The sequence below is a fragment of the Nocardia sp. NPDC057353 genome, from assembly GCF_042667085.1.
GTDB lineage: Bacteria > Actinomycetota > Actinomycetes > Mycobacteriales > Mycobacteriaceae > Nocardia.
Map to the genome: position 1 here is coordinate 1 of NZ_JBHVAK010000027.1, position 55,043 is coordinate 55,043.

The following is a 55,043-nucleotide window of genomic DNA, read 5'->3' on the forward strand; positions in this document are numbered from 1 at the left end:
CAGCGTCAGCGCTCACCGCCCTCCGGCTCCGGGGATTAGCCCCGGGAAACTGCTACTTGATCTCGGCCAGCACGGTGCCCTGGGTGATGGCGGCCCCGGCCTCGACGGCGAGCCCGGTGACGACACCCGCCTTGTGCGCGTTGACCGGATTCTCCATCTTCATCGCCTCGAGCACGGCGATCAGGTCACCGGCCTCGACCGACTGCCCCTCCTCGACCGCGACCTTGACGACGGTGCCCTGCATGGGCGCGGTCACCGCGTCGCCGGAGGCGGCGCCGCCGCCGGACCCGCCGCGCTTGCGCGGCTTCGGCTTCTTCCGGACGACGCCGTTGCCCGCGGGCGCGGCGCCGCCGCCGATGGAGAAGCTACCGGGCAGCGAGACCTCGACCCGGCGCCCGCCGACCTCGACGACCACCTTCTGCCGCGGCTCCTCCTCGTCCTCCTCGACGGGGGCACCGGGGGTGTAGGGCTCGATGGTGTTGTTCCACTCGTTCTCGATCCACTTGGTGTAGACGTCGAACTTCGTCCCGTCGCCGATGAAGGCCGGGTCGTCGATGACCGCGCGGTGGAACGGGATGACCGTGGCCAACCCCTCGACCTGGTACTCGGCCAGCGCCCGGCGGGCCCGCTCCAGCGCCTGGGTGCGGTTCTCGCCGGTGACGATGAGCTTGGCCAGCATGGAGTCGAACTGCCCGCCGATCACGCTGCCCTGCACCACGCCGGAGTCGACGCGCACGCCGGGGCCGGTGGGCTCGCTGTACACCGCGACCGGGCCGGGGGCGGGCAGGAAGCCGCGGCCCGCGTCCTCGCCGTTGATCCGGAACTCGATGGAGTGGCCGCGCGGGGTCGGGTCCTCGGTGATCTCCAGCGCGTCGCCGTTGGCGATGCGGAACTGCTGGCGCACCAGGTCGATGCCCGCGGTCTCCTCGGTGACCGGGTGCTCCACCTGCAGGCGGGTGTTCACCTCGAGGAAGGAGACGGTCTCGCCCTGCACCAGGTACTCCACGGTGCCCGCGCCGTAGTAGCCCGCTTCCTTGCAGATGCGCTTGGCGGACTCGTGGATCTCGGCGCGCACGGCGTCGGAGAGGAACGGCGCGGGGGCCTCCTCGACCAGCTTCTGGAAGCGGCGCTGCAGCGAGCAGTCGCGGGTGCCCGCGACCACGACATTGCCGTGCGTGTCCGCGATGACCTGCGCCTCGACGTGCCGCGCCTTGTCCAGGTACTGCTCGACGAAGCACTCGCCGCGGCCGAAGGCGGCGATCGCCTCGCGGGTCGCCGACTCGAACAGCTCCGGGATCTCCTCGATGGTGTGCGCGACCTTCATGCCGCGCCCGCCGCCGCCGTACGCGGCCTTGATGGCCACCGGGACGCCGTGCTTCTGCGCGAACGCGACGACCTCGTCGGCGTTCTGCACCGGGTCCTTGGTGCCCGCGGCCATCGGCGCGTTGGCGCGCTCGGCGATGTGCCGCGCGGTGACCTTGTCGCCGAGGTCGCGGATGGACTGCGGCGACGGGCCGATCCAGATCAGCCCGGCGTCCAGGACGGCCTGGGCGAAGTCGGCGTTCTCGGAGAGGAAGCCGTAGCCCGGGTGGATGGCGTCGGCGCCGGACTTGGCGGCCGCGTCCAGGATCTTGTCGAACACGAGGTACGACTCGGCGGAGGTCTGGCCACCGAGGGCGAAGGCCTCGTCGGCGAGCTTCACGAAGGGCGCGTCGGCGTCGGGTTCCGCGTAGACAGCGACGCTGCCGAGGCCGGCATCCTTGGCCGCCCGGATAACGCGCACCGCGATCTCGCCTCGATTGGCGACGAGTACCTTCGAGATCCGCGCGCTGGCATGGCTGGGCACTGAGCCTCCTGTGTGCATTCTTCTGGTCGCTTCGCGGGGTAGGGGTTCGCTTCGCTCCCGTGGGTCGCAACCTACGTTCTCGGGCGAGTGTAGGCAGTGTGCCAACAGGGGCCGGAACCCGGCCAGCCCTACTGGGCAGTAGGCCGCAGATCACAATCTCCCGGTTCGCCGCGCCGCGGCACGCCGTCGGTGCCTGCCGATGGGGCTCGGAGTGCCATCGGCGGGTGCCGGGCCGGTGTCCGAATCGCGCCTGATCGGTGGCTGGAAGGGTAAGCGTCAGCGGCGGTTTCGGCGGGCGCCCGCGAGCGGAGCCCGGCCCGGCTCGGCACCGCGTGCCACCGGCATCCCGACCGCGCTGCCCCACTCCAGCCAGGAGCCGTCGTAGGTGCGCACCGCCGGGACGCCGAGCAGGTGCGCGAGCACGAACCAGGTGTGCCCGGCGCGCTCGCCGACCCGGCTGTAGACCACCACGTCGTCGGCGTCCGCCACCGCCGCGTAGGCGCGGTCCAGCTCGGCGCGCGACCGGAACCGGCCCGCGGGCCCGATCGCCGCGGTCCACGGGATGTTCACCGCGGTGGGGATGTGCCCGCCGCGCGGCGCGGCCTCCCGGGAGCCGTCCGGCTCGTGCGCCTCCTCGCCCGCGTACTCGGCGGGGGTGCGCACGTCCACCAGGGGGTGGCCGAGGTGGCGCAGCACGTCCTCGCGGAAGGCGCGGGCGGTGCCGTCGTCGCGCTCCACCGCCGGGTAGCCGACCGGCGGGATGAACGGCGCGTCGAAGGTGGTGTCCCGCGCCTCGGAGATCCAGGCGTCCCGGCCGCCGTCGAGCAGCCGGACGTCGGGGTGCCCGAAGAGGGTGAAGATCCAGGCGGCGTGCGCGGCCGGCGCGTTGCCGCGGTCGCCGTAGAGCACGACGGTGTCGTCCCTGGCGATGCCCTTGGCGCGCATGAGCTCGGTGAAGCGGGCGCCGTCGAGGTAGTCGCGGCTCAGCTCGGCGCCGAGCTCGGCCCGGCTATCGATCTTGACCGCACCCGGGATGTGCCCGATGTCGTAGAGCTGGGAGTCCTCGTTCGCCTCGACGATGCGCAGGCCGGCGGCCCCGAGGTTTGCCGACAGCCACTCGGTGGTTACCAAGCGGTTGGGGTGTGCGTACGAACCGAACGCCGGATTCGGATCCGGGGCGAGTGGCACGATCTGTTCCTCCACACTCGATCGACACGTGGTAACGGTGGTGTGGTCGCGCGCGGTGAAACCCGTGTGGGCCGGTGAACTCGTTTCAGATCACGATCGGATGAATGGTGATTTCGCCGCACCCCCATCCGATAAAGTCTCCCGGGAGGAGGGGTGAGCTATGTCCGATTCTTGGCCGCGGCGGCGACTGCTCGCGATCCTACGTGGCGCGGAGGAGCCCCTCGACGCTCAGGAGCTGGCCAGGATCACCGGCCAGCACGTGACCACGGTTCGTTTCCACCTGGATGTGCTCACCCGGGAGTCGCTGGTCCGGCAGCTGCAGCAGCCGCCGCGCGGCCGCGGCAGGCCGCGGATCGGCTACTCGGCGGTGCAGCGATCCGTGGGCTACCAGGATCTGGCGCAGGCGCTCGCCGATCAGCTCGGCCCCGACCGCAGGGCCCGCACCGAGGCCGGGATCGCCGCCGGGCGCGCCTGGGGCGCCAAGCTGGACGCGGGCGAGGAGCGGGTGGAGACGCTGGACGGCGCCAAGGACCTCTCCATGACGCTCTCCTCGGAGCTCGGCTTCGCGCCGGAGCGCGACCCCGGCGCCGACACCGCGGAGCAGGTGCAGATCCGGCTCACCGCCTGCCCGCTGCGCGAGCTCGCGCGCACGCACTCGGACGTGGTCTGCGGCGTGCACGTCGGGCTGCTGCAGGAGGTGCTGGACCGCAGCGGCGCGCGCGACCGGGTGAAGGTGCGGATGCGGCCGTTCGTGGAGCCGGAGCTCTGCCTGGCCCGGCTGGAGCTGGTGCGCGGCCGCCCGGAGCCGAGCGCGCGCTCGGAGGAGCCGCGTGAGGTGCCGACGCTGCCCATCGTGGACAACCCGGTGGCGGCCGAGCCGCTGATCGCCCCGCCGTCAAACGGCCGGGTGCCCCCACAGCTGCGCAATGGAGAGACCGACGTCGTGAAGGAGTCGGCGAAGCAGTGGTAGCCCGATCCCGATGACGCTGGAGGGGTCGCCCTCCAGCCGCTCGACGAACCAGCCGCCGCGGCCGTCCAGGGTGAAGGCCCCGGCCACCTGCAGCGGCTCGCCGGTGGCGATGTAGGCCTCCAGGTCGGCCGGGTCGGGGTCGGCGAAGTGCACCGTCGTCGTGCTGCAGTCGACCGCCGACGCGGTCACCGCGCCGTCGACCAACCGCAGCACGCAGTGGCCGGTGAGCAGGTCGGCGCTGCGTCCGGCCACCGCCTTCCAGCGCTCGCGGGCCACCTCGGGGGTGTAGGGCTTGCCCTGCAGCTCGCCGTCGACCAGCAGCATGGAGTCGCAGCCGACGACGACGCAGTCGGCGGGCAGCCCGCCCGCCGCGGCGACGGCCTCCGCCTTGGCCTTCGCCAGCTCCTCGACCACGGTGCGCGGCGCGGAATCCGGCGGCAGCGCGGCGGCCACCGCGTCCTCGTCGACATCGGAGACCCGGACAACGGGCTCGATACCGGCGGCCCTCAGCACCGCAAGGCGGGCAGGCGATGCCGAGGCCAGGACCAGAACGGGCACGGTCAGTCGCGGCCGAACGCCAGCGCCGGGAAGGCGTACGGCGAGAACGGCGCGGTGCCGCGGTGCAGCAGCGCGGGCCTGCCCCACAGGTCGAGCGGGCCCTGATCGGCGGGCGCGCCCGAACCGGCCGCCGCGGTGAACACGCACACCAGGGCGGCGATCTCCGCGTCGGAGGGGTTGCCCCGCTCGATCCGGATCAGCGGGGCGGTGCTCGCCTCGGCCTCGGCGGGATCGGCGCTCGCCACCTCGGCCTCCTCCGGGCCGGGATCGGCCGTGAGGTCCAGTTCGACGGCGGACAACACCTCGTCTTCTGCCACGGTCGTCACAGTGCAGATCCTCTCTCTACCTCGGGTGGGCGCACCCGCATGGGGTATACCCGCCCGAGCGCCTGCGGCACCGGCGGATGTGAAGGCAGCTGCCTTTCGCATCCACCAGTGTGCGGGCACATCGTTACCAGTGTGCGCGGCCTACGAAGGTTATCGCGCGATCAGAGCGGGATGTTGCCGTGCTTCTTCGGCGGCAGGGTGACCATCTTGCGCTCCAGCAGCCGCAGCGCGGAGACGATCTGGCCGCGGGTGTGCGAGGGCGGGATGACCGCGTCGACGTAGCCGCGCTCGGCCGCCACGTACGGGTTCACGAGCGTGTCCTCGTACTCGTTCTGCAGCTCGAGCCGCAGCGCATCGACGTCGGCGCCCGCCGCGGCGGCGTCCTGCAGCTTCTTCCGGTAGACGAAGCCGATGGCGCCGGAGGCGCCCATGACGGCGATCTGCGCGGTCGGCCAGGCCAGGTTCACGTCGGCGCCAAGGTGCTTGGAGCCCATGACGTCGTAGGCGCCGCCGTAGGCCTTGCGGGTGATGACCGTGATCTTCCCCACAGTGGCCTCGCCGTAGGCGTAGAGCAGCTTGGCGCCGCGCCGGATGATGCCGTTGTACTCCTGGCCGGTGCCGGGCAGGAAGCCGGGAACGTCGACCAGGGTGATGATCGGGACGTTGAAGGCGTCGCAGGTGCGGACGAAGCGGGCCGCCTTCTCCGAGGCGTCGATATCGAGGCAGCCGGCGAACTGGGTGGGCTGGTTGGCCACGATGCCGACGCTGCGGCCGTCGATCCGGCCGAAGCCGACGATGATGTTCATCGCGCGCTCGGCCTGCACCTCGAGGAACTCGTCGTCGTCGAGCAGCCGGCGGATGACCTCGTGCATGTCGTACGGCTGGTTCGGCGAGTCCGGGATCAGCGTGTCGAGCTCGAGATCCTCCTCGGTGAGCGAGTCCTCGATGGCCCCGGTGATCGGGTCGGTCGCGGGGAAGCGCGGGGCCTCGGCGCGGTTGTTGCTCGGCAGGTAGGAGAGCAGGTCCTTGACGTAGTCGAGCGCGTCCTGCTCGCCGGAGGCGACGTAGTGCGCGACGCCGGACTTCACCATGTGCGTGTGCGCGCCGCCGAGATCCTCCATGGTGACGTCCTCGCCGGTGACCGTCTTGATGACGTCGGGGCCGGTGACGAACATCTGGCTGGTCTGGTCGACCATCACCACGAAGTCGGTGAGCGCGGGGGAGTAGACGTGCCCGCCCGCGGCCGGGCCCATGATCAGCGAGATCTGCGGGATCACGCCGGATGCCTGGATATTGCGGTGGAAGATCTCGCCGTAGAGGCCGAGCGAGACGACGCCCTCCTGGATGCGCGCGCCCGCGCCCTCGTTGATGCCGACCAGCGGGCGGCCGGTCTTCAGCGCGAGATCCATGACCTTGACGATCTTCTCGCCGTACACCTCGCCGAGGCTGCCGCCGAAGACGGTGACATCCTGGCTGAAGATGCAGACGTCGCGGCCGTCGACGGTGCCGTAGCCGGTGACGACGCCGTCGCCGAGCGGGCGGTTCTTGTCCAGCCCGAAGTTCACGCTCCGGTGCCTGGCCAGCGCGTCCAGCTCGACGAAGGAGCCCTCGTCCAGCAGGGCGAGGATGCGCTCGCGGGCCGTCATCTTGCCCTTGGCGTGCACCTTGTCGACGGCGGCCTCGCCCATCGGGTGCTTCGCCTCGTCCAGCCGGTTGCGCAGGTCAGCGAGCTTCCCGGCGGTGGTGTGGATATCGGGTTCGCCCGCCGATCCGGATGCGGGCTGCTGCTGGACACTCGTCATGGGTTCGGAGTGTAACCAGTGCCTGTGGTACCGGGTAACACCTCCTCCGCTACTCATCGGTAGAAAAGCCCTGGTCGCCGTCGGATTTCCGGCGTTGTGCACAGGGGCCGCAAGGGGTCTGCCGACCCCGGAATCGCAGGTCGCGGGGTGCGGCCGAGTAGCCTGCCGCTGTGCAGCGGACACCCCTTGACACCGAGCGGCTGCGCCGCGAACTCGTGCCCTTCTTCACTCGGCTGGAGGTGGTCGAGGCCACCGGCTCCACCAATGCCGACCTGATCGCGCGGGCCGTCGCCGACCCGGAGGCCGATCGCCAGGTGCTCCTCGCCGAGCTGCAGCAGAGCGGGCGCGGCAGGCACGCCAGGGCGTGGAGCAGCCCGCCGCGCACCCAGATCTCGGTCTCGATGCTGGTCCGGCTGGGCGGGGTGAACCCCGAGGTGCTCGGCTGGCTGCCGCTGCTCACCGGCATCGCCGTCGTGGACGCGGTGCGCGCGGCCGCCGCGGTGCCCGCGGAGCTCAAGTGGCCGAACGACGTGCTGGTCGGCGGCCGCAAGCTGGCGGGCATCCTGGCCGAGGTCGCGGTCGCCGCGCCGGACCCGGCGGTGGTGGTCGGCGTCGGGCTGAACGCCGAGCTCACCGCGGCCGAGCTGCCGGTGCCGCACGCCACCTCGCTGGTGCTGGAGGGCTCGACCGTCGACCGCAGCACCATGGCCGCGGCCCTGCTCGCCGCCTTCGCCGACCGCTTCACCGCCTGGCGGGACGCGGGCTGGGCGACCGAGGAACTCGCCGCGGCCTACCGCGAGCGCTGCGGCACCATCGGCGCCAGGGTGCGGGCCGAGCTCCCCGGCGGGCGCGCGCTGGTCGGCATCGCCACCGACATCGACGCCGCGGGCAGGCTGCTGGTCGGCTCCGAGGCGGTCTCCGCGGGCGACGTCACGCACCTGCGCCCCGACAGCTGATCTCACCCGCTTCGGATGAGCCGGGCCACCGCCGCGCCGCCGAGGATCGAGCCGGACCACCGGACCGCACGCGGCCGCTCCGCCCGCGCGCCGCCCCTTCCGGTCGGCCGGACGAGAGGGGATCCGATGGCGACAGCGGAACACGTCGAGACCGACTTCGCCGATGCCGACGGTGATTTCGTCGGCACCGACGGGCACGGGCTGTTCGAGGTGATCTCCGGCATCTACCAGGTGCGCCGCTTCGACATCTCCACCATGACGCTGATCGAGGGCGCCACCGGGGTGATCGTGCTCGACCCGCGCACCGGCGCCGAGACCGCCGCCGCGCTCGCGCTGTACCGGCGGCACCGCGGCGCCCGCCCGGTGACCGCGGTCATCCACACGCACCCGCCCGCCGACCACGCCTGCGTGGTCGACCCCGACATCAGGGTGCCGATCGTGGCCCCGGAGCACAGCCGCGCCGGGCTGTTCGCGCCGACCGCCGAGATCCGCGCCACCGGCGAGGCGGCCACCTACGACGGCGTCGAGTTCGTCTTCCAGCTGACGCCAGGCACCGGGGCGCCCGCCGCGATGAACGTCCACCTGCCCGGCCACCGGGCGCTCTGCCTGACCCGGCGCGGCGAGCGGGTGCGCGACCCGCGGACCCGGTCCCGCCACCTCGCCGAGGCCATCGAGCTGTTCGCCGGCGAGAGCGAGGTGCTCTTCGCCGCGCACCACCGGCCGATCCGGGGCCGCGAGCGGATCGCCGGGTACCTGCGAGCGCAGCGCGACCTGTACGCCTACCTGCACAACCAGTCCGCGCGGCTGATGAACGCCCACCCGACCGACGCGCGCACCGTCACCCAGCTCTTCGACACCGTCGCCGTCCGGTTGGTGCCGGAGCGCGCGGGCGAGCAGCGGCTGAGCATCCACTGGGTCGTGACCGACCTCGCCGAGCACTACCGGATGGAGCTCGGCAACGCGGTGCTCGTGCACTTCCCCACCCGCCGCGACGACCCCGCCGACCTCACCGTCGAGCTCACCCACGCGCAGTTGCGCACCGCGCTGACCACCGGCGACCTCGGCTCCGCGCGCTGCTGCGGCGACCCCGCGGTGCTGCGCCGCGTCCTCGCCATGACCGACGCGCCCGACCCGCGGTTCGCCGTCGGCACACCCTGATCGGGCGAATCGCGCTGCGGCCGTTGTCGTCCCCGCTGCGCGGTAGGGTGCGGCCATGGGTTATCCGGAGGACGTGCTGGCCCCCGACGAGCACCTGCTGCTGCATCGCCACCCGCACTGGAAGATGCTGTTCTGGCCGATCGTCGTCCTGGTGCTCGGCACCGCGCTCGCCGGGTTCGCAGGCGGCGTCGTCTCCCGGAACGTCACCGACGAGGCGGTCCGCACCGGGCTGCTCGCCGCGGTGGGCGTGGTGTGGCTGGTGCTGCTCGGCTGGCGCGTGGTCGGGCCGGTGATCAGCTGGAAGTCCACGCACTTCATCGTCACCGACCGGCGGGTGCTGGTGCGGCAGGGCGTGCTCACGCACTCCGGCATCGACATCCCGATGAGCCGGATCTCCAGCGTGCAGTTCCGGCACGGCCTCTTCGACCGGCTGCTCGGCACCGGGACGCTGATCATCGGCTCCTCCTCGGACGAGCCGCTGGAGTACGACGACATCCCCGCGGTGCAGCGGGTGCACGCGCTCCTCTACCACCAGGTCTTCGAGGTGGAGCACCGGCACGAGCGCTGGGACGACTGAGTTCGGCCGTAATCTGGGCGCATGACGGCGGTACTGCTGGGTGAGGACGACGAGGCGATCGCGGCCCCGCTCTCGCGCGCGCTCGGCCGCGAGGGTTACACGGTGACCGTGGAGAGCTTCGGCCCCGCGGTGCTCAGCCGCGCCCTCGAGGGCGGCCACGACCTGCTCATCCTCGACCTCGGGCTGCCGGGCATGGACGGGCTGGAGGTGTGCAGGCAGGTGCGCGCCAGCGGCGCCGACCTGGCCGTGCTCATGCTCACCGCGCGCACCGACGAGGTGGACTTCGTGGTCGGGCTGGACGCGGGCGCCGACGACTACGTCGGCAAGCCGTTCCGGCTGGCCGAGCTGCTGGCCAGGGTGCGCGCGCTGCTGCGCCGCAGCGGCATCGGCGACGACACCGTCGAGGTCGGCGGCATCCGGCTGGAGCCCGCCGCGCGCCGGGTGCTGGTGAACGGCGTCGAGGTCGGGCTCGCCAACAAGGAGTACGAGCTGCTCAAGGTGCTGATCGACCGGGCGGGGCAGGTGGTGCCGCGGGAGACCATCCTGCGCGAGGTCTGGGGCGACGCCGAGCTGCGCGGCTCCAAGACGCTCGACATGCACATGTCCTGGCTGCGCCGGAAGATCGGCGACGAGGGGCCGATGGCCGAGCGCCGGATCGTCACCGTGCGCGGTGTCGGGTTCCGGCTGAACACGGACTGACGTGCGCCGCCGCATCCTGCGCTCGATGCTCACCGTGCTGACGCTCACCACGGTGGTGCTCGGGCTCCCGCTGGTCTACACCGCCTGGCTCTGGGTGGAGGACATCACCCGCAACGACCTGCGCGACCGGCTGGACCGGATGGCGAACGAGATCATCGCGCAGGAGCAGGAGTCCGGGATCGTCCTCGGCGAGCTGGACACCAGGGCGGTGGCGACGCTGGTGCCGGACGGCGGCAGGCTCACCATCGTCTACCCGGCCCCGCTGGACAGCGCCGTGGCGATGGACATCGGGGTGGAGCTGGTGCCCGACCCGCTGGTCGAGTCGCTCTCCATGGGGGAGCGCGGCTCGCTGCGGCTGGAGGTGCCGTCCGGGCCGATGCACTCCATGCAGCGACAGGCGGTCGGCGCGGTGGCGCTGGCCGTGCTGGCCTCGCTCACCGCGGCGGTGACCGTCGCGGTGGTCACCGCGCGCCGGGTGGCCGACCCGCTCAGCGACGTCGCCGCGCGCGCCGCCCGGCTGGCCGAGGGCGACTTCCGCCCGGACAACCGGCGGCACGGCATCGCCGAGCTGGACCGGGTCTCCGACGTGCTGGACGCCGCCACCGTGGAGATCGCGCGCAGGCTGCAGCGCGAGCACGCGCTGGTGGCCGATGTCTCGCACCAGCTGCGCAGCAGGCTCACCGCCGTCCGGCTGCGGCTGGACGAACTCTCGGTGCACGACGACCAGGACGTGGTGCAGGAGGCCGAGGCGGCGATGGCCCAGGTCGACCGGCTCACCGGCGCCATCGACGACCTGGTCCGCGCCTCCAGGGACGACGACGCCGCCGACCGCGACCCGGTGCCGGTCATGGCCGAGCTGCGCGGCGTGATCGCCGAGTGGGCACACCCCTTCCGGGACGCGGGGCGGCTGCTCACCCTGCTCGGCGACGAAGAGCTGCGCGCCCCGATCACCGGCTCCCGGCTGCGCGAGGCGCTCGCCGTGCTGCTGGACAACGCGCTGCACCACGGCGGCGGCACCTGCACCGTCTCGGTGCGGCTGGTGCACGGCGGCCGGGCCAGGGTGCCGCTGGTCTGCGTCGAGGTGGCCGATCAGGGCGACGGCGTCAGCGACGAGCTGGCGCCGCACATCTTCGACCGCGGCTTCTCCGGGGCGGGCTCGACCGGGGTCGGGCTGGCGCTGGCGCGGGCACTGGTGGAGGCCGACGGCGGCAGGCTGGAGCTGCAGCGCCGCCGCCCGGCGCTGTTCGCGCTCTTCCTCGGGGCGTCGGCGCCGCAGCGCATGCCGGCCGGAGTGGGCACCGAGCCGCGCTGAGCAGGTCAGGGGCGCACGGTCGGCGGCTCGGTGCCGAGCTGCTCGACCTCGATGAGTTCCTCCAGCTCCTCGATGATCACATCCATCTCGTCCGGGAAGACCCAGCGCCGCATGGCCCAGAAGCGGAACGCCATCTGCAGCAGGTTGCCGATCAGGAACGCGCTCACGAAATCGGCGATGTTCTCGGTGGCGAAACTCACGGCCGGTTGCCGCAGATCGAAGACGTAGCTGGAAATCCACAGCGGGATATTGCTGAGCACGACGCCGACGCCGCTCACCGCGAAGAAGAGCAGCGCCTCGTGGTGTTTCTCCCGGCCGCCGCGGTTCTTGAACGACCATTCCCGGTTGAGAATGTAGGAGGCGATCACCGCGATCACCCCGGAAATGATCTTGGCCGTCACCGGCTTGTCCGCCAGCACCGTCCACTTCAGCAGGTAGAAGATGCCGCTGTCGATCACGAAGGTGGTGGCGCCGACGATCGCGAACTTGATCAGCTCACGATTACGGAGCGCAAGCTCCCGTGCGGTGGGCGGGAGTGCGCGAACCACGTCGTCGACGATTGACACAAGGCCCGAGTGTAGACCCGGGCCCGATGTGCGGGTCCCGCCGCTGACCCCGGTGCGCGAAACGCCGCCGGGCCGCGCGCGCCGATTTTGCGCGCCATGACAACATTGACCGACGTGAGCGCACGTTCCTTCGATCCAGCGGCGATGCCGACCGTCACCATGGTCGGTGGCGGGCAACTCGCGCGCATGACACATCAGGCCGCCATCGCCCTCGGGCAGCGGCTGCGGGTGCTGGCCGAGCGGCCGGACGACCCGGCCGCCCAGGTCAGCCCGGACGTGGTCTTCGGCAGCCATGCCGACCCGGTGGCGCTGCGCAAGGCCGCCGTCGGGTCGCACGCGCTGACCTTCGACCACGAGCACGTGCCGACCGAGCACCTGGAGGCGCTGGTCGCCGAGGGCGTCAATGTGCAGCCGCCGCCGCAGGCGCTGCGGTACGCCCAGGACAAGCTGGCCATGCGCACCCGGCTGAGCGAGCTGGGGCTGCCGGTGCCCGCCTTCACCGCGGTGCGGACGGCCGAGGACGCCGAGCGGTTCGGCGCCGAGCACGGCTGGCCGGTGGTGCTCAAGGCGATCCGCGGCGGGTACGACGGCCGCGGGGTCTGGATGCCCGCGGACGCGGCCGAGGCCCGCGCGATCGTCGGCGAGCAGCGCGCCCGCGGGGTGCCGCTGCTGGCCGAGGCGAGGGTGGCGTGGGTGCGCGAGCTCTCCGCCATGGTGGCGCGCTCGCCGTTCGGGCAGGCCGCCACCTGGCCGGTGGTCGAGACGGTGCAGCGCAACGGGCAGTGCGCGGTGGTGCTGGCGCCCGCGCCGGGGCTCTCCGAGGAGCTCTCGGCCAGGGCCGAGACGCTGGCGCTGAACCTGGCCGCCGAACTCGGCGTCGTCGGCGTGATGGCGGTCGAGCTCTTCGAGACCGCCGACGGCGAACTGCTGGTGAACGAGCTCGCCATGCGCCCGCACAACAGCGGGCACTGGGGCATGGACGGCGCCCGCACCGGCCAGTTCGAGCAGCACCTGCGCGCCGTGCTGGACTACCCGCTCGGCGACACCACCCCGCTGGCGCCGGTCACCGTGATGGCGAACATCCTCGGTGCCCCCGAACCGCCCGCCATGGCGATGGACGAGCGGCTGCACCACCTCTTCGCCCGGCTGCCGGAGGCGAAGGTGCACCTCTACGGCAAGGGCGAGCGGCCGGATCGCAAGATCGGCCACGTGAACATCCTCGGCGACGACGTCGCCGCGGTGCGCGAGCAGGCGGAGCGGGCGGCGCACTGGATGTCGCACGCCGAATGGACCGACGGATGGGATCCGCATGAGTGAACCGCAGGTCGGCCTGATCATGGGCAGCGACTCGGACTGGCCGACGATGGAGGCCGCGGCCGAGGCGCTCGCCGAGTTCGGCATCCGCTTCGAGGTGGGCGTGGTCTCCGCGCACCGCACCCCGCAGCGCATGCTCGACTACGCGAAGTCCGCCGCTTCCCGCGGTATCAAGGTGATCATCGCCGGTGCGGGCGGCGCCGCCCACCTCCCCGGCATGGTCGCCTCCGCCACCCCGCTCCCGGTGATCGGCGTCCCGGTGCCGCTGAAGTACCTGGACGGCATGGACTCGCTGCTCTCCATCGTGCAGATGCCCGCGGGCGTCCCGGTCGCCACCGTCTCCATCGGCGGCGCCCGCAACGCGGGGCTGCTCGCCGCCCGCATCCTCGGCACCGCCGACTCCGCGCTGCGCACCCGCATGGAGACGTTCCAGGCGAATCTCGAGCAACTCGTGCTCGGCAAGGACGAAGCGCTCCGCGCCAAGCTGCTCGGCTGAGCTTCTCGATACGCTCGGGGCCGTGACCATCGACGAATCCGCGCGACTCCGTGCAGGCGCCGATACGGCTCGGTTCCGGCTTGCGGTGGTGGAGCAGGCGCTGCTGCTGTTCGCCGAGAAGGGGTACGAGGCGACGACCGTCGACGAGATCGCCGAGGCGGCGGGGATCTCGCGGCGGACCTTCTTCCGGCAGTTCCGGTCCAAGGAGGACGTGATCTTCGCCGATCACGAATCGCAGCTGGCGCAGGCGGCGGCCTTCCTGGCCGGCTCGGACGGCGATCCGTGGGAGGCGGTCTGCACCGCGGTGGTGCAGGTGTTCGAGCGGTTCACCCAGTGGCGGGAGATCGCGGCGCGGCGGTACCGGGTGGTGCGGGAGGTGCCCGCGCTGCGCGAGCGCGAGATCGTCACGGTGTTTCGCTACGAGCGGCTCTTCACCGACTTCCTGCGCGAGCGGCTGCCCGAGGTGCCGGATCTGAGCCGGGTGCAGTTCACCGCCGCCGTCACCGCGACGCACAACTACCTGCTGCGCCGGATGGTGCGCGGCGAGTCCGACGCGGGCGCCGCCGACCTGCGCCAGGAGCTGGCCGCGATCCCGCGCGGCGCCCCCGGCGAGGAAATGGTGGTCGCGGTCTTCCCGCGCGGGATGCCGCCGCGTCGGGTGGCCGACCTGGTAACCAGGCAACTCGGTAGTCTGTGACCCTGGTCACCATTGTCCGCAACTGGCACTGAGTGCCAAATCTCGTGGCGACCAGTGGAAAAAACGCTCTATAGTGACCGTGGGGGTGGCACGCAGTGCCAGTAGGCACCGACAACGAGAAGTGGAGCCGTCATGGCGGGTAACCCCGATTTCGACCTGTTCAAGCTGGAGGACTTCCACGACGAGCTGCGCGCGGCGATCCGCGCGCTCTCGGAGAAGGAGATCACCCCGCACGCCAAGGACGTGGACGAGAAGGCGCGCTTCCCGGAGGAGGCGCTGACCGCGCTGAACGCCTCCGGCTTCAACGCGGTGCACGTACCGGAGCAGTTCGGCGGCCAGGGCGCCGACTCGGTCGCCACCTGCATCGTGATCGAGGAGGTGGCCCGGGTCTGCGGCTCCTCCTCGCTGATCCCCGCGGTGAACAAGCTCGGCACCATGGGCCTCATCCTGAACGGCTCGGACGAGCTCAAGCAGCAGGTGCTGCCGGACATCGTGAACGGTGAGATGGCCTCCTACGCGCTCTCCGAGCGCGAGGCGGGGTCGGACGCGGCCGCCATGCGCACCCGCGCCAAGCGGGACGGCGACGACTGGGTGCTGAACGGCTCCAAGTGTTGGATCACCAACGGCGGCAAGTCCTCCTGGTACACCGTCATGGCGGTGACCGACGCCGAGAAGGGCGCCAACGGCATTTCGGCGTTCCTGGTGCACAAAGACGACGAGGGCTTCGTGGTGGGCCCGCTGGAGCACAAGCTCGGCATCAAGGGCTCGCCCACCGCCGAGCTGTACTTCGAGAACTGCCGCATCCCCGGCGACCGGATCGTCGGCGAGCCGGGCACCGGCTTCAAGACCGCGCTGCAGACCCTCGACCACACCCGTCCGACCATCGGCGCGCAGGCCGTCGGGCTGGCCCAGGGCGCGCTGGACGCCGCGATCGCCTACACCAAGGACCGCAAGCAGTTCGGCACCAGGATCGCCGACTTCCAGAACACCCAGTTCATGCTGGCCGACATGGCGATGAAGATCGAGGCCGCCCGGCTCATGGTCTACACCTCCGCGGCCCGCGCCGAGCGCGGCGAGCCCAACCTGGGCTTCATCTCCGCCGCCGCCAAGTGCTTCGCCTCGGACGTGGCCATGGAGGTCACCACCAACGCGGTCCAGCTCTTCGGCGGCGCGGGCTACACCACCGACTTCCCGGTGGAGCGGATGATGCGCGATGCCAAGATCACCCAGATCTACGAGGGCACCAACCAGATCCAGCGCGTCGTCATGTCGCGCGCCCTGCTGCGCTGATCCACCCCCTGCCGCGCTGATCCCCGGTACCGTTCGGGTATCGGGGTTCACGCGTGCGCGCGGCCCTGTCCGAACTCAGGGGTGACGGGCGACCGCGCACAGGAGGACGATTTCAGCATGAGTGGGGTGGAAATAACCGACAGATATGTCCGGCGCACCCTTCCCGGCGGGCGGGTCGAGGAAGTGAGCTGGGCAGATCTCGCGGAGGTCCGCATCATCACCAGCACCGACGGGCCCTTCGCGGACGATGTGTTCTTCGTGCTGATCGGCGCGAAGGGCAACGGCTGCGCGGTGCCGCAGTCGGCGGGCGGGAAGTCGCTGCTGCACCGGCTGCAGGCGCTGCCCGGCTTCGACAACGAGGCCGTGGTGGCGGCGATGGGGTGCACCACCGACCACCAGTTCCTGTGCTGGCGGCGGACGAACTAGGGGGCGACGAGGTCGCGGTACTCGCCGTGCGCGGCGATGAACTGGTCGACGTACCAGCAGGTGGGCAGGACGGTGAAGCCGTGCTCGCGGGAATCGCGCAGCGCGAACTCCACGACCTGGGCGGCGACCCCGCGGCGGCGGAACTCGGGGAACGTCACGGTGTGGTTGAAATCCCGGACGGTGCCGCGCTCGGCGTAGTCGGCGTACCCGGCCAGCACCTCGTCGACGTAGATCTCGAACCGGGTGTCCTCGGCATTGTGTTCCAGCCTGGTGTTCATGGTCCGTAGAACCCGGCCGCGCGGCCCGATGTTCCTGACCTCACAGGATGGCGCCGGGGTTGAGGATGCCCGCCGGGTCGAGCGCGTCCTTGACCCGCCTGGTGAGCGCCATGACATCGGGGCCGATCTGGTCGGGGAGCCAGGCCTTCTTCAACCGGCCGACGCCGTGCTCGCCGGTGATGGTGCCGCCGAGCGCGATGGCCAGGTCCATGATCTCGCCGAAGGCGCGGTGCGCCCGCGCGGTCTGCTCGGCGTCGGCCGGGTCGTGCACGATGAGCGGGTGCGTATTGCCGTCCCCGGCGTGCGCGATCACCGAGACGGTCACCGCATTGCGCTCCGCGATCGCGGCGATGCCGGAGACCAGGTCGGCCAGCCGGGGCAGCGGCACCCCGACGTCCTCCAGCAGCAGCGGCCCGAGCCGCTCCACCGCCGGGATGGCGAACCGGCGGGCGGCGGTGAAGGCCTCGCCCTCGTCGGGGTCGGTGGTGCTGAAGACCTCGGTGGCGCCCGCCTGCTCGCAGGCGGCGACCATGAGCCCGGCCTCGTGCGCGGCGAAGTCGCCCGGCGCGTCGGAGCGGGCGACCAGCAGCGCGGCGGCCGAGCGGTCCAGCCCCATGCGCAGCTCGTCCTCGACGGCGTTCACCGCGACCGCGTCCATGAACTCCAGCATGGCCGGGCGCAGCGCGGCGGTGATGGCGAGGATGGCGGCGGTGGCGGCCTCCAAGTCGGCGAAGCTCGCGACCACCGTGCTCGCGGGCGGCTGCGCCGGTAGCAGCCGCAGGGTGAGCTCGGTGATCACGCCGAGCGTTCCCTCGCTGCCGACGAAGAGCTTGGTCAGCGAGAGCCCGGCGGAGTCCTTGAGCCGCGGCCCGCCCAGCCGCACCGGGGTGCCGTCGGCGAGCACCACCTCCATGCCGAGGACGTAGTCGCTGGTAACGCCGTACTTCACGCAGCACAGCCCGCCCGCGTTGGTGGCCGCGTTGCCGCCGATCGAGCAGATCTCGAAGGACGACGGGTCCGGCGGGTACCACAGCCCGTGCTCGGCGACGGCCCGTTTGACCTCGGCGTTCAGTAGCCCGGGTTGCACGACGGCGGTGCGCGTCACCGGGTCGACGGTGATCGCGCGCATGCGCTCGGTGCAGAGCACGATGCCGCCGTCCACCGCGGTCGCGCCGCCGGAGAGCCCGGACCCGGCGCCGCGCGGGACCACCGGGACGCCGTGCGCGCTCGCCCAGCGCAGCGTGGCCGCGACATCCGCGGTGCCGGTGGCGCGGACGACGGCGAGCGGCGTGCCCGCGTCCGGATCCTTCGCCCAGTCGTGGCGGTAACCCGCCAGCACGTCCGGGTCGGTGCCGACGGCACCCGCGGGGAGCGCGGCGATCAAGTCCTGTAGCTGCACACGCGCCACGCTAGCCGTCGGAAACATGGATTTCACCGGCACCGGGTTGGTGGTACGCCCGGTGCGGGGCCAAAATCGACCGACAGGGGTCGCGGAGTTCGGGGCGTGCACCCGCGAGGGTCGGCGCAGGAGGGATGTCAGCATGACCGCAACACCGGACTACCGCGAACTCGTGACGGCGGTGATCGGCCCCGAGGTGGCCGACGCGGGGCTGGACGACGAGACCGTGCGCCGCATCGAGGCGGGCGAGATCGACGACTGGCTGGCCGCGCTGGCGGGCTCGGGGCTCTTCGACAAGCCGACGCTGGCCGGCATCGGGGCGCGCTGGCGCAGCGATCCGCGGCTGCTGGTCGAGCTGCTGCTGGAGCACGCCGACGACCTCACCCGGCGCAGGCTGGCCGCGCTGCGCCCGGCGGGCGGGAGCCGCGCCAGCCGGATCGGCTGACGCCCCGGTTCGCCCGCCGCTCACCCGGCCGACACCTGCCGGTGGCATCCTGCGGGCGTGGGCGAACCGGCGGACCTCCGCGACGAAGCAGACACGGCACCCGATGTCACCCTGGACGGCATCGCGGACCGGTTCGGGCGCTGGTGCGAGCGGGTGGTCGCGCGGCTCCCGCTCGGCCTCGACCGACTGATCCCACCGACCTTCCTCGGCTTCGCGCTGATCAACAGCTTCACCTTCGGGGTCGACCTGCTGCTGTTGACGATCATGTACGGCGGGCTCGGGCTGCCGATCTGGTTCGCGGTGAGCGCCGCCTACGCCTGCGCCTTCGGGCTGGCCTTCGTGCTGAACCGGACCTTCAACTTCCATTCGCACGCACCGGTGGCCGGACAGGCGGCGGTGTACACGGTGGTCGTGGTGATCAACTACGTGGCCTTCATCCTCGGTGTCGGCGGCGGGCTGGCCGCGCTCGGCGTCGACTACCACCTGGCCCGGATCCTGGCGGGCGGCTGCGAGGCGGTCTACATGTACAGCGCCATGCGCTGGGTGGTCTTCCGCAGGCGGTGAGCGCTGCGGGCCCGCTCTCTGCCGGGACGCTGCCACCGGCAGCACCGCTCAGGTCAACAGCTCCGGCGTGCCGCCGTCGACGATCACCGCGTCGTCGTCGGTGAGCGCCCAGTGCGCCTTCCCTTCGGCGCGGAAGCGGGCGGCGAGCCGGGTGCAGACGCCGTCCGGGTCGGTCGGGGAGTCGATGTGCGGCACGATGGCGCGGTCGATCAGGCCGAGGCCGTCCCAGCGCGGCTCGACCCCGGTGGCGGGGCGCACCTCGGCCGGGTCGTCGGCCTCCTCGATGCCGTGCAGGTCCGGGCTCAGCAGGCAGGCGCCCGCGCTGTACCCCGCGTAGACCAGGGCGTCCTCGGCGAGCAGCGCGGGCAGCACGGCGTCCGCGCCGCTGCGGGCGAACTGGGCGCGCAGCACGAAGGTGTTGCCGCCGCGCACCCAGAGCAGCGGGAACCCGGCGAGGGTGGCGCGCAGCCGCTCCGGCGCGCCCGCGTAGTCGCGCAGGTCGACCACCTCGGGGCTGAAGCCGAGGCGCCGCAGCGGCACCTCGTCGCTGGTCACCGCGGACCGCCAGGCGGCGGGCCAGGCATCGCAGGCGTTCGGGACCAGCCCCACCCGCCCCGGGGTGCCGACCAGCGCGAGCAGCCGGTCGGCGTGCGCGCCGAAGCGGTAGCTCGCCAGGAAGAGCCGCATCAGATGGTGAAGGCCAGGTGCCGCACGAGCCGCTCGCCGAGTTCGGTGTCGCCGGTCAGCGCGATCTCGCCCGCGTGCTCGGCGGCCGTGGTGCGGCCGCCGCCGAGCCGGGTGAAGAGCCCGGAGTCCAACGCGATCGCGGCGTCCGGCGGGCCGTCCAGTGCGTCGACGAACCCGGCCCTGCCCTGCACCGCCACCCGCAGCGTGCGGGCCAGCGCGCCGCTCAGCTCCAGCTCGATCCGCGCGCCGTCCGGCGCCTGCCCGCGCTTGACCAGGACCCGGGGGATGGAGCCGAGGAACTCGTCGAAGGCCACCTCGCCGCGGCGCCCGCCCTCGGCGACGGTGACGCCGAGCGCGTCGGCGATGTCGATCTCGTGCATCCAGCAGTCGAAGAGCCGGACCCGCATGAAGCGGCCGTAGCTCACCTCGCCGATCGGCGACGGCGTCTTGGCGGCCCACGCCGCGGCGTCCAGCTCGCGCAGCGCGGCGGCGCGGCGCTCGGTGACCGCGGTGAAGAGCTCGAGCAGCCGGGCGGGCGGCAGCGGGCGCAGCCGGTCCACCCAGATCTCGTTCAGCACCGCGGTCTCGTTGCGCACGTGCGGCAGCTCGCGCACGTCGACCTTGGGGCGCAGCGGGTCCGCGGGCGGCGGGCGCTCGCCGAGCAGCCAGGACTCGGTGCCGACCACGTGCGCGAGCACGTCGAAGACGGTCCAGCCGGGCAGCGCCGTCGGGGTGCGCCAGCTCGGCTCGTCCAGGTCGGCGACGAGGCGGGTGAGCGCCCGCCACTGCTCGGTCAGCAGCTCGATCAGCTCGGCCTGCTCGGGTTCGCTCACCGGTCGGCGTCCTTTCGGTCGGGGGCGTTCATCGGTCCTCGCCCGCGGGGTCCAGCGCGTCCAGCCCCGCGCGGATGGCGGCGGCGGTGGATTCGGCGTCGTGCGGGCGGCGCAGCAGCAGCCCGGCGGCGAACCTGGCCTTGTCGCCGGAGCGGCGCGGGACCACGTGCAGGTGCACGTGCCCGACGGTCTGGAAGGCGGCCTTCCCGTCGTTCAGCACCAGGTTCGCGCCGTCCGCGGCCAGCCCGCCGCGGCGCGCGGCGCGGGCCAGCCGGTGCCCGACCCGGAAGACGGCGGCGCCGAGCTCGGGGTCCAGCTCGTCGAGCTCGGTGGCATGCCGCTTGGGGATCACCAGGGTGTGCCCGCGGGCGATCGGGCGGATGTCCAGGAACGCCAGCACGTCCGCGTCGTCGTGGACGATGGTCGCGGGGGCGGTTCCGGCCACGATGGCGCAGAAGACGCAGTCGGTCACACCCAGCGACCTTACGGCGTACGAGCCGCGGGGGACACCCGCGCGGAAAACCCGCTATGACACGCGTCACTCGTGTCGCGACCCCGTGTCGCGGCGGTGTTCGCGGACCGCGCGGGTACTGGACGCCCGGCTGCCCTTTCCCGTCCGGTTTCACCTGCGGCGACGGTCGGCGGTGGGGATCGGCGAATCCGGCGAAGGCGGGGACACCGGGAAGACGCTGCGGAAATGCAAATTTGCGAAACCGGCGAAACAACAGTTGCGAACTTCGCCACGTGATCGGCATCTCAGCTACGCTCACCGCGGTCCGGATACAGTTGCGAGGATTCGACCTAGCTTACTCGCCAGTAACTTAGGGATCGCTGCCAGCACGAGAAGGAAACTGACAAGTGGAGACAACGCAGAGCGCAGGCGACCCATCGCCGCGCGGCGCGCGTGTCGGGGTCGTACGCGAGTCCGGCACGGGCGAGCGGCGGGTGGCCCTGGTGCCCAAGATCGTCCCGAGTCTGCTCGCCAAGGGCGTCGATGTCGTGGTGGAGGCGGGCGCCGGAGCGGGCGCGCTGATTCCCGACGCCGCCTACGAGGCGGCGGGCGCGACCATCGGCGACCCCTGGTCCGCCGAGGTGGTGGTGAAGGTGGCCCCGCCCACCGACGCCGAGGTCGGCAGGCTGACCGGCGGGCAGACGCTGATCGGGTTCCTCGCCCCGCGCAATGCCGAGAACCAGATCGGCGCGCTGAAGACCGCGGGGGTGCAGGCCTTCGCGGTGGAGGCGATCCCGCGCATCTCGCGCGCGCAGGTCATGGACGCCCTGTCCTCGCAGGCCAATGTCGCCGGGTACAAGGCCGTGCTGCTGGCCGCCTCGGAGTCGACCCGCTTCTTCCCCATGCTGACCACCGCCGCGGGCACCGTGAAGCCGGCGACCGTGCTGGTCCTCGGCGTCGGCGTGGCCGGGCTGCAGGCGCTGGCGACGGCGAAGCGGCTCGGCGGCCGGACCACGGGCTACGACGTGCGGCCCGAGGTGGCCGACCAGGTCCGCTCGGTGGGCGCGCAGTGGCTCGACCTCGGGATCGACGCCGCCGGTGAGGGCGGGTACGCCCGCGAGCTCACCGACGAGGAGAAGGCGAAGCAGCAGCAGGCGCTGGAGGATGCCATCAAGGGCTTCGACGTGGTGATCACCACCGCGCTGGTGCCCGGCCGCCCGGCGCCGCGGCTGGTGACCGCCGCCGCGGTGGAGGGCATGAAGCCGGGCAGCGTGATCATCGACCTGGCGGGCGAGACCGGCGGCAACTGCGAGCTGACCGAGCCGGGCGAGACCGTCGTCAAGCACGACGTCACCATCGCCTCGCCGCTGAACCTGCCCGCCACCATGCCGGAGCACGCCAGCGAGCTGTACTCCAAGAACATCTTCGCGCTGCTCGACCTGATGCTGGTGGACGGGAAACTCGCGCCCGACTTCGACGATCAGGTCCTGGCCGATTCCTGCGTCACCCGTGAGGCGGTCTGATGTACACCGAACTGCTCGCGAACATCGCGATCCTGGTGCTCTCCGGGTTCGTCGGTTTCGCCGTGATCTCCAAGGTCCCCAATACCCTGCACACCCCGCTCATGTCGGGCACCAACGCCATCCACGGCATCGTGGTGCTCGGCGCGCTGGTGACGCTGGGCAAGGTGGAGGACCCCTCGATCGGCATCCAGATCATCCTGTTCGTCGCCGTGGTCTTCGGCACGCTGAACGTCATCGGCGGCTTCGTGGTGACCGACCGCATGCTTGGCATGTTCAAGGGCAAGAAGGCCGCCCCGAAGGCTGGTGAGTGAGTCCCATGGACAATCTGGTCAATATCCTCTACATCATCTCCTTCTCGCTCTTCATCTACGGCCTGATGGGGCTGACCGGCCCGAAGACGGCGGTGCGCGGCAACTGGATCGCCGCGGTCGGCATGGGGCTCGCGGTGGTCGCGACGCTCATCGCGGTGCGCGACACCAGCAACTGGATCCTCATCGTCGCCGGCCTGGTGGTCGGCGTCGTGCTCGGCGTCCCGCCCGCGAAGTACACCAAGATGACGGCGATGCCGCAGCTGGTGGCGGCCTTCAACGGCGTCGGCGGCGGCACGGTCGCGCTCATCGCGTGGGCCGAGTTCCTCGACACCACCGGCTTCTCGAACTTCAAGCACGGCGAGGAGCCGACCGTCCACATCATCGTGGGCTCGCTCTTCGCGGCGATCATCGGCTCGATCTCGTTCTGGGGCTCGCTCATCGCCTTCGGCAAGCTGCAGGAGATCCTGCCCGGCAAGCCGATCGGCGTCGGGAAGCTGCAGCAGCCGCTGAACCTGCTGCTGCTCATCGCCTCGGTCGTGGCCGCGGTGGTGATCGGGCTCGGCGCGAGCGACGGCGGCGCCGCGTGGTGGTGGATGGTGCTGCTGCTGGTCGCGGCGGGCATCCTCGGGCTCATGGTGGTGCTGCCGATCGGCGGCGCCGACATGCCGGTCGTGATCTCGCTGCTCAACGCGCTGACCGGGCTCTCCGCCGCGGCGGCCGGGCTGGCGCTGAACAACACCGCCATGATCGTGGCGGGCATGATCGTCGGCGCCTCCGGCACCATCCTGACCAACCTCATGGCCAAGGCCATGAACCGCTCCATCCCGGCGATCGTCGCGGGCGGCTTCGGCGGCGGCGGGACGGCGCCGGGCGCGGGCGGCGGCGGTGAGCAGAAGTCGGCCAAGGCCACCAGCGCCGCGGACGCCGCGATCCAGATGGCCTACGCCAACCAGGTCATCGTGGTCCCCGGCTACGGCATGGCGGTCGCGCAGGCGCAGCACGCGGTCAAGGAGATGGCGGCGCTGCTCGAGGCCAAGGGCGTCGAGGTCAAGTACGCCATCCACCCGGTCGCGGGCCGCATGCCGGGGCACATGAACGTGCTGCTGGCCGAGGCCGAGGTCTCCTACGACGCCATGAAGGAGATGGACGACGTCAACGGCGAGTTCAACCGCACCGACGTCGCCCTGGTGATCGGCGCGAACGACGTCACCAACCCGGCCGCCCGCGAGGACGCCGCCAGCCCGATCTACGGCATGCCGGTCCTCAATGTCGACCAGGCCAAGAGCGTCATCGTGCTCAAGCGCTCGATGAACTCCGGCTTCGCGGGCATCGACAACCCGCTGTTCTACGCCGACCACACCTCCATGCTGTTCGGCGACGCCAAGAAGTCCGTCGGTGCGGTCACCGAGGAGCTCAAGGCGCTGTAGCGCAGCCACGCCGGACGCCCCCGCTCAGCTCCGAGCGGGGGCGTTCCGCGTTCCGGGGGCGACCACCCCCGCGAAGCAGGAGCAGACCAGCACCAGCACCAGCGGCACCGCCAGCGCGGTGGTGAGCGGGACCAGCTCGGTGAGCCAGCCGATGATCGCGGGCCCGGCCAGCAGCCCGACGTAGCCGATGGCGAAGACCCGGGACATGTCGGTGCCCGCCGACGCGCCGGAGCCGAGGTTGCCCGCGGCGGTGAAGATCTGCGGCACCCCGCCGGAGAGCCCGATCCCGCAGAGCGCCCAGCCCAGCAGGGTCAGGGGCAGCCAGCCGGAGAAGACCACCAGCGCCAGCCCCAGCCCAGCGGCGAAGCACCCCCAGCGCACCACGAAGACCGGGCCGAAGCGGCCGCTCACCCGGTCCGCCACCAGCCTGCCCGCGGTCATGGTGGCGGAGAAGGCGGCGAAGGCGAAGGCCGCGGTGGACTCGGTGGTGCCGAGGTGGTCGCGGACCTGCAGCGCGCTCCAGTCGGCGGCCGCGCCCTCGGTGAGCAGCAGCACGAAGGCGATGCCTGCCAGCGCGAAGACCCGCAGCCTGCGCGCGCCGCGTTCCGCGCGCACCGCGGTGGCCGCGGCGGGCTCCGGCTCGGGCAGTTCGCGCAGCAGCCGCGGGACCAGCGCGGCGGTGAGCGCCAGGCCGGTGCAGGCGGCGAGCGCGAAGGTGAGCCGCGGGTCGAGGCCCGCGCGCTGGGTCGCGGCGCCGACCAGCGAGCCGAGGAAGCCGCCGGCGGAGAAGAGCGCGTGGAACGCGGACATGATCGGGCGGCCGTAGGCCCGCTCGACATGCACCGCCTGGGTGTTCATCGAGACGTCGAGCGCGCCGTTGCCGAAGCCGAAGAAGGCCAGCCCGAGCGCGAGGGTGAGCGGGCCGGTGGCGAAACCGGGGCCGAGCACGCCGAGCGAGATCAACACCGCCGCCGCGGCGACCAGCGCCCGGCTGCCGAACCGGTCGGCCAGCGGGCCGGTGATCCGCATGCCGACGATGCCCGCCCCGGCGAGCAGGAAGATGAAGGTGCCGAGCTGGGCGGGGTCGACGCCGGTGCGATCGGTGATCGCCGGGATGTGCACCACCCAGAGCGAGAGCAGGAAACCGTTGAGCGCGAAGACCGTGAACACCGCGGCCCGCGCGGCGCGCACCGGAGGCGCCGGTGTCGTCGTGAGCACCGTATCGACGGTACCGAAAGCCGGGCGCGGCCGAAAAACCCCGTCCGGCAGCTCGACCGCGCGGTCTACCCTCGAGGGGTGGACGCACTGGCCAGCCTGCTCGAGGGTCCCCGCGCCCGCGGCGCCTTCCTCATGTGCTCGGTACTCGACCCGCCGTGGTCGCTGCGCATCCAGGACGAGGCGCCGCTCACCGTGGTCGCGATGGTGCGCGGGCACGCCTGGTTCCTCACCGACGACGGGGAGCGGCGCAGGCTCGGCGCCGGTGACGTCGCGATCGTGCGCGGCCCCGACCCCTACACCGTCGCCGACGACCCGGCCACCCCGCCACAGATCGTCATCCACCCCGGCCAGGTCACCAAGACCCCGCAGGGCGAGATCCTCTGCGAGACATTGAGCCTCGGCGTCCGGCAGTGGGGCACCGACCCGAACGGCGCCACCGCCATGGTCACCGGCACCTACGAATCGGTCGGCGCCGCCAGTCGCAGGCTGCTGCGCGCGCTTCCGCCCGCCATCGTGCTCGACCCCGGCGAGGTGGACACCAGGCTGCTCGCGCTGCTGGTCGACGAGGTCACCGAGGACCGCCCGGCCCAGGGGCCGGTGCTGGACCGCGTGCTCGACCTGGTCCTCATCGCGGGCCTGCGCGCCTGGTTCGCGAGGGCCGAGGCCCCCGCCTGGTACCACGCCTACAGCGACCCGCAGATCGGCAAGGCGCTGCGGCTGCTGCAGCACAACCCCGCGCACGGCTGGACGGTCGCGGCCCTGGCCGAGGCGGTCGGCGTTTCGCGCGCGGCGCTGGCCCGCCGCTTCACCGAGCTGGTCGGCGAGCCCCCGATGGCCTTCCTCACCGAGTGGCGGCTGGCGCTCGCCGCCGACCTGCTGCAGGAGAGCGACGCCACCGTCGAGGCGATCGCCAGGCAGGTCGGGTACGGCAGCGCCTTCGCGCTGAGCGCCGCGTTCAAGCGGCACTTCGGCGTCAGCCCGCGCGACCACCGGCAGGGCGCGGCCCCCGCTGAGCTATCGTCGGCCGGGTGACCCAGCAGTATCCCGTGCTCTGGCCGATGCCGACCCGGTGGGCGGACAACGACCACTACGGCCACGTGAACAACGTGACGTACTACGCGTACTTCGACACCGCGGTGAACGCCTGGCTCATGGCGGCCACCGGCACCGACATCAGGGCGCTGCCCGCGCTCGGCGTCGTGGCGCAGACCTCGTGCCGGTTCCACGGGTCGGTGAGCTTCCCGGACATGCTGCGGGTGGGGATCAGGGTCGCCCGGCTCGGCAACTCCAGCATCACCTACGACCTCGCCATCTTCCGGGAGACCGAGGCCGAGCCGGAGCTCGCCGCCACCGGCAGCTTCACGCACGTGTACGTGGACGGGGAGACCCGGCGGCCGGTGCCGATCCCGGAGGTCATCCGGGCCGCGGCGCAGACCATCGTGGCGGAGGAGCTACCCGCGTAGCGCGGCCTGGTAGCGGCGCATGCCGCCGATCCAGCGGTCGTAGTCGGCGCCCTTGTGCCGGTACATCTCCAGCACCTCGGGGTGCGGCAGGATCAGGAACCGCTCGGCCGCGACGCCCGCGAGCACGTCGTCGGCGACCTGCTCGGGGGAGAGCACCGCGCCCGCCGTCGTCACCGCCTTGATCGCCAGCTGCCCGTCCGCCTCGGCGCCCTCCGGCACCATGCCGGTGTGCAGCAGCTGGGTGTCGACGCCCATCGGGCAGACGCAGCTGACCTTGATGCCCTGATCCCCGTAGGTCACCGAGAGCCACTCCGCGAAGCCGACCGCCGCGTGCTTGGTGACGGCGTACGGCGCCGAGCCGAGCTGGGTGAGCAGCCCCGCAGCCGATGCGGTGGTCACGAAGTACCCGGACCCGCGCTCTACCCAGCCCGGGACCAGCAGCTTCGCCGCGCGCACGTGCGCGAGCACATTGACGTCGAGCGCGGCCGCCCACTGCCGCTCGGTGGCGTCCAGCCCGCCACCGCCGCCGATCCCGGCATTGGCGAAGTACAGCTCGACCGGGCCGAACTCGCGCTCCGCGGCCTCGATCGCCGCCCGGATCACGGCCTCGTCGGCGACGTCGCCCGGCACCGCGACCGCGCCCGCCCGCTCCGCCACCGCGCGCACCGCCGCCTCGTCCAGATCCACGGCGACCACCCGCGCGCCGCCCGCGACCAGCCGCTGCGTGAGCGCCGCGCCGATCCCCGCGCCCGCCCCGGTGACGACCGCGACCCTGCCCGAAATCTCCATGCCCCGCACCCTAGCCCGGCGGGCGCCCGGTCCGGGACAGGCGGTGCAGGAGGGGGGTGGTGCGCGGGCCGACCAGTTCGCGCATGACGAGCGCCATATTGGTGCGCTCGACGCCGGGGATCTTCAGGATCTGCCCGGCGATGCGGTAGAGGTCGTCGGCGTCGGTGGCGACGATCCGGACGGTGAGGTCGGTCTCGCCGGTCATGCCGCAGACCTCGGTCACCTCGGGGACCTCGGCCAGCTCGGCCACGACGGGGTCGAGGCGGTGCTGGTCGACCACGACGGCGACGAAGGCGGCGAGCGGGTAGCCGAGGGCGCGGGGCTCGACCCGGCGCTCCACGCTGCCGAGCACGCCGCTCGCCTCCCAGCGGTTCAGCCTGGCCTGCACGGTGTTGCGGGAGAGGCCGAGCCGGGCGGCGAGCTCGACCCCGGTGGCGCGCGGGTTGGCGACGAGCTCGAGCAGGAGCCGGGCGTCGGTGGCATCGAGCGAACTGGACATGCGACGCAGTATGACACCGGTTCCCGGTCTCGAATTGCGCATTCTGCGCAGCCGTGTCGCCGTCGGTTGCGCGGATCGCGTGATCGTGGATGCTGTGTGATACGGCTCACAAGGCCAGCACGACAGGAGGCGGTACATGTCCGAGAAACCGCGCGAACGCGCGTACCCCGTGCAACTCGTCCAGCCCGACGGCAGGCGCGTGCTCGACCGCGAGTACGCCGCCCTGGTCGCCGATATCGGCACCGCGGAGCTCCGCGAGCTCTACGCCGACCTGGTGATCGCCCGCCGGATCGATACCGAGGGCACCGCGCTGCAGCGGCAGGGGCAGCTCGGGCTGTGGGCGCCGCTGCGCGGGCAGGAGGCCGCGCAGGTCGGCTCGGCCCGCGCGCTGCGCCGGGACGACTACGTGTTCTGCAGCTACCGCGAGGCCGGGGTGGCCTGGTGCCGCGGCGTCGACCCGGAGGACATGACCCGGCTCTGGCGCGGGGTCGCGCACCACTGCTGGGACCCGGACGCCGTCAACATGACCAACCCGGCCATCGTCGTCGGCGCGCAGGGGCTGCACGCCACCGGCTACGCCTACGCCGCGCACCTGGACGGCGCCGAGCTCGCCACCGTCGCCTACTTCGGCGACGGCGCGACCAGCCAGGGCGACATCGCCGAGGCGCTCGGCTTCGCCGCGAGCTGGGCCGCGCCGGTGGTCTTCTTCTGCCAGAACAACCACTGGGCGATCAGCGCGCCGGTCCGGGTGCAGAGCGCGGTGCCGCTGGCCCGCCGGGCCTACGGCTACGGCATGCCAGGTATCCGGGTGGACGGCAACGACGTGCTCGCCGTGCTCGCGGTGACCAGGCAGGCGCTGGCCAGGGCGCGCTCCGGCGGCGGCCCCTCCTTCATCGAGGCGCTCACCTACCGCATGGGCCCGCACACCACCGCCGACGACCCCACCCGCTACCGCGCGGCCGCCGAGGCCGACGAGTGGCGCGGGCGCGACCCGATCGACCGGGTCCGGCGGGTGCTGGAGCGGGAGTCCGGCTGGGACGCGGAGTTCGAGCGCGAGGTCGGCGAGCGGGCGGACGCGGTGGCGCACCGGTTGCGCAGCGCGACCCTGGCGATGCCGGATCCGGCGCCGGGAACGCTGCTCGAGCACGTCTACGCCGCTCCGCACGCCGAGCTGGAGCGGCAGCGGCGGGAGTTCGCGGAGTACCGCGCCGACGAGCAGGGGTTGCTCGTATGATCACCACCTTCGCCGCCGCGCTGAACGCCGGGCTGCGCGCCGCGCTCGACGACGACCCGAAGGTCGTGATCATGGGCGAGGACGTCGGCAGGCTCGGCGGCGTCTTCCGGGTCACCGACACGCTGCAGAAGGACTTCGGCGAGCACCGGGTGATCGACACCCCGCTGGCCGAATCCGGCATCGTCGGAACGGCTTTCGGGATGGCGCTGCGCGGCTACCGGCCGATCTGCGAGATCCAGTTCGACGGCTTCGTCTACCCCGCCTTCGACCAGATCGTCTCGCAGGTCGCGAAGATCCACTACCGCACGCAGGGCCGGGTGCGCGCCCCGCTGACCATTCGGATCCCGTTCGGCGGCGGCATCGGCTCGGTCGAGCACCACTCCGAGTCGCCGGAGGCGTACTTCGCGCACACCGCCGGGCTGCGGGTGGTCGCGCCGAGCACGCCCGCGGACGCCTTCCACATGATCAGGCAGGCCGTCGCGCTGGACGACCCGGTGATCTTCTTCGAGCCGAAGCGCCGGTACTGGGACCGCGCCGAGGTCGACTTCGATGCCCCGCCCGCGCTCCCGCTGGACCGCGCGCGGGTCTGCGTCGAGGGCGACGACATCACGGTCGCCGGGTACGGCGGCACCGTCGCCACCGCGCTGAAGGCGGCCGAGATCGCCGCGAGCGAGGGACGTTCGGTGGAGGTGATCGATCTGCGCAGCCTGAGCCCGCTGGACCTGGAGACCGTCGAGGAGTCGGTGCGCAAGACCGGGCGGCTGGTGGTGGTGCACGAGGCGCAGGTCTCCGGCGGGCTCGGCGCCGAGCTCGCCGCGCGGATCTCCGAGCGCTGCTTCTACCACCTGGAGTCGCCGGTGCTGCGCGTCGGCGGCTTCGACATCCCCTACCCCCCGGCTAAGCTCGAGAAACACCACCTGCCCGACGCCGACCGCATTCTGGCCGCGGTCGACCGCTCCCTCGCCGCTTGAATCGCTCCGTGAGAGGTGTCCCGTGCACGATGCCGCCGTTCGAGACCCCGCCGCCCCCGGTCCGGTGCTGGAATTCCGGCTACCCGACCTGGGGGAGGGGCTCGCCGACGCCGAACTCGTCTCCTGGGCCGTCGCGGTGGGCGACGAGGTGGAGCTGAACCAGGTGATCGCCGAGGTGGAGACGGCGAAGGCGGTGGTGTCGCTGCCGTCCCCGTTCGCCGGGGTGGTCGCGGAGTTGCTCGCGCAGCCGGGGGAGACGGTGCCGGTCGGGTCGCCGATCATCCGGGTTCGCGGTCACGGTGATGTCGCCGCGCCGGTGAAATACTCCGCGCCGGAAGCGGATTCGGAGCCGCCGGTGGGCGGGGTGCTGGTGGGGTACGGGCCGTCGGGGGAGGCGGAGACGCGGCGCAGGCCGCGGAGCGCCGCCGAGGCGGCGGGCGCCGCCGCCCGCGCGGTGGCGCGGGAGCACGCGGAGGGGGCGCGGGGCCGCGGACGACCGTCGCCGATCGCGGGGGATATCGCGAATGCCGCTGCGGCGCAGCGAGCCCCGGCCCAGAGTGGGCGCCCGCGCTCACCGCTCGGCGGAGATCCGAAGGCGCGCAGGGCGGCCGCGACCCCCGCGGCCAGGAAACTCGCCAAGGAACTCGGCATCGACCTGTGGTTCCTGCCCGGCTCCGGCCCGGAGGGCGCGGTCACCGTCGAGGACGTGCGCGCCGCCGTCCCGATCTCGCAGCCGCGGCGCGCACCCGGCGCCGAATCCGCCGACCCCGAGCCGCACGTGGCCTCGGACGCGCGCACCGGCGTCATCCGCCCGGTCTCCAGGGAGACCCGCACCCCGATCGCCGGGGTGCGCAAGCGCACCGCCGCCGCCATGGTGGTGAGCGCAAGGACGATCCCGCAGGCGGGCGCCTCGGTCACCGTCGACTTCACCGCCGCCATGGAGCTGCTCGACCACCTGCGCAACACCGCCTCGTTCGAGGGGCTGCCGCTCACCCCGCTCACCCTGGTGGCCAAGGCCGCGCTGGTCGCGCTCGGCGACTTCCCGGACATGAACGCCTTCTGGGACGACGCCAACCAGCTCATCGTCACCAAGCACTACGTGAACCTCGGCATCGCCGTCGCCACCGAGCGCGGCCTGCTCGTCCCCAATCTCAAGGAGGCGCACACCCTCTCGCTGCGCGAGCTCTGCCGCGAGCTGGGCTGGCTGGTGGAGACCGCGCGCGCGGGCAATGCCGCCCCTGCCGACCTGCGCGGCGGCACCTTCACCATCACCAATGTCGGGGTCTTCGGCGTGGACAGCGGCGCGCCGCTGGTGAACCCGGGCGAGGCGGGCATCCTGTGCCTCGGCGCGGTGCGCAAGCGCCCGTGGGTGGTGCGCGACGAACTCGCGGTCCGCTGGGTCACCACGCTCGGCGTCGCCTTCGACCACCGCATGGTCGACGGTGAACTCGGCGCCCGCTTCCTCGCGGGCATCGCGCACCTGCTCGAGGACCCGCTCACGCTGCTCAGCCGCGGCTGAACCGAACGGGCGCCGATCGGCGCGGCGCCCGCGGAGACGTGTCCGGCACCCGCGGCGCGGCGTGCGCGGAGGCGCGGCGCGCGTTTGCTCAGCTGAGGTCGGCCGCGCGCCGGGACAGCGCGGCGCGTGCCAGGAGTCCGGCCAGCAAGGCCCAGAACGCTGCTCCGATTCCGAGGAATCCCACCCCGGAGGCGGCGATCAGGAACGTCACCACCCCGGCTGTGCGGTGCTCCTCGTCGGCCAGTGCGCCGGTCAGCGCGACGGCGAGGGTGCCGAGCAGCGCCAGCCCGGCGACCGTCTCCAGCACCCCGGCGGGCGCCGCCGCGACCAGCGCCACGAGCGCGGCCGACGCGGGGGCGAGCACCAGGTAGCAGCCACCGGTGGTGGCCGCCGCGATCCAGCGCCTGCTCGGGTCCGGGTGCGCCGACGGCCCGGCGGCCAGCGCCGCGCTGATCGCGGCCAGGTTGATGGCGTGCCCGCCCGCGGGGGCGCCGAGCACGGTGCCGATCCCGGTGACGGTCATGGCGGCGCGCCACGGCGTCCGGTAGCCGAACGAGCCGAGCACCGCCGTCCCCGGGATGTTCTGCGAGGCCATGGTGACGATGTAGAGCGGCACCGCGACCCCGATCACCGCCTGCCAGCTCCACTGCGGCCAGGTCAGCTGCACAGCTGGGACCATGGCGCCGAGGTCGAGCGGCGTGTCCCGAACGGCGATGGCGATCCCGGCTCCGACGGCCGCGGTCGCGAAGGCCGCGAGCACCGCCCAGCGCGGCGCGAACCGGGTGAGCAGCAGCCACACCGCGATCACCGGCAGCACCACCGCGGGCGAGGTCCGGACCGCCTCGACCGGCGCCAGACACAGCGGCACCAGCACCCCGGCCAGCATGGCCTGCGCGATCGGCACCGGAATGGCGGCCACCAGCGCACCCAGCCGACCCCACAGCCCGGTCAGCACGATCAGCGCGCCGGTCACCACGAACGCCCCGACCGCCGCGGGCCAGCCGCCCGCCACCGCGCCGGTGCCGGCCAGCAGCGCCGCGCCCGGGGTCGACCAGGCCAGCGTGATCGGCATCCGGTACCAGCGGCTCAGCAGCAGCATGCCGACCGCCTGGGTGACGCAGAGCGCCGCCAGCCCGGAGGCCGCCTGCGCCTGCGTCGCGCCGACCGCGGTGATCCCGGCGAGCACCACCGCGAACGAGCTGGTGAATCCGACCAGCGCGGTCACCACGCCCGCGCCGACGGGTTGCGTGAGATTCGCCTGCTGCTCGGGACGGTTCACCTCCGGCATCCTGCACCCCGGCGACCCCGGTGTCCGCAGCCAGTCCGCCGGAACTGGCCCGTTTCCCGCGCTAGTGTGGACGGGTTCGCACGCAACGGTGCGTGACCGGCTACGACGAGGAGCTGTGGTGAGCGGGGTACTGATCTCGCCGTCCGACCTGCGCGCGAAGCAGACCGAGGGGCGGCTCCGACTACTGGACGTGCGCTGGGCACTCGGCGATCCCGAAGGCGCGCAACAGTATTCGGACGGCCACATCCCGGGCGCGGTCTTCGTCGACCTGGACATCGAGCTCGCCGCGCCGCCCTCGCCCGCCCGCGGCAGGCACCCCCTCCCCGACCTCGGCTACCTGCAGCAGTGCGCGCGGAGCTGGGGAATTCGCCAGGGCGATGCCGTCGTGGTCTACGACGCCACCGGCGGCCTCGCCGCAGCGCGCGCCTGGTGGCTGCTGCGCTGGGGCGGGATCGCCGACGTGCGCATCCTGGACGGCGGGCTGCCCGCCTGGATCGCCGCGGGCGAGCCGGTCGCGACCGGCGCCGAGGCCGAGACCGTACCCGGCGACGTCGTCCTGACCGCGGGCAACCTCCCGGTCATCGACGCCGATGCCGCCGCCCGCTGGCCCGGCGTGCTGCTCGACGCCAGGGCAGGCGAGCGGTTCCGCGGCGAGACCGAGCCGGTCGACCCGCGGGCCGGGCACATCCCCGGCGCGGTGAGCGCCCCCACCGCCGAGAACCTGGACGGCGACGGCCGCTTCCGCCCGCTCGACGACCTGCGCGAGCGGTTCGCCGGGTTGGACGGGCCGGTCGCGGTGTACTGCGGGTCCGGGGTCACCGCGGCGCACCAGATCGCGGCGCTCGCCGTGGTCGGCATCGAGGCCGCGCTGTACCCGGGCTCCTGGTCGCAGTGGGCGCACGACCCCAAGCGGCCGGTGGCGACCGGCGCCTGATATCCCCGACGGACAGTTTTGGGGGTTTATATACCCTACCTCCGGTTCCGATTCGAACTGATACTCGACGAGTGAACGACGAATATGCCGACAACGATCGGCCGGAAACGGGATCGGATGCTCCGCCGAAATGGCGGCCGGTGCCGCCGGGCGACGATTCTCTGATGCTGGACACGCCGGTGGGGACTCCCATTCCGCCCCCGCCTGTCGCGCCGGAAGTCATGTCACCCCGGGTCGAGGTGACGCCCACCGGGAGTATCACCATCTCCGAGGGGCCAGGCAGTACGCGGAGCACCATAGCCGAGGTCACCGGCGATACCTTCTACGTCGATCTGAATCGCATCGCGGCTGCGGTTCGGGAATCGCAGGAGAACGGCGGTGCGCGGCCGACCGATCCCGACAAGCGGATCTATGTCGGGCGCGACGGGGAACTGCTGATGGGCAACGAGGTGGCAGGCGGAACGCGGATCGCCGAGGTCGCGGGGGACACCTTCTACAGCGCGGTGCGGTTGGCCGACGAGCGCGAATTCGTGCGATCGAATATGCCACGAGATACGGTCGCGGTTTCCGACGGGGAATTCCAGGGATGGCACTACAGCATCACCAACGAGTTCGGCGACACGTACTCCCTCTTTCTCTATTTTCACGCCGGATTGGGGGTGTATCGCGTGGCTCTTGTCGCCCCGCGGCTCGGCGGCGAAGTCGACGCGCACGGTTGCCACCTCTTCTCCGACGGAACGCTCTGCTTGACGGAGGCGACCGGCAGCGGGTACTCGAGCATGGCCGAGACGTATGCGAAGTCGGCGATCTGGACCCGCGGAGCCTCGTGCTACCGTCGTGGCCACGGCTTCGTCTTCAATACGGGGCAGTGAGCGATGACCAATCTGGAAGTCGCCTTCTTCGATCGAGTCCTGCGCGAGATCAACGATTTCATCGCCGCACATCCTCCGGAGCGGGGCGGGGCACTGCTGGGGCCGATCGGCCAGCCGGTGGTGTCTCGGTTCATCCCGGACCACCATGGCGACGTCACCGGGGTCACCTACACTCCGTCGGCCGCGCTGCAGCAGGTGGTGGCGGAGACCACGAACTTCTCCGGCAACCTTGAGTACAAGGGCATCGTGCACTCGCATCCGGTCGGGATCGCGCAGCCTTCTTCCGGCGACTACCGCGCGTTCGCCAATCACCTGCGCAGAGCCCCCTGGCTGGGGCGGATGATCTGTCCGATCGTCACCTCCGGCCAGCGGCTGAACGGCAGGCACCGCATGCCGCTTACGAACGGCACTTTCTCCGTCTACGTCGCGGAGGCGCGGATCAACGGCGTGGAAGTCGTGGCGGCCGAGCCCCGCGTCATCCCGCTCGAGCGGGACCTTGCGGTCATGTCCGAGAGACTGGGTCTGCGCGCCGAACCGGGCGACACCTTCGCGGATGTCGATGGTGTGCTGTTCGCGGTGGGGTCCTTCCGGGCGGCCGACGCGGATATCGTCGCGTTGTTCCCACCGACGTATCCCACCTTGCCGCCGCTGATTCTGGTCACCCCGGTCCGCGGGGCCACCGGCGGGCTCGCCGAACTCGCCGCGGCGCACGGGTCGAACGAACGCGAACCCACGGTATCCCTTCCGCTGGAGTGGAATGTGAACAGGAACGAGTGGGACCGCCTGGCGGCAGCGCTCGACGCGGTACGGTTCCCCGCGGAAAGGCCTGATCGCCCCCCTTTTTCATTTCATGGCGCGTCGTCCGGCTCCGACGCCGCAGCGGAAGGCGGCGCCGCGCTTGAGGGGCTGCGCGCTCGGCTGGACGGTGTGGTGGCGAGCGCGATCTCCGATGCGCACGTCCTGATCGTCGGGCTGGGCTCGGGCGGGTCGCAGACCGCGGAGCAGCTGGCTCGGGCTTCGGTGGGGCGCTTCACCCTGATCGACCCGGATACCGTGTCGGCCGCGAACCTGTCGAGGTCGGTCTACCGCTGGTCGGATGTCGGACAGGCGAAGACGGACGCGCTCGCGGTGCGGCTCCGGGAGATCAACCCGGCCGTCTCGGTGACGACCAGAACGGCGGCGCTCGACGAGGTGCCCGAGGTCGAACTGCTCGCGGCGATCGAAGCAGCCGACCTGGTGATCGCGGCCACCGACGATCCGAAGGCGCAAACCGCGCTCAATCATCGCGCCTGGACCCTCGGGCGGCCTGCCGTGTTCGGTGGGGTCTACGCGAAGGGCCGGGCCGGGCAGGTGGTTTTCACCGTCCCCGGTGTCACCGCCTGCTTCCGGTGTGCCACCGGGAACAGGCAGTCGGGCACCAAGGCGGCCGGTGCGCTCGACTACGGCACCGGCCAGCTCGTCTCCGAGCCTGCGCTCGGGGTCGACATCGGCCACGTGGTGACGGCGTCGGTCAAGGTCGCCATCGGGCTGCTCGAGCTCGGCTGTGCGGGGGAGGAGCACTCGGCTGGGGCGCTCGTCCTGTCGGCGCTGGAGAAGGGGCAGCAGTACGTAATTCTGTCCGCCACGCACGACTTCGACTACTTCCCGCAGCTCTTCGCCGAGACCGCTGGACAGCATGCCTATCAATCCGTCTGGTTGAGCCCCTCGTGCGACCCGGCGTGCCCGACCTGCGGCACGCAGCCGCTCGCCGCGGACGCGAACATCACGGGGGCGCCGGATCTCGCCCGTCTCACCCCGGTAGAAACCGTCGAACTCTTCAATGACCCGAACCCGGAGGAGCCCGCGTCGGCCGCTCCCGCTCCGGAGGCGGACGCGGTGGTCGCCGAGGCCGACGCGGTGGTCGCCGAATCCGACGTGGCGGTGGAGCGGGAGTCCATTGTGTAGCGGATACCGGGCAACCGACCGGAGCTGAAATTGTGGGACTACCGATGCCGAGCAGTGTTGGAGAGTCCGTGCAGATGATTTCCCGATCGGTGAATCCCCCTGCCCTGGTGTGGATCGCGACGGCAGACGATTTCCGCCCCGAGGTGCCCGACGGGCGAACGAGGATCGATCTCGTCGCGCCCTCGGGCACCCGGCAGGTTCCTCCCGAATGGATCGGGAAGAGCTACGCGGTGATCTTCGAAGCGAGTTTCGACGCCGCCCGCGGCTTCGACCCGGTCGTGGAGGCGCACGCCGTTCGCGCCGCGATGGGCAGGTCTCCCGAGGTGGCGGTGGCGGTAGTCGCGCCGACCCTGCCGGTGCACCCGCTGACCCAGCACGCGCTAGCCTACGAAGTCGGGGCCGCCCTGAACGCCGGCACCGTCGCCGCGGTGCTGCTCGATGAGCCGAAGCCGCCGACCGATGGCGGGCCGGTCCGGGAGAAGGTGTCCGCGAACGGTGTGCGGCCGCGGCCGACCGGGTTCGAGCGTGCCGTGGAGATCGCACTCGGGCGGGCCGCGGGAGAGCCGCTCGATGGGGATGCGGTGCGCTTCGCCTATGCCTATCTGTCGCGGGCCCGCTGCCGGTCGCCTTTTCGGTGCACGCCGTTGCAGCGCACGATTCTGCAGATCGTCGCCGCGGGCGAGATAGTTCCGACGACCTCGGCCATCGCGCAGAAATCCTTCGCCCAAGAGAAGAAGGTCCGCGAGGCCATCCTGGATCTGACCGACAATTTGGCTCCGACGCACGGGAGTGGCGCGGATCGAGACAGTAATCAGCGGCTGTACTGGCTGATGCATCGCTACGGCTCGTGGATTCGGCTGGCCGGTCTACGGTCCTGATCGAGGTTCATCGGCAGCGCCCGGCGATGTCGCGCAGGGCGGCGCTGTCGGCGGCGGTGACCGGGAGGTCGTAGTCGACCGCGACGGTCAGGTACTTGCCCGCGTAGAAGCAGTGCCCGGAGGCGGCGGGCGGGAGCCACTCGCCCGGCGTGCCGTCGCTCTTGGCCTGGTTGACCGCGCCCGAGGTGGCGACCAGGTTCACCGTGACGTCGTTGGCGAAGCGCACCCGCCGCGGCTGCGGCCAGGCGGCGGCGCCCAGGTCCCAGGCGGCGGCCAGGGGGAAGACGTGGTCGATCTGCACGGCGCGGGCGTCGGCCCTGTCGAAGGCGATGTGGGCGCCGGTGTAGGGGTCGGCCAGGCCGCCCGCCTCGACTACGCAGTTCCGCGTGCCCGGGCGGAACCGCACCCCCTCGAGCTGGGCGGCCAGCACGTTGTTCCTGGTGTCGCAGCCGTCGCGCCCGCCGGGGGCGTCGCTGGCATCGGTCCAGGATTCGCCGAAGACGCAGGCCTGCCCGTCCTTGCAGCCGCGCTCGTAGCCGCCGGGGTGCGGGCGCTTTTCCACCACCCGCACCTGGCCGAGCAGCTGCTCCACCTCGGCGCGGGTCGGGCTGCCCGGAGCGGGCGCGGTGCCAGGGCCGAGGGCGGCACAGCCGGTGGCCGCCGTGAGGCAGGCGGCGGTGAGGGCGACGAGCGGGCGGATCGACGGCGGGGGCATGGAGCCAGATGTACCGTGCGGCACCCCCTTCGGGTGGCCCCTCCGGCCGCTGGCTGGGGATGAAGCACATTGCTCCACAGCGGCCGACCCGGAGGCTTGCGGTCACCGCCCCGCCTGTCGGAGCCTGGTGCTTGGATGGCCTGATGCTGCACGCTCTGTGGTCGCCCGGCGCGGGCCTGCTGCTGTGGCGTGACGAGCGGCCGGGGACGGAACCGCCGGAACCGCTCGGCGGGCTGCTCGCCCGCGCCCGCTTCCGGCACCGCGCCGAGGCCATGCAGCCGACCGGCACCGTCGCCGAGGTGTCCGCGCACGCCCTCGCCCCCGCCGCGGCCGCCGAGGTGCTGCGGCAGCGGCTACCGGCGGAGTCCGTCGCCGGTGACCTGCGGTTCCTGGCGCACGTGGCGCACGGCATCGAGCGCTGGGTCCGCGCGGGCCGGGTGGTGCCGCAGCTGCGCCGCGCCGACGGGCAGTGGTGGGCCCGCTGGGAACTCGTCGGCGGCGCCGGGCAGCGCGCCTGGAGCGCCGAGCTCGCCGCGCTCATGCCGCCCGCGCTGCGGGTGCCGGGCAGGCCGACCGCGGTGCTGGACGACCTGCTCGCCGAGCTCACCGACCCGATCGCCCGCGCGCTGCTCGGCCGGGCGCCGCGCTCGGCGCACCCGCTGGTCGCCGGGTTGCGCGACGACGAGCCGGTGGAGCCGGGCGGCTACCGCCCGGCCGAGGTGCTCGAGCAGTGGCGCGCCGACCTGGAGACCGAGGAGTACGAGCTGGTGCTCCGGCTCGGCGAGCCGGACGGCGACGGCGGCGAGTTCACGCTCTGGCGGCTGGAGGTGTGTCTCCGCGGCACCGACGAGGCGCCGGAACCCGTCGCGCTGCACGGTGACCCGGTCCGGTTGCGGATGGGCGTCGAGAAGCTGGAGCGGGCGCGGGCCGCCTACCCGCGGCTGCGCGACCTGCCCGGCGACGACACCACGCTCGACCTGCTGCTGCCCACCGAGGTGGTGGCCGACCTGGTCGAGCACGGCGCCGCGGCGCTGCACGCGGCGGGCATCCGGCTGCTGCTGCCCCGCCCGTGGACCGTCACCGCCCCCACGCTCAAACTCCGGGTGACCAGCCCGCCCGCCGCGGAGAGCGCCGTCGGGCTGCCCGGCATCCTCTCCTACCGCTGGGAGCTCGCGCTCGGCGACATCGAGCTCACCGAGGCCGAGATGCGCAGGCTGATCACCGCCGAATCGGATCTGGTGCGGCTGCGCGGCGACTGGGTGCAGGCCGACCGCGCGGCGCTGAGCGCGGCCGCGCGCTACGTCGCGGCGCACCGGGGCGACGAGGCGACGCTGGCCGCGCTCTTCGCCGAGCTGGCCCGCGAGCGGGTCGACGGGGTGCCGATCACCGAGGTCACCGCCACCGGCTGGGCCGCCGAGCTCTTCGACCGGAGCACCGACACCGCCGAGCTGCCCGATCCGCCCGGTCTCACCGCCACCCTGCGCCCCTACCAGCGCCGCGGCCTGGCCTGGCTGGCCACCATGAGCAGGCTCGGGCTCGGCGCGATCCTCGCCGACGACATGGGGCTCGGCAAGACCGTGCAGTTCCTGGCGCTGCTCCTGCACGAGCGCGCCGCCGCCCCGACGCTGCTGGTCTGCCCCATGTCGGTGGTCGGCAACTGGCAGCGCGAGACCGAGCGCTTCGCTCCGGGGCTGCGGGTCCTGGTGCACCACGGCCCCGCCCGGCTCGCAGGCGCCGCGCTCGCCGCCGCCGCTGCCGAGGCCGACCTGGTGCTCACCACCTACGCCGTCCTCGCCCGCGACGCCGCCGACCTCGCCGCCTGCCACTGGGAGCGGCTGGTCCTGGACGAGGCCCAGCACGTGAAGAACGCCGCGACCAGGCAGGCGCGCGCCGCCCGCGCGGTGCCCGCCAGGCACCGGCTGGCGCTCACCGGCACCCCGATGGAGAACCGGCTGGAGGAGCTGCGCGCGCTGCTCGACACCGTCGTGCCCGGGCTGCTCGGCAGCGCCCAGGCCTTCCGGGCCCGGTTCGCGGTGCCGATCGAGCGCGAGGCCGACCAGAACGCGGTCACCCGGCTGCGCGCCGTCACCGGGCCGTTCGTGCTGCGCCGGGTCAAGACCGACCCGGCGGTCATCGACGACCTCCCGGAGAAGCTGGAGATGACGGTGCGCGCCAACCTCACCGCCGAGCAGGCCGCGCTCTACCAGGCGGTCCTGGACGACATGGTGGAGAAGCTGCGCTCCGCCGACGGCATGGCGCGGCGCGGCGCGGTGTTGGCCGCGCTCACCCGGCTGGCCCAGGTCTGCAACCACCCCGCGCACTTCCTCGGCGACGGCTCACCGGTGCTGCGCCGGGGGCGGCACCGCTCCGGGAAGCTGGCGCTGCTGGAGGACATCGTGGACGGTGTGCTCGGGGACGGGGAGAAGGCGCTGCTCTTCACCCGGTTCCGGGAGTTCGGCGAGCTGGTGGTCCCGTTCCTGGGCGAACGGTTCGGTGCCAAGGTCCCGTTCCTGCACGGCGGGGTCGCGCGCGGGGCGCGGGATGCCATGGTCGAGCGGTTCCAGAGCGCGGACGGGCCGCCGCTCATGGTGCTCTCGCTGGCCGCGGGCGGCACCGGGCTCACCCTCACCGCCGCCAACCACGTGGTGCACATGGACCGCTGGTGGAACCCGGCGGTGGAGAACCAGGCCACCGACCGGGCGTACCGGATCGGCCAGCGCCGCGCGGTGCAGGTGCGCAAGCTGGTCTGCGTGGACACGCTGGAGGAGCGGATCGACGACCTGATCGCGCACAAGCGGAAGCTCGCCGATCTCACGGTCGGGGTCGGGGAGAACTGGGTCACCGAGCTCGGCACCGACGAGCTCCGCGAGCTCTTCGCGCTCGGCGCCGAGGCGGTGGGGGAGTGAGCCGCGTGCGATCCGCTCCGCGCTGGGGCAGGGCACTGCTGGCGGCGATCGACCGGGTGGGGGAGCCAGGACGGCTGGCGCGGGGGCGGGCGGTGGTGCGCGGCGGGCAGGTATTGAGCTGGCGGGCCGAGCCGGGGGTTGTGGTCGGCGAGGTGCAGGGGAGCCAGCCGCGGCCGTTCACCGCGGCGCTGGTGGTGCGCCGCCTGCGCGAGGAGGAGCTGGAGCTGCTGGTCGAGGAGATCCGCGCGACCCCTGGCACGCTGGCCGAGGTGGTCGCGGGCGCACCGCCCGCGAGCCTGGAGCCGCTGCTCCTCCCGGACACCGCCGCCGACCTCGACTTCGACTGCACCTGCCCGGACTCCGCCCGCCCGTGCAGGCACGTCGCCGCCGTCTGCCACGTCTTCGCCGACCGCCTGGACGAGCACCCGCGCGACCTGCTCACCGTGCGCGGCGTCGACCCGGACACCCTCATCGGCGCCGTCGAGCGGGAACGCGAGAACGAAGACCCGGCCGCCGACCCCTACGGCGAGGGGCTGGAACTCCCGGCCCTCCCGCGCCCCGCCCCGCGCCCGGCCCTGAACGACCTGGACCCGGTGCTGCTCCGCCGCGCCCTGCGCAGCACCGCCGCGGACGAGGCGGTCGCCGCCGCGGGCTGGAAGGACCTGGCCGCGCTGTACCGCGCGCTGGAGGAGTGATGGACACCCGGCGCCGGGGCCGAAGACACACCGGGGCTCGTGGGCGGGGCCATCGGGTGTCGAGTGGGGGCCGGAACTTCCCGGCGTCGGGTGCCGTTCTCCAGTGTGATCCAGCTAACGGTCAGCCGGAAGGTTGCGGTGCTGCCCGCCCACTGCCCTACACCCGCCTCAGGCCGCGGCGTCGAACCGGTAGTCGCCCAGGTCGAAGTGCCCGGCCCGCCACGCCGCCTCCAGCGTGGTCGACGGCCGCAGCGGCACGTCCCCGTGCTTGTCGAAGTAGTAGCTGTTCGCGTTCGCGCAGCTGTCCTGCCAGAACACCTGCCCGTCCCGGCGCGACAGCATCTCCCGGAAGTACCGGTCGTTGGCCGCCTCGGTGACCTCCACCCTGGTGGCGCCGCGCTCCCGTGCGTGCTCCAGGCAGCGCAGGATGTGCTTGGTCTGGTTCTCGATCAGGGTGAAGTACGAGGCGCCGTTGTACCCGTACGGCCCGATCACGCAGAAGAAGTTGGGGAAGCCGGGAATGCTGACCCCCTCGTACGCCTGCAGCCGGTTCTCGTCCCACCACTGCTCCAGGTCGCGCCCGCCGACCCCGCGCAGGTCGAAGGTCGGCATGCTGCCCGCCTCCATCACCCGGAACCCGGTGGCCTGGATGAGCACGTCCACCTCGTGCTCCACCCCGGACGCGGTGCGCACCCCGGTCGGCGTGACCGCCGCGATCGGGTCGGTCTCCAGCGCGACGTTCGCCCGGTTGAAGGTGCTCAGGTAGTCGTTGGAGAAGCTGGGCCGCTTGCAGCCGAGCGCGTAGCGCGGGGTGAGCTTCGCGCGCAGCTCCGGGTCGCGCACCGAGCGGCGCAGGTGCGCGTGGCCGATCCGCTCCGCGGCCGCCGCGGTGGGCAGCGTGGCGTAGTAGTGCGCGGCCACCGGGAAGGTGAGCTCCACGTAGGTCTGGCTGGCCAGCCGGGTGAGCAGCTTGCCGCCCGGCAGCTTGAGCGCCAGCCGCAGCGGGCCGGGCAGCGGCGCGTCCGGCCGGGGCAGGCACCAGATCGGGGTGCGCTGGAAGACCGTGAGCCGCTCGACCTCGGGCGCGATGGCCGGGATGATCTGCACCGCCGAGGCCCCGGTGCCGATGATCGCGACCCGCTTGCCGCGCAGGTCCTGGTCGTGGTCCCAGCGCGCGGTGTGCATGGTGATCCCGGCGAAATCCGCGATCCCGGGGATCTCCGGGGGTTTGGGCCTGGTCAGCGCGCCGGTGGCGCCGACGAGGAAGCGCGCGGTCAGCTCCGCGCCGTCGCCGGTGCGCAGCCGCCAGCGGTTCGCGGCCTCGTCGAACTCGGCCCGCTCGATGGTGGTGCCGAAGCGCAGATGCCCGCGCAGTTCGTACTTGTCCACGCAGGATTCGGCGTACGCCTTGAGCTCCCGGCCCGGCGCGTACACCCGGGACCACTCGTCGCGCTGCTCGAAGGAGAACTGGTAGCTGAAGGACGGGATGTCCACCGCGACACCGGGGTAGGTGTTCCAGTGCCAGGTGCCGCCGACGCCGTCGGCCTCGTCGACGATCAGGAAGTCGTCGAACCCGGCCCGGCGCAGCTGGATTCCGGCGCCGATTCCGGAGAAGCCGGCGCCGACCACGATGATCTCGTAGTCGGCGGCGCTCACCGGACCAGCCGTTCCATCAGCCCGGCGGCGCGGGTGTACGCGGTCGGGATCAGCCGCTTGGTCGACCAGGCCAGCTTCGCCTCGACCTGCGGCACCACGTACAGCTCGCCGCCGTCCACGGCGTCCAGCGTGGTCCTGGCGATGGCCTCCGGCGGCCTGCCGGTCCAGCGCAGCAGCGGCCCGCCGACCTTCTCCGCGAAGCCGTCCAGCGGCGCCTCCGGGGTGAGGATATTGGTCTTGACCGCGGTCGGGCAGAGCACCGTGACGCTCACGCCGGTGCCGGAGAGCTCGGCCGCCAGCGTCTCGGAGAGCGCGAGCACCCCCGCCTTGCTGACGTTGTACGCCGACATCCGCGGCGCCGTGCCGAAGGCCGCCGCCGAGGCGACATTGACGATCGCGCCGCGCCCGGCCGCGCGCAGCCGCGGGGCGAAGACGTGGCAGCCGTAGATGACGCCCCAGAGGTTCACGTCCAGGGTGCGCTTCCAGTCGTCCAGGCTCACCTCGCCGACCAGCGGACCGCCCTGGCCGATGCCCGCGTTGTTGATGACCAGCGTGGGTGCGGTACCGAACCACTCCTCGGCCACCGTCGCCAGCCGCGCCACCTCGTCGGCGTCGCGCACGTCGCAGCGGGTCTCCAGCGCCTTGCCGCCCGCCTGCTCGACCAGGCCGACCGTCTCGGCTGCCCCGGCTTCATCGATGTCGGCGACGAGCACCCGCCCGCCGCGCCTGCCGAGCTCGACGGCGAAGGCCCGGCCGATGCCGCTGCCCGCGCCGGTCACCACCGCGTCGGCGTTCGCGGTCCGCCGGGGGCCGCCGAAGGGATTGAGCCGCATGACACTCCTCGGGAGTCGTGGGAGGGGGCCCAACTGGTGTCAGGCGACCCCATTGTCCGCACCTGCCACCAATAACACGTGGCCGGTGATACTTTGTCAACCGTGGCCGTACCTGTTCCCGCGCGCACCTGGGGTGGCCGCACGGCCGCCGAGCGCAGCGCCGAGCGGCGCGCCCGGCTGATCGATGCCGCGCTCGCGCTCTGGGCGGAGGGCGGCTGGGCGGCGGTGACCATGCGTGGCGTCTGTACCCGCACCGGGCTGAACGATCGCTATTTCTACGAACACTTCGCCGACCGCGACGAGCTGCTCGGCGCGGCCTGGGACGATGTCTGCGCCGAGGTCTTCGCCGACCTGGCCGACGCGGTCTCCGGGGACCGGCCGCCGCTGGAGATCCTGCGCGAGGCGGTGCGGCGGGCGGTTCGGTTCCAGGCCGACGACCACAGCAGGGCCCGCATCCTGCTCGCCGACCACGCGGGCAGCGCCGTGCTCGAGCAGCGCCGCAAACGCATGATCGGCGACGCCACCGACCTCATGATCGAGCTCTCCCGCCCCTACCTGCGCCCAGGCGTCGACGAGACCGACTTCCGGATCAGCACGCTGATCGGCATCGGCGGCTTCGTCGAGCTGCTCACCGCGTGGCGCACCGGCACCATCGATATGGACGCCGACCGGATCGCCGAGCACATCCACGAGGTCGGCGCGGTGCTCGGCGCCCGCTTCCTGCCGGTGCCCTGAGCCTCAGTCCGCGATCCGGTACACCCGGCGCGCGTTCCCGCCGAACACCGCCCGCAACTGCTCGGCATCGCACCCGGATTCGGCCAGGACCAGGGCGACCGCCTCGGCGCTTCCCGGGATCGTCGTGATCGGCTTGTCCACCGGGAAGTTGGAGCCCCAGATCAGCCGCTCCGCGCCGAAGACGCTGTGCGCGTGCGTGAGCAGCGGGCCGAAGCGGTCGACCAGTGCGTCCACCGGGGTCGTGGTGCCGCGCTTGGGCACCGGGTGGCCGAGCACCGGCATGCCGAGCCCGCTCACCTTGGCCACCACGTTCGGCAGCGCGGCCAGCGCCGCGGTGTCGTCGCGCCAGCGCAGCAGCAGGTCCCTGCGGGCGCCCGCGTCCGCGCCGGTGCGGCTGCCGAGTCTGCCGAAGATCCCCGCCGGGGTGCCGAGGTGGTTCAGCACGACCGGCACCTCCGGGTACCGCTGCGCGACCGCGGTGACCTGCGGGATCTGGTGCGAGTAGACCCAGGCCTCGAAGCCGAGGCCGCGCTCGGCGAGCGCCGCGAAGCCGTCCAGGAAGGCCGGGGTCGCCAGCGAGTCCGGTGCCGGGGTGAAGGAGCGGACGTCCGGGTCCGGGTGGTTGGCGACCATGGTGCGGATGCCGCGCAGCACCGGCGAGGCGGAGGCGTGCGCGTCGAGCAGGTCGGTGAAGCCGGGGGCGGCGGGGTCGGCCGAGCCGATCAGCGCGGCCAGCGCAGGGGTGTCGACGCCGAACGGCAGGCTCTGCACCCAGCGGGTCTCGTCCGCCTTGCCGAGCGGGGCACTCGCGTGCCAGTCCACCTCGATGTGCACGATCCCCGCCACCGGCAGCTCGCCCGCGTCGGCGCGGTAGTCGGCGGGCAGGTAGGGCTTGGTGTAGGCGGTGGGGTCGCCGACGAACTCCCGGTCCCGCTTCTTCGCCACCCGGACCGCGATGTCGATCGGCACCGGCAGGTACTTGAAGAGCTTGGCCAGCGAGCTGAAGTCGCGCGGGGTGCCCAGCGGGTCCCACTGGTGGATGTGCGCGTCGAGGACGCGGAAATCGCCGAGCTCGGTACCGGCCAGCCGCATGCCTGGTCTCCTGTCGTCGCGGTGCGCAGCGATTGTCACACGCACCGCGCCGTGGTTTGTGGCGTTCGGCCGGGTGTGCCGGGATGCGGACAGCGTCGTGCGCGTGGCGGCCGTCCAGCCCGGTTTCGGCTCGGCTCGAGCACAACCCGCGACTTCCGCGCCCGGACTCGCTGCAATGGCACGACGATCCCCGGACCCCGCGAGGTGAGCACCGTGCCGACCCGAACCCGCACCGGCGAACTGCCCGCCACCGGCGTGGCCGATCCGGCCTGCCTCATCGACCCGCGCGGCACCCGCTTCGCCTTCCGTCCCGAGCCGGAGCCGCCGCGCCCGCAGTTCGCGGGCGCGCCGCTGTTCGGGCTGGAGTGGTTGGCGCTCGGCGGACTGGGCTGAATCAGCCTGCCGCGGGCCCTTGAACCGCATGCGCGGACCTCCCTCCGGGAGAATCCAGGGCATGTCCTGGCAGATGCACGTCATAGCGGGTTTCGTCCGGCTCACCCGGCACCGCCGCTACGCCACCGCCGACAATGCCCGCGCCTACCTGGCCGAACCCAAGCGCCCGGCGCAGCCGCCCGCCGGGATCCAGGAGCGGCTGAGTACCAGGGAGGTCGAGGGCTTCCCGGTGCACACCGTCGAACCGGAGACGGCGAAAGGCCCGGGCAGCACCGTCTACCTGCACGGCGGTGGCTACGTCGGCGCCATCGCCACCCAGCACTGGGAGCTGGTGGCCGACATCGCCGCCGCCACCGGCCGCCCGGTGCACGTCCCGCGCTACGGCCTCGCCCCGCAGCACACCGCCCGCGACGCGCACGCCCTGCTCGCGGCGTTGCTGACCGAGCTCGACGGCCCGTACTACCTGGCCGGTGACTCGGCGGGTGCCGGCCTCGCCCTCGCCGCCGCGCTGAACGCCGAACCCATCGGCCTCACCCTCGTCGCCCCCTGGCTCGACATCGCGCTCACCAACCCGGAGATCCCCGCCCTGGAACGCCGCGACCCGTGGCTCTCCGCCGCCGGGCTGAAACTCTGCGGCGAGCTGTGGCGCGGTGACCTCGCCCCGGACGACCCGCTGGTCAGCCCGCTCTTCGGCGACCTCGCCGCGCTCCCGCCCACCCACCTCTACGTCGGCGGCCGCGATATCGCGCTCGCCGACTGCCGCCTGCTGCGCGACCGCGCCCCCGCCGTCACGCTGCACGAGGAGCCCGGCGCGGTCCACGACTACCCGCTGCTCCCGTTCGCCCCGGAGTGCCTGGCGGGCAGGCGCACCCTGCTGCGCAATATCGCCGCCGCGCTCGGCTGACCAGGAGGATAATCGTGCGGTGGGTCACATTCGGTGACCTACCGGCAATTACTTGGACGTCCAACTATAGGATGACCGCAGAACTCTCCGAGAGAACAGGAACAGGGCATGGTTCGCGAACTCACCCACTTCGTCGGAGGCCAGCACGTCGCCGGTACCTCCGGCAACTTCGCCGACGTCTTCGATCCGAACCTGGGGCAGGTGCAGGCCAGGGTCCCGCTGGCGACCAAGGCCGAGGTCGAGGCGGTCATCGCCAACGCCGAGGCGGCGCAGGCGGCATGGGCGGCCACCAACCCGCAGCGCCGCGCGCGCGTGCTGATGAAGTTCCTGACCCTGGTGCAGGACGAGATGGACAGCCTGGCCGCGCTGCTCAGCTCCGAGCACGGCAAGACCATCCCGGACGCCAAGGGCGACATCCAGCGCGGGCTCGAGGTCATCGAGTTCGCCGTCGGCATCCCGCACCTGCTCAAGGGCGAGTACACCGACAGCGCGGGCACCGGCATCGACGTCTACTCCATGCGCCAGCCGCTCGGCGTGGTCGCGGGCATCACGCCGTTCAACTTCCCGGCCATGATCCCGCTGTGGAAGGCGGGCCCGGCCATCGCCTGCGGCAACGCCTTCGTGCTCAAGCCCTCCGAGCGCGACCCGTCGGTGCCGCTGCGCCTCGCCGAGCTGTTCCTGGAGGCCGGGCTCCCGCCGGGCATCTTCAACGTGGTCAACGGCGACAAGGAGGCCGTCGACACGCTGCTGCACGACCCGCGGATCAAGGCGGTCGGCTTCGTCGGCTCCACCCCGATCGCGCAGTACATCTACGAGACCGCGACCGCCAACGGCAAGCGCGCGCAGTGCTTCGGCGGCGCCAAGAACCACGCGATCATCCTGCCCGACGCCGACCTCGACGACGTGGCCGACCAGCTGATCGGCGCGGGCTACGGCTCCGCGGGCGAGCGCTGCATGGCCATCTCGGTGGCGGTGCCGGTCGGCGAGGAGACCGCGGACCGCCTGCTGGAGAAGCTCACCGAGCGGGTGCACAAGCTCAATGTCGGCAAGTCCGACGACCCGGGCGCCGACTACGGGCCGCTGGTCGGCAAGGACGGCGTCGACCGGGTGAAGAAGTACATCGACATCGGCGTCGAGGAGGGCGCCGAGCTGGTGGTCGACGGCCGCGGGCTGGTCGTCGACGGCGCCGAGGACGGCTACTTCGTGGGCGCGACGCTCTTCGACCGGGTCACCTCCGAGATGCGCATCTACAAGGAGGAGATCTTCGGCCCCGTGCTGTCCGTGGTCCGCGCCAAGGACTACGAGGAGGGGCTGCGCCTCGCCAACGAGCACGAGTACGGCAACGGCGTCGCCATCTTCACCCGCGACGGCGACACCGCCCGCGACTTCGCCTCCCGCGTGCAGGTCGGCATGGTCGGCATCAACGTCCCGATCCCGGTGCCGATCGCCTACTACACCTTCGGCGGCTGGAAGCGCTCCGGCTTCGGCGACCTGAACCAGCACGGCCCGGACTCGATCCGCTTCTACACCAAGACCAAGACCGTCACCCAGCGCTGGCCCTCCGGCCTCAAGGAGAGCAACGCGTTCGTGATCCCGACGATGGAATGACCATGTTCGACCTGGACGAGGACGAGCGCGCGATCCGGGACACGGCTCGCGAGTTCGCCGACGAATTCCTCGCGCCGAACGCGCTGGACTGGGACGAGCGCAAGCACTTCCCGGTCGACATCCTGCGCAAGGCGGGCCCGCTCGGGCTCGGCGGCATCTACGTGCGCGAGGAGGTGGGCGGCTCGGGGCTGCGCAGGCTGGACGCGGTGCGGATCTTCGAGCAGCTCGCCACCGGCTGCCCGGCCATCGCGGCGTACATCTCCATCCACAACATGGCGACCTGGATGGTGGACCGCTACGGCACTGCCGAGCAGCACGAGCGCTGGCTGCCCGGGCTGACCTCGATGGAGCTGCTGGCCAGCTACGCACTGACCGAGCCCGGTGTCGGCTCGGACGCGGCGGCGCTGAGCACCAAGGCCGTGCGCGACGGCGACGACTACATCTTCAACGGCTCCAAGCAGTTCATCTCCGGCGCGGGCGCCACCGACGTCTACGTGGTGATGGCCCGCACCGGCGCGCCCGGCGCAGGCGGCATCTCGGCCTTCATCGTGCCTGCCGACACGCCGGGCATCTCCTTCGGCGCCAACGAGAAGAAGATGGGCTGGAACGCCCAGCCGACCAGGCAGGTCATCTTCGAGAACGCGCGGGTGCCCGCCGCCAACCTGCTCGGCAACGAGGGCGACGGCTTCCGGATCGCCATGAACGGGCTGAACGGCGGGCGGATCAATATCGCCGCCTGCTCGGTCGGCGGGGCCCAGGCCGCGCTCGACAAGACCGTGCCCTACCTGGCCGAGCGCCAGGCCTTCGGCAAGCCGCTGCTGAAGAACCAGGCGCTGCAGTTCGACCTCGCCGACATGCGCACCGACCTGGAGGCCGCCCGCACCCTGCTCTGGCGGGCCGCCGCCGCACTGGACGCGGACGCCACCGACAAGGTGGAGTTGTGCGCGATGGCCAAGCGGTTCGCCACCGATGCCGGGTTCGAGGTTGCGAACAAGGCGCTGCAGCTGCACGGTGGCTACGGCTACCTGGCCGAGTACGGAGTCGAGAAGATCGTGCGCGACCTGCGCGTGCACCAGATTCTCGAGGGCACCAACGAGATCATGCGGGTGGTCGTCGCCCGCGCGGTGGTAGGAGCGGCATGAGCGAGTCAGGCCCGGAGGCGGGAGCGAAGCGTAGCCACGGAGGGCCCTCGCTCATGCCGAATGGACACGGCATGAGCGACGGCTGGCCCGCGCTCACGCCGGGAAGGGCGGAGCATGACCGGAACGACTGAGCCGGAGGTCCTGATCGAGCAGCGGGACGGCCTCGGGCTGATCACGCTGAATCGGCCGAAGGCCATCAACGCGCTGAACCACGAGATGGCGCTCGCCATCACCGAGGCGCTGCGGGCGTGGGCCACCGACGACGCGGTGCGCACCGTGGTCGTCACCGGGGCGGGGGAGCGCGGGCTCTGCGCGGGCGGCGATATCGTCGCCATCCACTCCGACGCCAAGGAGCTGGGCGGCGCGACCGGCGCCGCCGCGGCGGACTCCGCCACCGGCCGGTTCTGGCGCGACGAGTACATCCTGAACGCGCTGATCGGCGACTATCCCAAGCCGTACGTCGTGGTCATGGACGGCATCGTGATGGGCGGCGGCGTCGGGCTCTCCGGCCACGGCAGCCACCGCATCGTCACCGAGCGCTCCAAGATCGGTATGCCGGAGGTCGGGATCGGCTTCATCCCCGACGTCGGCGGCACCTACCTGCTCTCCCGGGCACCGGGCGAGATCGGCGCGCACGTCGCGCTCACCACCGCGCGGATGACCGCGGGCGACGCCATCGCCACCGGCTTCGCCGACTACTACGTGCCATCGGAGCAGATCCCGGCCCTGCTGGACACCCTGCGCACCGAGAGCGCGGACGACGCCATCGCCAAGTACGCGACGGCGGCACCGGAATCGGCACTGGCCGCGCAGCGCTCCTGGATCGACGCCGCCTACAGCGCGGACACGGTCGAGGAGATCGTCGCCCGGCTGCAGGCTCATGACGCGCCGGAGGCGAAGGCCGCCGCCGCGGACATCCTCGGCAAGTCGCCGGTCGCGCTCAAGGTCACCCTGCGCTCCCTGCGGCACGCCCGCGAACTGTCCACCCTGGAGGCGGTCCTGAACGAGGAGTACCGCGTCTCCATCGCCTCGCTCGCCTCGCACGACCTGGTCGAGGGCATCCGCGCGCAGGTCGTCGATAAGGACCGCAATCCGCAATGGCAGCCGGCCACCCTGGCCGAGGTCACCGACGGGCTGGTGGCGGAGTACTTCGCCGAACTCGGCGACCGGGAGCTCGGGCTCACCACATCGGAGGACGAACAGTGAAGATCGGATTCCTCGGCCTCGGGCACATGGGTGCGCCGATGGCCGCCAACCTGGTGAAGGCCGGGCACGACGTGCTCGCCTTCGACCCGGTGCCCGCCGCCCAGGAGCAGGCCCGCCAGGACGGCGCCACCGTCGTGGCGACCGCCGTCGAGGCGGTGGCCGGGCGCGAGGTGGTCATCACCATGCTGCCCAACGGCAAGCTGGTGCTCGACGTCTACGCCGAGATCCTGCCCGCCGCCGAGCCGGACACCCTCTTCATCGACTGCTCCACCATCGACGTCGCGGACGCCAAGACCGCCGCCGAGCGCGCGGTCGCCGCCGGGCACCGGGCCCTGGACGCCCCGGTCTCCGGCGGCGTCGCCGGTGCCGCAGCGGGCACGCTGACCTTCATGGTCGGCGGCGCCGAGGCGGACTTCGCGGCCGGGCTCCCGGTCCTCGAGGTCATGGGCGGCAAGGTCGTGCACTGCGGCGGCGCCGGCGTCGGTCAGGCCGCCAAGATCTGCAACAACATGCTGCTCGGGGTCTCCATGGTGGCGCTCTCCGAGGCGCTGGTCCTCGGCGAGAAGCTGGGGCTGAGCCACCAGTCGTTCTACGACGTGGTCTCCACCGCCTCCGGCCAGAGCTGGTCGCTCACCACCTACTGCCCGGTGCCCGGCCCGGTGCCGACCAGCCCCGCGAACAACGACTACAAGCCCGGCTTCGCCACCGCGCTCATGACCAAGGACCTCGGCCTCGCCGCGAACGCGCTGCGCGACAACGGGGTCGACGGGCAGCTCGGCGCGCTCGCCGCCGAGATCTACACCCGCTTCAACCAGACCGATGCGGCGCGGGACTTCTCGGCTATCGTCACCGACATCCGTGACCGCTCGAACCAGGAGGCCCCCGAGTGACCGATTTCGAGACGATCCTGCTGGAGCGCAAGGGCACCGCGGAGACCGGTGTCGTCGGCTGGATCACGCTGAATCGGCCCAAGGCGTTGAACGCGCTGAACGCGCAGGTGCTGGACGACGTTCTCGCCGCGCTGGACGAGCTGGAGCGCGACGACGAGGTCGGCGCCATCGTCATCACCGGGTCGGAGAAGGCCTTCGCGGCCGGCGCCGACATCAAGGAGATGCAACCCAAGTCGTACATGGACATGTTCCTGGACGACTACTTCGCCAAGTGGGAGCGGCTCGCGCAGTTCCGCAAGCCGACCATCGCCGCGGTCGCCGGCTACGCGCTCGGCGGCGGCTGCGAGCTCGCCATGATCTGCGACATCCTGCTCGCCGCCGACACCGCCAAGTTCGGGCAGCCGGAGATCAAGCTCGGCGTCATCCCCGGCATCGGCGGGTCGCAGCGGCTGACCAGGGCCATCGGCAAGGCCAAGGCCATGGACCTGGTGCTCACCGGCCGGAATATGGGCGCCGAGGAGGCCGAGCGGGCCGGGCTGGTGGCCCGGGTCGTCCCGGCCGCCGAGCTGCTCGACACCGCGCTGGAGGCGGCGCAGGCCATCGCCTCCATGTCGCTGCCGGTCGCCATGATCGCCAAGGAGTCGGTGAACCGGTCCTTCGAGACCACGCTCGCCGAGGGGCTGCGGTTCGAGCGGCGGGTCTTCCACTCGCTGTTCGCGCTGGAGGATCAGAAGGAAGGCATGGCCGCCTTCGCCGAGAAGCGGGCGCCGAAGTTCGTCAACCGCTGAGCTTTTCGCGGTTCGCGTGCCCCGGTCCAGGTTCGGGCCGGGGCACGCGGCGTTTCAGCCGGGGGTGGTGGTCGGCAGGTCCGCCACCTCGACGGTGGCGGGCGGCGCCGCCGGTGCGGGGGCGTCCCGGTCGAAGATCAGCAGCCCGGCGACGGTGGCGCCGAGCACAACGGTGACACCGGCCGCGGCCAGCACCGCACGCCGGCTACCGCGGTGCTCCGGCCCCGACTGCCTGGCCGCCTCCCTGGCGGCCGCCGCCTTGGCGGGCAGCGCCGCCAGCGCCGCCCCGACCCGCCTGCGCCGCATCCGCACCTCACCGCCCCGGTGCCCCGCCGCGACCAGCACCGCCCCGCGCGCCGAAACGTACTCCGGCTCCGGGTCGTAGATCACCGGCAGGTCCACCAGCCCGGCCAGCTCCGCCCGCAACTCCGGGTTGCGCGCACACCCACCGAGCAGCACCAGCGCGTGCGGCGGCTCCTCGGCATCGTCCACCAGCCGGTGCACCAGCGTCGCCGAGCGCCGCACGCTCTGCGAACACAGCTCGGCCAGGTCACTGCGGGTGATGACGGCGCGCCCGCCGGTGTCCGGGTCGCTGGCGGTGACCACCCTGGCCCGGCTCAGCGCCTCGCGGTGCTGCCGCACGGCGTCCGCGCCGGGCAGCACGCCGTCGTGCGCGAGCCGCTGCTGCAGCAGTGCGTCGTACCGGTCGCCGCTCACCCCGGCGCTGTACAGGCTCTCGAGTACCGTCTCGGTGCTGGTCTCGGCGTGCGTCAGGGTCAGCCCCGAGCTGCCGAGGTCGAAGAGCAGCACCGGCCCCTCATCGCTCACCTGCCCGGAGAACCGCAGGTAGCGCAGCTGGGCCAGCGGCTCGTCCACGATGGTGAGCCGCTCGGTACCCGCCGCGGCGCGCACGGTGTCGGCGTGCGGGGCGCAGCGGCAGGTGACCGCCGTCCCGGTGATCAGCTCGTCGCGCGCGCTCGCGGCCGCCCGCATCAGCCGCACGGCTTCGAAGACGGCCTCCTCGACATTGTCCGGCGTACCCGGCACGTGACAGCGGTCGATCGGCGGCAGATGTGGCTGATCCGAATGCGTCAGTACCGCTCGGGCGCCTCCGGCACCCGCCGATACCCCCAGCACCAGCACCATGCCGTTCATGGTGAACCCTTTCCGGCACGGTGCCAAGCTCGGGCCGGTATCGGTTCGCTCCCGGCGCGCGTCAGTCCGTGCTGCGAACCCGATCGCGCGCCGGAGCCCAGTGCGCCGGGTCCTCACCCGCATCGAAGTCACCCGCTGCCCGCCGGAACTCCGCGAGTAGCTCGAGCAGCGTCTGCACCCGCTCCGGCGCCAGTCCGGGCAGCGCGAAGACATTGCTGTTCAGCGCCTCGGTGGCCGCCGCGACCAGCGCGCGCCCCGGCTCGGTGATCTCGATCAGAATGGCCCTGCGATCGCTCGGATGCGGCACCCGGAGCACCAGCCCCGCCGCCTCCAGCCGGTCCACGGTATTGGTGACGCTGGTCGGGTGCACCTGCAACCGCTCGCTCGCCTTCGCCATCGGCACCGCCCCCGTGCGGCTGAAGCTGAGCAACTGGAGCAGCTCGTACCGGGAGAAGGTCAGCCCACTCGGCTTGAGCGCCTCGTCCACCCGCGCCATCACGATCTGCTGCGCCCTGACCAGCGACGTCACCGCCGCCATCCCGTCCGCGACCTCCCCCCAGCCGTGCGCCGTCCACTGGCGGTGCGCCTCCGCGATGGGATCCTGCGGCAGCGGGCGT

At 72.4% G+C, this 55,043-nt stretch carries 56 protein-coding genes (1 of these 56 running past the window's edge); 35 read left to right on the forward strand and 21 right to left on the reverse strand.

Annotated elements, in window-relative coordinates; genetic code table 11:
* Positions 1 to 52 precede the first annotated feature (52 nt).
* The gene (locus ACFUUZ_RS16090; protein WP_378696762.1) at positions 53 to 1,846 is read right to left on the reverse strand and encodes an acetyl/propionyl/methylcrotonyl-CoA carboxylase subunit alpha; all 1,794 of its coding nucleotides are present in this window, start codon (positions 1,844 to 1,846) and stop codon (positions 53 to 55) included.
* 276 nt (positions 1,847 to 2,122) lie between these two features.
* Positions 2,123 to 3,034, reverse strand: a complete 912-nt coding sequence (locus tag ACFUUZ_RS16095) for a sulfurtransferase (RefSeq protein ID WP_378696763.1) — start codon at positions 3,032 to 3,034, stop codon at positions 2,123 to 2,125.
* Positions 3,035 to 3,194: 160 nt separating this feature from the next.
* On the opposite strand from ACFUUZ_RS16095, the gene ACFUUZ_RS16100 reads away from it, so the two are divergent.
* Entirely contained in the window at positions 3,195 to 4,004 is an 810-nt protein-coding gene (locus ACFUUZ_RS16100) for a helix-turn-helix transcriptional regulator (RefSeq protein WP_378696764.1), read from the forward strand.
* Here ACFUUZ_RS16100 and ACFUUZ_RS16105 read toward each other — a convergent pair.
* The 3 genes from ACFUUZ_RS16105 to ACFUUZ_RS16115 all read right to left on the reverse strand — a co-directional run bounded on the left by ACFUUZ_RS16105 (position 3,930) and on the right by ACFUUZ_RS16115 (position 6,690).
* Positions 3,930 to 4,562: a nucleoside triphosphate pyrophosphatase gene (locus tag ACFUUZ_RS16105; protein WP_378696765.1), complete on the reverse strand. Its 633-nt coding sequence runs from the start codon at positions 4,560 to 4,562 to the stop codon at positions 3,930 to 3,932. The two genes, ACFUUZ_RS16100 and ACFUUZ_RS16105, sit on opposite strands and share 75 nt — an antisense overlap.
* 2 nt (positions 4,563 to 4,564) lie before the next feature.
* On the reverse strand, positions 4,565 to 4,888 hold the full coding sequence (locus tag ACFUUZ_RS16110) for an acyl-CoA carboxylase subunit epsilon (RefSeq protein ID WP_378696766.1): 324 nt from the start codon (positions 4,886 to 4,888) through the stop codon (positions 4,565 to 4,567).
* 161 nt (positions 4,889 to 5,049) lie between these two features.
* The gene (locus ACFUUZ_RS16115; RefSeq protein WP_378696767.1) at positions 5,050 to 6,690 is read right to left on the reverse strand and encodes an acyl-CoA carboxylase subunit beta; all 1,641 of its coding nucleotides are present in this window, start codon (positions 6,688 to 6,690) and stop codon (positions 5,050 to 5,052) included.
* A gap of 170 nt (positions 6,691 to 6,860) precedes the next feature.
* Here ACFUUZ_RS16115 and ACFUUZ_RS16120 point away from each other — a divergent pair, with 170 nt between their 5' ends.
* The 5 genes from ACFUUZ_RS16120 to ACFUUZ_RS16140 all read left to right on the forward strand — a co-directional run bounded on the left by ACFUUZ_RS16120 (position 6,861) and on the right by ACFUUZ_RS16140 (position 11,392).
* Positions 6,861 to 7,646: a biotin--[acetyl-CoA-carboxylase] ligase gene (locus ACFUUZ_RS16120; RefSeq protein ID WP_378696768.1), complete on the forward strand. Its 786-nt coding sequence runs from the start codon at positions 6,861 to 6,863 to the stop codon at positions 7,644 to 7,646.
* A gap of 126 nt (positions 7,647 to 7,772) precedes the next feature.
* Positions 7,773 to 8,804, forward strand: a complete 1,032-nt coding sequence (locus tag ACFUUZ_RS16125) for an alkyl sulfatase C-terminal domain-containing protein (protein ID WP_378696769.1) — start codon at positions 7,773 to 7,775, stop codon at positions 8,802 to 8,804.
* Between the two features lie 55 nt (positions 8,805 to 8,859).
* Positions 8,860 to 9,381 carry a PH domain-containing protein gene (locus ACFUUZ_RS16130; protein ID WP_378696771.1) on the forward strand — a complete coding sequence of 174 codons (522 nt, stop codon included), beginning with the start codon at positions 8,860 to 8,862 and terminating at the stop codon, positions 9,379 to 9,381.
* Positions 9,382 to 9,402: 21 nt separating this feature from the next.
* Positions 9,403 to 10,080 carry a response regulator transcription factor gene (locus tag ACFUUZ_RS16135; protein WP_378696773.1) on the forward strand — a complete coding sequence of 226 codons (678 nt, stop codon included), beginning with the start codon at positions 9,403 to 9,405 and terminating at the stop codon, positions 10,078 to 10,080.
* 1 nt (position 10,081) lies between these two features.
* Positions 10,082 to 11,392, forward strand: a complete 1,311-nt coding sequence (locus ACFUUZ_RS16140; RefSeq protein ID WP_378696775.1) for a sensor histidine kinase — start codon at positions 10,082 to 10,084, stop codon at positions 11,390 to 11,392.
* Positions 11,393 to 11,397: 5 nt separating this feature from the next.
* Here ACFUUZ_RS16140 and ACFUUZ_RS16145 read toward each other — a convergent pair whose 3' ends face one another.
* On the reverse strand, positions 11,398 to 11,958 hold the full coding sequence (locus tag ACFUUZ_RS16145) for a GtrA family protein (RefSeq protein ID WP_378696777.1): 561 nt from the start codon (positions 11,956 to 11,958) through the stop codon (positions 11,398 to 11,400).
* Positions 11,959 to 12,054: 96 nt separating this feature from the next.
* Here ACFUUZ_RS16145 and ACFUUZ_RS16150 point away from each other — a divergent pair, with 96 nt between their 5' ends.
* From ACFUUZ_RS16150 to ACFUUZ_RS16170, 5 genes are all read left to right on the forward strand, one after another.
* Positions 12,055 to 13,275 carry a 5-(carboxyamino)imidazole ribonucleotide synthase gene (locus ACFUUZ_RS16150; RefSeq protein WP_378696779.1) on the forward strand — a complete coding sequence of 407 codons (1,221 nt, stop codon included), beginning with the start codon at positions 12,055 to 12,057 and terminating at the stop codon, positions 13,273 to 13,275.
* Positions 13,268 to 13,768, forward strand: a complete 501-nt coding sequence (gene purE / locus ACFUUZ_RS16155) for a 5-(carboxyamino)imidazole ribonucleotide mutase (RefSeq protein ID WP_378696781.1) — start codon at positions 13,268 to 13,270, stop codon at positions 13,766 to 13,768. Before ACFUUZ_RS16150 ends, purE begins: the two co-directional genes overlap by 8 nt.
* Before the next feature lie 22 nt (positions 13,769 to 13,790).
* On the forward strand, positions 13,791 to 14,465 hold the full coding sequence (locus ACFUUZ_RS16160; RefSeq protein WP_378696783.1) for a TetR family transcriptional regulator: 675 nt from the start codon (positions 13,791 to 13,793) through the stop codon (positions 14,463 to 14,465).
* A 132-nt stretch (positions 14,466 to 14,597) separates the two neighbouring features.
* Positions 14,598 to 15,755: an acyl-CoA dehydrogenase gene (locus tag ACFUUZ_RS16165; RefSeq protein WP_378696785.1), complete on the forward strand. Its 1,158-nt coding sequence runs from the start codon at positions 14,598 to 14,600 to the stop codon at positions 15,753 to 15,755.
* Between the two features lie 183 nt (positions 15,756 to 15,938).
* A complete protein-coding gene (locus ACFUUZ_RS16170) occupies positions 15,939 to 16,181 on the forward strand; it encodes a hypothetical protein (RefSeq protein WP_378696787.1) in 243 nt (80 codons plus the stop codon).
* Here the strand turns inward: ACFUUZ_RS16170 and ACFUUZ_RS16175 are convergent.
* Positions 16,178 to 16,459 (reverse strand): GNAT family N-acetyltransferase, encoded by a 282-nt coding sequence (locus ACFUUZ_RS16175; RefSeq protein WP_378696789.1) that lies wholly within the window; start codon positions 16,457 to 16,459, stop codon positions 16,178 to 16,180. The two genes, ACFUUZ_RS16170 and ACFUUZ_RS16175, sit on opposite strands and share 4 nt — an antisense overlap.
* Before the next feature lie 40 nt (positions 16,460 to 16,499).
* Positions 16,500 to 17,885: an FAD-binding oxidoreductase gene (locus tag ACFUUZ_RS16180; protein ID WP_378696791.1), complete on the reverse strand. Its 1,386-nt coding sequence runs from the start codon at positions 17,883 to 17,885 to the stop codon at positions 16,500 to 16,502.
* A gap of 115 nt (positions 17,886 to 18,000) precedes the next feature.
* On the opposite strand from ACFUUZ_RS16180, the gene ACFUUZ_RS16185 reads away from it, so the two are divergent.
* Complete coding sequence (locus tag ACFUUZ_RS16185) at positions 18,001 to 18,303, forward strand: hypothetical protein (RefSeq protein ID WP_378696793.1); 303 nt, start codon at positions 18,001 to 18,003, stop codon at positions 18,301 to 18,303.
* A 57-nt stretch (positions 18,304 to 18,360) separates the two neighbouring features.
* Positions 18,361 to 18,867 (forward strand): GtrA family protein, encoded by a 507-nt coding sequence (locus ACFUUZ_RS16190; RefSeq protein ID WP_378696795.1) that lies wholly within the window; start codon positions 18,361 to 18,363, stop codon positions 18,865 to 18,867.
* 48 nt (positions 18,868 to 18,915) lie between these two features.
* On the opposite strand, the gene ACFUUZ_RS16195 is transcribed toward ACFUUZ_RS16190, so the two are convergent.
* From ACFUUZ_RS16195 to ACFUUZ_RS16205, 3 genes are read right to left on the reverse strand one after another with little or no spacing between them, the layout of a single operon-like run.
* A complete protein-coding gene (locus tag ACFUUZ_RS16195) occupies positions 18,916 to 19,554 on the reverse strand; it encodes a Type 1 glutamine amidotransferase-like domain-containing protein (RefSeq protein ID WP_378696797.1) in 639 nt (212 codons plus the stop codon).
* Entirely contained in the window at positions 19,554 to 20,387 is an 834-nt protein-coding gene (locus tag ACFUUZ_RS16200; protein WP_378696799.1) for a maleylpyruvate isomerase family mycothiol-dependent enzyme, read from the reverse strand. The genes ACFUUZ_RS16195 and ACFUUZ_RS16200 overlap by 1 nt, the downstream gene beginning before the upstream one ends.
* 28 nt (positions 20,388 to 20,415) lie before the next feature.
* Positions 20,416 to 20,859: an HIT family protein gene (locus ACFUUZ_RS16205; RefSeq protein WP_378696801.1), complete on the reverse strand. Its 444-nt coding sequence runs from the start codon at positions 20,857 to 20,859 to the stop codon at positions 20,416 to 20,418.
* A 386-nt stretch (positions 20,860 to 21,245) separates the two neighbouring features.
* Here ACFUUZ_RS16205 and ACFUUZ_RS16210 point away from each other — a divergent pair, with 386 nt between their 5' ends.
* The 3 genes from ACFUUZ_RS16210 to ACFUUZ_RS16220 are packed head-to-tail and all read left to right on the forward strand — an operon-like array spanning position 21,246 to position 24,099.
* A complete protein-coding gene (locus tag ACFUUZ_RS16210; RefSeq protein WP_378696803.1) occupies positions 21,246 to 22,361 on the forward strand; it encodes a Re/Si-specific NAD(P)(+) transhydrogenase subunit alpha in 1,116 nt (371 codons plus the stop codon).
* The gene (locus tag ACFUUZ_RS16215) at positions 22,361 to 22,672 is read left to right on the forward strand and encodes an NAD(P) transhydrogenase subunit alpha (RefSeq protein WP_378696805.1); all 312 of its coding nucleotides are present in this window, start codon (positions 22,361 to 22,363) and stop codon (positions 22,670 to 22,672) included. The genes ACFUUZ_RS16210 and ACFUUZ_RS16215 overlap by 1 nt, the downstream gene beginning before the upstream one ends.
* Before the next feature lie 5 nt (positions 22,673 to 22,677).
* On the forward strand, positions 22,678 to 24,099 hold the full coding sequence (locus ACFUUZ_RS16220) for an NAD(P)(+) transhydrogenase (Re/Si-specific) subunit beta (protein ID WP_378696807.1): 1,422 nt from the start codon (positions 22,678 to 22,680) through the stop codon (positions 24,097 to 24,099).
* 24 nt (positions 24,100 to 24,123) lie between these two features.
* On the opposite strand, the gene ACFUUZ_RS16225 is transcribed toward ACFUUZ_RS16220, so the two are convergent.
* Positions 24,124 to 25,317 (reverse strand): MFS transporter, encoded by a 1,194-nt coding sequence (locus ACFUUZ_RS16225; protein ID WP_378696809.1) that lies wholly within the window; start codon positions 25,315 to 25,317, stop codon positions 24,124 to 24,126.
* A 78-nt stretch (positions 25,318 to 25,395) separates the two neighbouring features.
* On the opposite strand from ACFUUZ_RS16225, the gene ACFUUZ_RS16230 reads away from it, so the two are divergent.
* Positions 25,396 to 26,349 (forward strand): AraC family transcriptional regulator, encoded by a 954-nt coding sequence (locus tag ACFUUZ_RS16230; protein ID WP_378696811.1) that lies wholly within the window; start codon positions 25,396 to 25,398, stop codon positions 26,347 to 26,349.
* A 26-nt stretch (positions 26,350 to 26,375) separates the two neighbouring features.
* A complete protein-coding gene (locus ACFUUZ_RS16235; protein ID WP_378696910.1) occupies positions 26,376 to 26,780 on the forward strand; it encodes an acyl-CoA thioesterase in 405 nt (134 codons plus the stop codon).
* On the opposite strand, the gene ACFUUZ_RS16240 is transcribed toward ACFUUZ_RS16235, so the two are convergent.
* Positions 26,769 to 27,569: an SDR family oxidoreductase gene (locus ACFUUZ_RS16240; protein ID WP_378696813.1), complete on the reverse strand. Its 801-nt coding sequence runs from the start codon at positions 27,567 to 27,569 to the stop codon at positions 26,769 to 26,771. The genes ACFUUZ_RS16235 and ACFUUZ_RS16240 overlap by 12 nt on opposite strands.
* Positions 27,570 to 27,579: 10 nt before the next feature.
* Positions 27,580 to 28,068, reverse strand: a complete 489-nt coding sequence (locus ACFUUZ_RS16245; protein ID WP_378696815.1) for an Lrp/AsnC family transcriptional regulator — start codon at positions 28,066 to 28,068, stop codon at positions 27,580 to 27,582.
* A gap of 136 nt (positions 28,069 to 28,204) precedes the next feature.
* Between ACFUUZ_RS16245 and pdhA the strand changes: the two genes are divergently transcribed.
* From pdhA to ACFUUZ_RS16260, 3 genes are read left to right on the forward strand one after another with little or no spacing between them, the layout of a single operon-like run.
* Positions 28,205 to 29,302 carry a pyruvate dehydrogenase (acetyl-transferring) E1 component subunit alpha gene (gene pdhA / locus ACFUUZ_RS16250; RefSeq protein ID WP_378696817.1) on the forward strand — a complete coding sequence of 366 codons (1,098 nt, stop codon included), beginning with the start codon at positions 28,205 to 28,207 and terminating at the stop codon, positions 29,300 to 29,302.
* Positions 29,299 to 30,273, forward strand: a complete 975-nt coding sequence (locus ACFUUZ_RS16255) for an alpha-ketoacid dehydrogenase subunit beta (RefSeq protein WP_378696819.1) — start codon at positions 29,299 to 29,301, stop codon at positions 30,271 to 30,273. The genes pdhA and ACFUUZ_RS16255 overlap by 4 nt, the downstream gene beginning before the upstream one ends.
* A 22-nt stretch (positions 30,274 to 30,295) precedes the next feature.
* A complete protein-coding gene (locus ACFUUZ_RS16260) occupies positions 30,296 to 31,792 on the forward strand; it encodes a dihydrolipoamide acetyltransferase family protein (RefSeq protein WP_378696821.1) in 1,497 nt (498 codons plus the stop codon).
* An 88-nt stretch (positions 31,793 to 31,880) separates the two neighbouring features.
* Here the strand turns inward: ACFUUZ_RS16260 and ACFUUZ_RS16265 are convergent, their stop codons facing one another.
* Positions 31,881 to 33,080 carry a benzoate/H(+) symporter BenE family transporter gene (locus ACFUUZ_RS16265; RefSeq protein WP_378696823.1) on the reverse strand — a complete coding sequence of 400 codons (1,200 nt, stop codon included), beginning with the start codon at positions 33,078 to 33,080 and terminating at the stop codon, positions 31,881 to 31,883.
* A gap of 130 nt (positions 33,081 to 33,210) precedes the next feature.
* Between ACFUUZ_RS16265 and ACFUUZ_RS16270 the strand changes: the two genes are divergently transcribed.
* The 4 genes from ACFUUZ_RS16270 (at position 33,211) to ACFUUZ_RS16285 (ending at position 37,708) form a co-directional block, all read left to right on the forward strand.
* A complete protein-coding gene (locus ACFUUZ_RS16270; RefSeq protein ID WP_378696912.1) occupies positions 33,211 to 34,014 on the forward strand; it encodes a sulfurtransferase in 804 nt (267 codons plus the stop codon).
* A 71-nt stretch (positions 34,015 to 34,085) separates the two neighbouring features.
* The gene (locus tag ACFUUZ_RS16275; protein WP_378696825.1) at positions 34,086 to 34,886 is read left to right on the forward strand and encodes a hypothetical protein; all 801 of its coding nucleotides are present in this window, start codon (positions 34,086 to 34,088) and stop codon (positions 34,884 to 34,886) included.
* A 3-nt stretch (positions 34,887 to 34,889) separates the two neighbouring features.
* Positions 34,890 to 36,830: a ThiF family adenylyltransferase gene (locus ACFUUZ_RS16280; protein ID WP_378696827.1), complete on the forward strand. Its 1,941-nt coding sequence runs from the start codon at positions 34,890 to 34,892 to the stop codon at positions 36,828 to 36,830.
* Positions 36,831 to 36,898: 68 nt separating this feature from the next.
* The gene (locus ACFUUZ_RS16285; protein WP_378696829.1) at positions 36,899 to 37,708 is read left to right on the forward strand and encodes a hypothetical protein; all 810 of its coding nucleotides are present in this window, start codon (positions 36,899 to 36,901) and stop codon (positions 37,706 to 37,708) included.
* Between the two features lie 7 nt (positions 37,709 to 37,715).
* On the opposite strand, the gene ACFUUZ_RS16290 is transcribed toward ACFUUZ_RS16285, so the two are convergent.
* Positions 37,716 to 38,423: an HNH endonuclease family protein gene (locus ACFUUZ_RS16290; RefSeq protein WP_378696831.1), complete on the reverse strand. Its 708-nt coding sequence runs from the start codon at positions 38,421 to 38,423 to the stop codon at positions 37,716 to 37,718.
* Positions 38,424 to 38,566: 143 nt separating this feature from the next.
* Between ACFUUZ_RS16290 and ACFUUZ_RS16295 the strand changes: the two genes are divergently transcribed.
* On the forward strand, positions 38,567 to 41,329 hold the full coding sequence (locus tag ACFUUZ_RS16295; RefSeq protein ID WP_378696833.1) for a DEAD/DEAH box helicase: 2,763 nt from the start codon (positions 38,567 to 38,569) through the stop codon (positions 41,327 to 41,329).
* 5 nt (positions 41,330 to 41,334) lie between these two features.
* Complete coding sequence (locus tag ACFUUZ_RS16300; RefSeq protein ID WP_378696836.1) at positions 41,335 to 42,024, forward strand: SWIM zinc finger family protein; 690 nt, start codon at positions 41,335 to 41,337, stop codon at positions 42,022 to 42,024.
* Positions 42,025 to 42,192: 168 nt separating this feature from the next.
* Here ACFUUZ_RS16300 and ACFUUZ_RS16305 read toward each other — a convergent pair whose 3' ends face one another.
* Together ACFUUZ_RS16305 and ACFUUZ_RS16310 are read right to left on the reverse strand one after the other, a co-directional pair.
* Positions 42,193 to 43,680, reverse strand: a complete 1,488-nt coding sequence (locus ACFUUZ_RS16305) for a flavin-containing monooxygenase (RefSeq protein ID WP_378696838.1) — start codon at positions 43,678 to 43,680, stop codon at positions 42,193 to 42,195.
* Positions 43,677 to 44,513 (reverse strand): SDR family NAD(P)-dependent oxidoreductase, encoded by an 837-nt coding sequence (locus ACFUUZ_RS16310; RefSeq protein ID WP_378696840.1) that lies wholly within the window; start codon positions 44,511 to 44,513, stop codon positions 43,677 to 43,679. The genes ACFUUZ_RS16305 and ACFUUZ_RS16310 overlap by 4 nt, the downstream gene beginning before the upstream one ends.
* Before the next feature lie 102 nt (positions 44,514 to 44,615).
* Here ACFUUZ_RS16310 and ACFUUZ_RS16315 point away from each other — a divergent pair, with 102 nt between their 5' ends.
* Positions 44,616 to 45,248: a TetR/AcrR family transcriptional regulator gene (locus tag ACFUUZ_RS16315; RefSeq protein WP_378696842.1), complete on the forward strand. Its 633-nt coding sequence runs from the start codon at positions 44,616 to 44,618 to the stop codon at positions 45,246 to 45,248.
* Between the two features lie 3 nt (positions 45,249 to 45,251).
* Here ACFUUZ_RS16315 and ACFUUZ_RS16320 read toward each other — a convergent pair whose 3' ends face one another.
* Positions 45,252 to 46,340, reverse strand: coding sequence for an amidohydrolase family protein (locus ACFUUZ_RS16320; RefSeq protein ID WP_378696844.1), 1,089 nt, complete (start codon positions 46,338 to 46,340; stop codon positions 45,252 to 45,254).
* Positions 46,341 to 46,553: 213 nt separating this feature from the next.
* Between ACFUUZ_RS16320 and ACFUUZ_RS16325 the strand changes: the two genes are divergently transcribed.
* The 7 genes from ACFUUZ_RS16325 (at position 46,554) to ACFUUZ_RS16355 (ending at position 53,271) form a co-directional block, all read left to right on the forward strand.
* Complete coding sequence (locus ACFUUZ_RS16325) at positions 46,554 to 46,733, forward strand: hypothetical protein (RefSeq protein WP_378696846.1); 180 nt, start codon at positions 46,554 to 46,556, stop codon at positions 46,731 to 46,733.
* Between the two features lie 61 nt (positions 46,734 to 46,794).
* Positions 46,795 to 47,637: an alpha/beta hydrolase fold domain-containing protein gene (locus ACFUUZ_RS16330; RefSeq protein ID WP_378696848.1), complete on the forward strand. Its 843-nt coding sequence runs from the start codon at positions 46,795 to 46,797 to the stop codon at positions 47,635 to 47,637.
* A 108-nt stretch (positions 47,638 to 47,745) separates the two neighbouring features.
* Positions 47,746 to 49,245, forward strand: coding sequence for a CoA-acylating methylmalonate-semialdehyde dehydrogenase (locus tag ACFUUZ_RS16335; RefSeq protein WP_378696850.1), 1,500 nt, complete (start codon positions 47,746 to 47,748; stop codon positions 49,243 to 49,245).
* Positions 49,246 to 49,247: 2 nt separating this feature from the next.
* Entirely contained in the window at positions 49,248 to 50,387 is a 1,140-nt protein-coding gene (locus tag ACFUUZ_RS16340; protein WP_378696914.1) for an acyl-CoA dehydrogenase family protein, read from the forward strand.
* Positions 50,388 to 50,501: 114 nt separating this feature from the next.
* Positions 50,502 to 51,593, forward strand: a complete 1,092-nt coding sequence (locus tag ACFUUZ_RS16345; protein WP_378696852.1) for an enoyl-CoA hydratase/isomerase family protein — start codon at positions 50,502 to 50,504, stop codon at positions 51,591 to 51,593.
* Positions 51,590 to 52,483: a 3-hydroxyisobutyrate dehydrogenase gene (gene mmsB / locus ACFUUZ_RS16350; RefSeq protein ID WP_378696854.1), complete on the forward strand. Its 894-nt coding sequence runs from the start codon at positions 51,590 to 51,592 to the stop codon at positions 52,481 to 52,483. Before ACFUUZ_RS16345 ends, mmsB begins: the two co-directional genes overlap by 4 nt.
* Entirely contained in the window at positions 52,480 to 53,271 is a 792-nt protein-coding gene (locus ACFUUZ_RS16355) for an enoyl-CoA hydratase (RefSeq protein ID WP_378696856.1), read from the forward strand. The genes mmsB and ACFUUZ_RS16355 overlap by 4 nt, the downstream gene beginning before the upstream one ends.
* 54 nt (positions 53,272 to 53,325) lie before the next feature.
* Here the strand turns inward: ACFUUZ_RS16355 and ACFUUZ_RS16360 are convergent, their stop codons facing one another.
* Entirely contained in the window at positions 53,326 to 54,318 is a 993-nt protein-coding gene (locus tag ACFUUZ_RS16360) for a hypothetical protein (RefSeq protein WP_378696858.1), read from the reverse strand.
* A 169-nt stretch (positions 54,319 to 54,487) separates the two neighbouring features.
* Positions 54,488 to 55,043, reverse strand: the 3' portion of a protein-coding gene (locus ACFUUZ_RS16365; protein ID WP_378696860.1) for a MarR family winged helix-turn-helix transcriptional regulator. Its footprint extends 11 nt past the window's final position; 556 of the gene's 567 nt are visible here — the last part of the coding sequence; its start codon lies off the right edge, out of view; the stop codon is at positions 54,488 to 54,490.

Bases quoted from the DNA above. Each gene is read 5' to 3' on its own strand.
- ACFUUZ_RS16100 (WP_378696764.1), top strand. From the start codon at position 3,195: ATGTCCGATTCTTGGCCGCGGCGGCGACTGCTCGCGATCCTACGTGGC.
- ACFUUZ_RS16115 (WP_378696767.1), bottom strand. From the start codon at position 6,690: ATGACGAGTGTCCAGCAGCAGCCCGCATCCGGATCGGCGGGCGAACCC.
- ACFUUZ_RS16125 (WP_378696769.1), top strand. From the start codon at position 7,773: ATGGCGACAGCGGAACACGTCGAGACCGACTTCGCCGATGCCGACGGT.
- ACFUUZ_RS16130 (WP_378696771.1), top strand. From the start codon at position 8,860: ATGGGTTATCCGGAGGACGTGCTGGCCCCCGACGAGCACCTGCTGCTG.
- ACFUUZ_RS16135 (WP_378696773.1), top strand. From the start codon at position 9,403: ATGACGGCGGTACTGCTGGGTGAGGACGACGAGGCGATCGCGGCCCCG.
- ACFUUZ_RS16150 (WP_378696779.1), top strand. From the start codon at position 12,055: ATGACAACATTGACCGACGTGAGCGCACGTTCCTTCGATCCAGCGGCG.
- purE (WP_378696781.1), top strand. From the start codon at position 13,268: ATGAGTGAACCGCAGGTCGGCCTGATCATGGGCAGCGACTCGGACTGG.
- ACFUUZ_RS16165 (WP_378696785.1), top strand. From the start codon at position 14,598: ATGGCGGGTAACCCCGATTTCGACCTGTTCAAGCTGGAGGACTTCCAC.
- ACFUUZ_RS16175 (WP_378696789.1), bottom strand. From the start codon at position 16,459: ATGAACACCAGGCTGGAACACAATGCCGAGGACACCCGGTTCGAGATC.
- ACFUUZ_RS16180 (WP_378696791.1), bottom strand. From the start codon at position 17,885: ATGTTTCCGACGGCTAGCGTGGCGCGTGTGCAGCTACAGGACTTGATC.
- ACFUUZ_RS16185 (WP_378696793.1), top strand. From the start codon at position 18,001: ATGACCGCAACACCGGACTACCGCGAACTCGTGACGGCGGTGATCGGC.
- ACFUUZ_RS16195 (WP_378696797.1), bottom strand. From the start codon at position 19,554: ATGCGGCTCTTCCTGGCGAGCTACCGCTTCGGCGCGCACGCCGACCGG.
- ACFUUZ_RS16215 (WP_378696805.1), top strand. From the start codon at position 22,361: ATGTACACCGAACTGCTCGCGAACATCGCGATCCTGGTGCTCTCCGGG.
- ACFUUZ_RS16220 (WP_378696807.1), top strand. From the start codon at position 22,678: ATGGACAATCTGGTCAATATCCTCTACATCATCTCCTTCTCGCTCTTC.
- ACFUUZ_RS16235 (WP_378696910.1), top strand. From the start codon at position 26,376: ATGCCGACCCGGTGGGCGGACAACGACCACTACGGCCACGTGAACAAC.
- ACFUUZ_RS16240 (WP_378696813.1), bottom strand. From the start codon at position 27,569: ATGGAGATTTCGGGCAGGGTCGCGGTCGTCACCGGGGCGGGCGCGGGG.
- ACFUUZ_RS16245 (WP_378696815.1), bottom strand. From the start codon at position 28,068: ATGTCCAGTTCGCTCGATGCCACCGACGCCCGGCTCCTGCTCGAGCTC.
- pdhA (WP_378696817.1), top strand. From the start codon at position 28,205: ATGTCCGAGAAACCGCGCGAACGCGCGTACCCCGTGCAACTCGTCCAG.
- ACFUUZ_RS16255 (WP_378696819.1), top strand. From the start codon at position 29,299: ATGATCACCACCTTCGCCGCCGCGCTGAACGCCGGGCTGCGCGCCGCG.
- ACFUUZ_RS16265 (WP_378696823.1), bottom strand. From the start codon at position 33,080: ATGCCGGAGGTGAACCGTCCCGAGCAGCAGGCGAATCTCACGCAACCC.
- ACFUUZ_RS16280 (WP_378696827.1), top strand. From the start codon at position 34,890: ATGACCAATCTGGAAGTCGCCTTCTTCGATCGAGTCCTGCGCGAGATC.
- ACFUUZ_RS16290 (WP_378696831.1), bottom strand. From the start codon at position 38,423: ATGCCCCCGCCGTCGATCCGCCCGCTCGTCGCCCTCACCGCCGCCTGC.
- ACFUUZ_RS16295 (WP_378696833.1), top strand. From the start codon at position 38,567: ATGCTGCACGCTCTGTGGTCGCCCGGCGCGGGCCTGCTGCTGTGGCGT.
- ACFUUZ_RS16310 (WP_378696840.1), bottom strand. From the start codon at position 44,513: ATGCGGCTCAATCCCTTCGGCGGCCCCCGGCGGACCGCGAACGCCGAC.
- ACFUUZ_RS16320 (WP_378696844.1), bottom strand. From the start codon at position 46,340: ATGCGGCTGGCCGGTACCGAGCTCGGCGATTTCCGCGTCCTCGACGCG.
- ACFUUZ_RS16330 (WP_378696848.1), top strand. From the start codon at position 46,795: ATGTCCTGGCAGATGCACGTCATAGCGGGTTTCGTCCGGCTCACCCGG.
- ACFUUZ_RS16335 (WP_378696850.1), top strand. From the start codon at position 47,746: ATGGTTCGCGAACTCACCCACTTCGTCGGAGGCCAGCACGTCGCCGGT.
- ACFUUZ_RS16340 (WP_378696914.1), top strand. From the start codon at position 49,248: ATGTTCGACCTGGACGAGGACGAGCGCGCGATCCGGGACACGGCTCGC.
- ACFUUZ_RS16345 (WP_378696852.1), top strand. From the start codon at position 50,502: ATGACCGGAACGACTGAGCCGGAGGTCCTGATCGAGCAGCGGGACGGC.